General features: G+C 40.9%; 58 protein-coding genes, 1 tRNA gene and 1 rRNA gene. 59 read left to right on the top strand and 1 reads right to left on the bottom strand.

Annotation, left to right across the window (positions count from 1 at the left end):
- Positions 1-655: 655 nt before the first annotated feature.
- The 11 genes from I5J82_RS20035 to rsmI all read left to right on the top strand — a co-directional run bounded on the left by I5J82_RS20035 (position 656) and on the right by rsmI (position 8,349).
- The gene (locus I5J82_RS20035) at positions 656-850 is read left to right on the top strand and encodes a sigma factor G inhibitor Gin (RefSeq protein ID WP_066390463.1); all 195 of its coding nucleotides are present in this window, start codon (positions 656-658) and stop codon (positions 848-850) included.
- 121 nt (positions 851-971) lie between these two features.
- Positions 972-2,396, top strand: a complete 1,425-nt coding sequence (locus I5J82_RS20030; RefSeq protein WP_198769462.1) for an aminotransferase class I/II-fold pyridoxal phosphate-dependent enzyme — start codon at positions 972-974, stop codon at positions 2,394-2,396.
- Positions 2,397-2,408: 12 nt separating this feature from the next.
- Complete coding sequence (gene tmk, locus I5J82_RS20025; protein WP_198769461.1) at positions 2,409-3,053, top strand: dTMP kinase; 645 nt, start codon at positions 2,409-2,411, stop codon at positions 3,051-3,053.
- A gap of 15 nt (positions 3,054-3,068) precedes the next feature.
- Complete coding sequence (locus tag I5J82_RS20020; protein WP_066390471.1) at positions 3,069-3,398, top strand: cyclic-di-AMP receptor; 330 nt, start codon at positions 3,069-3,071, stop codon at positions 3,396-3,398.
- Positions 3,399-3,416: 18 nt separating this feature from the next.
- Complete coding sequence (locus tag I5J82_RS20015) at positions 3,417-3,857, top strand: YaaR family protein (protein ID WP_144704784.1); 441 nt, start codon at positions 3,417-3,419, stop codon at positions 3,855-3,857.
- A gap of 14 nt (positions 3,858-3,871) precedes the next feature.
- Positions 3,872-4,861: a DNA polymerase III subunit delta' gene (gene holB / locus I5J82_RS20010; protein WP_198769460.1), complete on the top strand. Its 990-nt coding sequence runs from the start codon at positions 3,872-3,874 to the stop codon at positions 4,859-4,861.
- A 4-nt stretch (positions 4,862-4,865) separates the two neighbouring features.
- A complete protein-coding gene (locus I5J82_RS20005; RefSeq protein ID WP_197134515.1) occupies positions 4,866-5,699 on the top strand; it encodes a PSP1 domain-containing protein in 834 nt (277 codons plus the stop codon).
- A 14-nt stretch (positions 5,700-5,713) separates the two neighbouring features.
- Positions 5,714-6,067 (top strand): DNA replication initiation control protein YabA, encoded by a 354-nt coding sequence (yabA, locus tag I5J82_RS20000; protein WP_144704788.1) that lies wholly within the window; start codon positions 5,714-5,716, stop codon positions 6,065-6,067.
- A gap of 396 nt (positions 6,068-6,463) precedes the next feature.
- Entirely contained in the window at positions 6,464-7,213 is a 750-nt protein-coding gene (locus tag I5J82_RS19995) for a tRNA1(Val) (adenine(37)-N6)-methyltransferase (protein WP_198769459.1), read from the top strand.
- Complete coding sequence (locus tag I5J82_RS19990; RefSeq protein WP_198769466.1) at positions 7,203-7,493, top strand: GIY-YIG nuclease family protein; 291 nt, start codon at positions 7,203-7,205, stop codon at positions 7,491-7,493. The genes I5J82_RS19995 and I5J82_RS19990 overlap by 11 nt, the downstream gene beginning before the upstream one ends.
- Positions 7,465-8,349, top strand: a complete 885-nt coding sequence (rsmI, locus tag I5J82_RS19985; protein ID WP_198769458.1) for a 16S rRNA (cytidine(1402)-2'-O)-methyltransferase — start codon at positions 7,465-7,467, stop codon at positions 8,347-8,349. The genes I5J82_RS19990 and rsmI overlap by 29 nt, the downstream gene beginning before the upstream one ends.
- Before the next feature lie 332 nt (positions 8,350-8,681).
- Here the strand turns inward: rsmI and abrB are convergent, their stop codons facing one another.
- Complete coding sequence (gene abrB / locus I5J82_RS19980) at positions 8,682-8,966, bottom strand: transition state genes transcriptional regulator AbrB (RefSeq protein WP_066238107.1); 285 nt, start codon at positions 8,964-8,966, stop codon at positions 8,682-8,684.
- A 711-nt stretch (positions 8,967-9,677) separates the two neighbouring features.
- Here abrB and metG point away from each other — a divergent pair.
- The 48 genes from metG to I5J82_RS19740 all read left to right on the top strand — a co-directional run.
- A complete protein-coding gene (gene metG, locus I5J82_RS19975) occupies positions 9,678-11,639 on the top strand; it encodes a methionine--tRNA ligase (protein WP_198769457.1) in 1,962 nt (653 codons plus the stop codon).
- 184 nt (positions 11,640-11,823) lie between these two features.
- Complete coding sequence (locus I5J82_RS19970) at positions 11,824-12,591, top strand: TatD family hydrolase (RefSeq protein WP_198769456.1); 768 nt, start codon at positions 11,824-11,826, stop codon at positions 12,589-12,591.
- Between the two features lie 215 nt (positions 12,592-12,806).
- A complete protein-coding gene (locus tag I5J82_RS20575) occupies positions 12,807-14,024 on the top strand; it encodes a resuscitation-promoting factor (RefSeq protein ID WP_198769455.1) in 1,218 nt (405 codons plus the stop codon).
- Between the two features lie 190 nt (positions 14,025-14,214).
- The gene (rnmV, locus tag I5J82_RS19960; protein ID WP_198769454.1) at positions 14,215-14,778 is read left to right on the top strand and encodes a ribonuclease M5; all 564 of its coding nucleotides are present in this window, start codon (positions 14,215-14,217) and stop codon (positions 14,776-14,778) included.
- Between the two features lie 6 nt (positions 14,779-14,784).
- Positions 14,785-15,660: a 16S rRNA (adenine(1518)-N(6)/adenine(1519)-N(6))-dimethyltransferase RsmA gene (gene rsmA / locus I5J82_RS19955; RefSeq protein ID WP_198769453.1), complete on the top strand. Its 876-nt coding sequence runs from the start codon at positions 14,785-14,787 to the stop codon at positions 15,658-15,660.
- An 87-nt stretch (positions 15,661-15,747) separates the two neighbouring features.
- The gene (gene yabG / locus I5J82_RS19950) at positions 15,748-16,614 is read left to right on the top strand and encodes a sporulation peptidase YabG (RefSeq protein WP_066390493.1); all 867 of its coding nucleotides are present in this window, start codon (positions 15,748-15,750) and stop codon (positions 16,612-16,614) included.
- A gap of 330 nt (positions 16,615-16,944) precedes the next feature.
- The gene (veg, locus tag I5J82_RS19945; RefSeq protein ID WP_066238125.1) at positions 16,945-17,205 is read left to right on the top strand and encodes a biofilm formation stimulator Veg; all 261 of its coding nucleotides are present in this window, start codon (positions 16,945-16,947) and stop codon (positions 17,203-17,205) included.
- 132 nt (positions 17,206-17,337) lie between these two features.
- Positions 17,338-17,520: a small, acid-soluble spore protein, alpha/beta type gene (locus I5J82_RS19940; RefSeq protein ID WP_198769452.1), complete on the top strand. Its 183-nt coding sequence runs from the start codon at positions 17,338-17,340 to the stop codon at positions 17,518-17,520.
- Positions 17,521-17,663: 143 nt separating this feature from the next.
- The gene (gene ispE, locus I5J82_RS19935; protein WP_198769451.1) at positions 17,664-18,527 is read left to right on the top strand and encodes a 4-(cytidine 5'-diphospho)-2-C-methyl-D-erythritol kinase; all 864 of its coding nucleotides are present in this window, start codon (positions 17,664-17,666) and stop codon (positions 18,525-18,527) included.
- 60 nt (positions 18,528-18,587) lie between these two features.
- Positions 18,588-19,418 carry a pur operon repressor gene (gene purR / locus I5J82_RS19930; protein ID WP_066390500.1) on the top strand — a complete coding sequence of 277 codons (831 nt, stop codon included), beginning with the start codon at positions 18,588-18,590 and terminating at the stop codon, positions 19,416-19,418.
- A complete protein-coding gene (locus tag I5J82_RS19925; RefSeq protein WP_198769450.1) occupies positions 19,418-19,792 on the top strand; it encodes a RidA family protein in 375 nt (124 codons plus the stop codon). The genes purR and I5J82_RS19925 overlap by 1 nt, the downstream gene beginning before the upstream one ends.
- A 535-nt stretch (positions 19,793-20,327) precedes the next feature.
- Positions 20,328-20,618, top strand: a complete 291-nt coding sequence (spoVG, locus tag I5J82_RS19920) for a septation regulator SpoVG (RefSeq protein WP_066238133.1) — start codon at positions 20,328-20,330, stop codon at positions 20,616-20,618.
- A 248-nt stretch (positions 20,619-20,866) separates the two neighbouring features.
- Complete coding sequence (gene glmU / locus I5J82_RS19915; protein ID WP_198769449.1) at positions 20,867-22,252, top strand: bifunctional UDP-N-acetylglucosamine diphosphorylase/glucosamine-1-phosphate N-acetyltransferase GlmU; 1,386 nt, start codon at positions 20,867-20,869, stop codon at positions 22,250-22,252.
- Positions 22,253-22,282: 30 nt separating this feature from the next.
- A complete protein-coding gene (locus tag I5J82_RS19910) occupies positions 22,283-23,233 on the top strand; it encodes a ribose-phosphate diphosphokinase (protein WP_066390512.1) in 951 nt (316 codons plus the stop codon).
- 287 nt (positions 23,234-23,520) lie between these two features.
- Positions 23,521-24,174, top strand: coding sequence for a 50S ribosomal protein L25/general stress protein Ctc (locus tag I5J82_RS19905; protein ID WP_144704816.1), 654 nt, complete (start codon positions 23,521-23,523; stop codon positions 24,172-24,174).
- Positions 24,175-24,283: 109 nt separating this feature from the next.
- Entirely contained in the window at positions 24,284-24,844 is a 561-nt protein-coding gene (gene pth, locus I5J82_RS19900; RefSeq protein ID WP_198769448.1) for an aminoacyl-tRNA hydrolase, read from the top strand.
- A 64-nt stretch (positions 24,845-24,908) separates the two neighbouring features.
- Entirely contained in the window at positions 24,909-25,139 is a 231-nt protein-coding gene (fin, locus tag I5J82_RS19895) for an anti-sigma-F factor Fin (protein ID WP_066390519.1), read from the top strand.
- Positions 25,140-25,468: 329 nt separating this feature from the next.
- A complete protein-coding gene (gene mfd, locus I5J82_RS19890) occupies positions 25,469-29,008 on the top strand; it encodes a transcription-repair coupling factor (RefSeq protein ID WP_198769447.1) in 3,540 nt (1,179 codons plus the stop codon).
- Between the two features lie 141 nt (positions 29,009-29,149).
- Positions 29,150-29,686, top strand: coding sequence for a stage V sporulation protein T (gene spoVT / locus I5J82_RS19885; RefSeq protein ID WP_137792166.1), 537 nt, complete (start codon positions 29,150-29,152; stop codon positions 29,684-29,686).
- A 215-nt stretch (positions 29,687-29,901) separates the two neighbouring features.
- On the top strand, positions 29,902-31,488 hold the full coding sequence (locus tag I5J82_RS19880; RefSeq protein WP_198769446.1) for a putative polysaccharide biosynthesis protein: 1,587 nt from the start codon (positions 29,902-29,904) through the stop codon (positions 31,486-31,488).
- Positions 31,488-32,930, top strand: a complete 1,443-nt coding sequence (gene yabN / locus I5J82_RS19875; protein ID WP_198769445.1) for a bifunctional methyltransferase/pyrophosphohydrolase YabN — start codon at positions 31,488-31,490, stop codon at positions 32,928-32,930. Before I5J82_RS19880 ends, yabN begins: the two co-directional genes overlap by 1 nt.
- 127 nt (positions 32,931-33,057) lie before the next feature.
- Positions 33,058-33,330, top strand: coding sequence for an HU family DNA-binding protein (locus I5J82_RS19870; protein WP_066238167.1), 273 nt, complete (start codon positions 33,058-33,060; stop codon positions 33,328-33,330).
- A gap of 2 nt (positions 33,331-33,332) precedes the next feature.
- A complete protein-coding gene (locus I5J82_RS19865; protein WP_066390530.1) occupies positions 33,333-33,599 on the top strand; it encodes an RNA-binding S4 domain-containing protein in 267 nt (88 codons plus the stop codon).
- 470 nt (positions 33,600-34,069) lie between these two features.
- Positions 34,070-34,378 (top strand): sporulation protein YabP, encoded by a 309-nt coding sequence (gene yabP, locus I5J82_RS19860; protein WP_066390532.1) that lies wholly within the window; start codon positions 34,070-34,072, stop codon positions 34,376-34,378.
- Positions 34,375-34,974 (top strand): spore cortex biosynthesis protein YabQ, encoded by a 600-nt coding sequence (gene yabQ / locus I5J82_RS19855; RefSeq protein WP_198769444.1) that lies wholly within the window; start codon positions 34,375-34,377, stop codon positions 34,972-34,974. Before yabP ends, yabQ begins: the two co-directional genes overlap by 4 nt.
- A gap of 19 nt (positions 34,975-34,993) precedes the next feature.
- On the top strand, positions 34,994-35,353 hold the full coding sequence (locus tag I5J82_RS19850) for an FtsB family cell division protein (protein WP_198769443.1): 360 nt from the start codon (positions 34,994-34,996) through the stop codon (positions 35,351-35,353).
- 91 nt (positions 35,354-35,444) lie between these two features.
- Positions 35,445-35,888, top strand: a complete 444-nt coding sequence (locus I5J82_RS19845) for a S1 domain-containing RNA-binding protein (RefSeq protein ID WP_066390538.1) — start codon at positions 35,445-35,447, stop codon at positions 35,886-35,888.
- Between the two features lie 417 nt (positions 35,889-36,305).
- Positions 36,306-36,382 (top strand) — tRNA-Met (locus I5J82_RS19840).
- A gap of 322 nt (positions 36,383-36,704) precedes the next feature.
- Positions 36,705-39,200 carry a stage II sporulation protein E gene (gene spoIIE, locus I5J82_RS19835; RefSeq protein WP_198769442.1) on the top strand — a complete coding sequence of 832 codons (2,496 nt, stop codon included), beginning with the start codon at positions 36,705-36,707 and terminating at the stop codon, positions 39,198-39,200.
- A gap of 257 nt (positions 39,201-39,457) precedes the next feature.
- Positions 39,458-40,210, top strand: a complete 753-nt coding sequence (locus I5J82_RS19830) for a vWA domain-containing protein (protein ID WP_198769441.1) — start codon at positions 39,458-39,460, stop codon at positions 40,208-40,210.
- Positions 40,173-41,144, top strand: coding sequence for a serine/threonine protein kinase (locus I5J82_RS19825; RefSeq protein ID WP_198769440.1), 972 nt, complete (start codon positions 40,173-40,175; stop codon positions 41,142-41,144). Before I5J82_RS19830 ends, I5J82_RS19825 begins: the two co-directional genes overlap by 38 nt.
- A 226-nt stretch (positions 41,145-41,370) precedes the next feature.
- On the top strand, positions 41,371-42,873 hold the full coding sequence (gene tilS / locus I5J82_RS19820) for a tRNA lysidine(34) synthetase TilS (protein WP_233096706.1): 1,503 nt from the start codon (positions 41,371-41,373) through the stop codon (positions 42,871-42,873).
- A 21-nt stretch (positions 42,874-42,894) separates the two neighbouring features.
- On the top strand, positions 42,895-43,440 hold the full coding sequence (hpt, locus tag I5J82_RS19815; protein WP_066390553.1) for a hypoxanthine phosphoribosyltransferase: 546 nt from the start codon (positions 42,895-42,897) through the stop codon (positions 43,438-43,440).
- A gap of 42 nt (positions 43,441-43,482) precedes the next feature.
- Positions 43,483-45,387: an ATP-dependent zinc metalloprotease FtsH gene (ftsH, locus tag I5J82_RS19810; RefSeq protein ID WP_198769439.1), complete on the top strand. Its 1,905-nt coding sequence runs from the start codon at positions 43,483-43,485 to the stop codon at positions 45,385-45,387.
- Between the two features lie 580 nt (positions 45,388-45,967).
- A complete protein-coding gene (locus tag I5J82_RS19805; RefSeq protein WP_198769438.1) occupies positions 45,968-46,738 on the top strand; it encodes a type III pantothenate kinase in 771 nt (256 codons plus the stop codon).
- 13 nt (positions 46,739-46,751) lie between these two features.
- Positions 46,752-47,636: an Hsp33 family molecular chaperone HslO gene (hslO, locus tag I5J82_RS19800; protein WP_198769437.1), complete on the top strand. Its 885-nt coding sequence runs from the start codon at positions 46,752-46,754 to the stop codon at positions 47,634-47,636.
- A gap of 157 nt (positions 47,637-47,793) precedes the next feature.
- A complete protein-coding gene (gene cysK, locus I5J82_RS19795) occupies positions 47,794-48,720 on the top strand; it encodes a cysteine synthase A (protein WP_198769436.1) in 927 nt (308 codons plus the stop codon).
- A 411-nt stretch (positions 48,721-49,131) separates the two neighbouring features.
- Positions 49,132-50,556 (top strand): anthranilate synthase component I family protein, encoded by a 1,425-nt coding sequence (locus I5J82_RS19790; protein WP_198769464.1) that lies wholly within the window; start codon positions 49,132-49,134, stop codon positions 50,554-50,556.
- Positions 50,557-50,584: 28 nt separating this feature from the next.
- Positions 50,585-51,181 carry an aminodeoxychorismate/anthranilate synthase component II gene (gene pabA, locus I5J82_RS19785; RefSeq protein ID WP_198769435.1) on the top strand — a complete coding sequence of 199 codons (597 nt, stop codon included), beginning with the start codon at positions 50,585-50,587 and terminating at the stop codon, positions 51,179-51,181.
- Positions 51,166-52,014 carry an aminodeoxychorismate lyase gene (pabC, locus tag I5J82_RS19780; RefSeq protein WP_198769434.1) on the top strand — a complete coding sequence of 283 codons (849 nt, stop codon included), beginning with the start codon at positions 51,166-51,168 and terminating at the stop codon, positions 52,012-52,014. Before pabA ends, pabC begins: the two co-directional genes overlap by 16 nt.
- Before the next feature lie 34 nt (positions 52,015-52,048).
- Positions 52,049-52,894, top strand: a complete 846-nt coding sequence (gene folP / locus I5J82_RS19775; protein WP_354019478.1) for a dihydropteroate synthase — start codon at positions 52,049-52,051, stop codon at positions 52,892-52,894.
- Positions 52,887-53,249 carry a dihydroneopterin aldolase gene (gene folB / locus I5J82_RS19770; protein WP_198769432.1) on the top strand — a complete coding sequence of 121 codons (363 nt, stop codon included), beginning with the start codon at positions 52,887-52,889 and terminating at the stop codon, positions 53,247-53,249. Before folP ends, folB begins: the two co-directional genes overlap by 8 nt.
- Complete coding sequence (folK, locus tag I5J82_RS19765; RefSeq protein WP_198769431.1) at positions 53,250-53,783, top strand: 2-amino-4-hydroxy-6-hydroxymethyldihydropteridine diphosphokinase; 534 nt, start codon at positions 53,250-53,252, stop codon at positions 53,781-53,783.
- Positions 53,735-53,932, top strand: a complete 198-nt coding sequence (locus I5J82_RS19760) for a helix-turn-helix domain-containing protein (protein ID WP_153236672.1) — start codon at positions 53,735-53,737, stop codon at positions 53,930-53,932. The genes folK and I5J82_RS19760 overlap by 49 nt, the downstream gene beginning before the upstream one ends.
- Positions 53,933-54,027: 95 nt before the next feature.
- Positions 54,028-54,966, top strand: a complete 939-nt coding sequence (gene dusB / locus I5J82_RS19755) for a tRNA dihydrouridine synthase DusB (protein ID WP_198769463.1) — start codon at positions 54,028-54,030, stop codon at positions 54,964-54,966.
- A gap of 108 nt (positions 54,967-55,074) precedes the next feature.
- Positions 55,075-55,488: a GreA/GreB family elongation factor gene (locus I5J82_RS19750; RefSeq protein ID WP_198769430.1), complete on the top strand. Its 414-nt coding sequence runs from the start codon at positions 55,075-55,077 to the stop codon at positions 55,486-55,488.
- 17 nt (positions 55,489-55,505) lie between these two features.
- The gene (lysS, locus tag I5J82_RS19745; RefSeq protein ID WP_198769429.1) at positions 55,506-56,999 is read left to right on the top strand and encodes a lysine--tRNA ligase; all 1,494 of its coding nucleotides are present in this window, start codon (positions 55,506-55,508) and stop codon (positions 56,997-56,999) included.
- A 471-nt stretch (positions 57,000-57,470) separates the two neighbouring features.
- Positions 57,471-57,671 (top strand): 16S ribosomal RNA (locus I5J82_RS19740); the annotation flags it as partial.

The raw sequence follows: 57,671 nt of genomic DNA, 5'->3' as shown, positions 1-57,671 counted from the left end.
GGGGTGTGAAAGGTGGAGGGTATAGAGCTTGGATCGGGCAGAAATCGGTTGTCGAGATTTAGCGAACGGCCTTTATTTTTGATTTTAGACTTAATTGAGGTTCGTTCCGACTTAATTCACTCCCATTTCGACTTAATTTTATTCATCTAGACTTAATTAGCAAAAGAAGATACCCCGCCTCGTATACATCAAGGACCAACATGAACTCCCACAACACACAAAACCCTCTCAACCCCCACAAAACCCCCAAAAAAGGAAGAATATGACATGCAGTCATCTTCAATCATCCAATCTTCTTCAGCTAAACCTTCAAAATCCCTTTCTAATGTACTCAAACAGTACTCAACCATTCAATTATCCAAGTAAAACACAACATCATGCCATCCCCGATCCAGCGCAAAAACATATCTACATCCTCAAAACTTTAAAAATAGCAAATAATTTGCCTTTCCAGCACATCATTTGGTTTTAAACCGCATCACAGCGGGGATTAAGGACCATGAAGACGCAAACTTGGTTTATTTTCATGAATTGAATAAAGACAGACACAACAAAGCCTAGATTCTCATACATTTTATAGAGTATCCAAAATAATCTGAATTAACGTATATGAATAAATTAATCTGGCAACAATGGCAATTATGGAGGTGGAAGAATGAAAGCGACACGACAGTACGGGGAAATTTGTATGGTATGTGAAGAGAAGAAAGATCGAGGGTTACACATTCTTCATCAGTTTATTTGCCAAGAATGTGAGCATAAGATTCTAACCGCGAAAACCAATGACGAATATTATAAACATTATCTATCCCAACTAAGAAAATTAAAGTTAGTAAACGCGTCTTCATAAGAAAACAGGCTATCAAACAGCCTGTTTTTTTGTTGCTGTAAATTCGTAGGGTGAGAATCTGTGATAGAATAAAGAGAGTAATCAAAGCAAAAAATGTTTAAAAAACAAAGGGATTTTTGTGATGAAACATGCACCGCTTTATGAAGCGTTAATCAATCATAGTCGTACAAATAAATGGTCATTTCATGTGCCGGGACATAAGAACGGATTAATTTTTGAAGAGAAGGCAAGAGCCCATTTTCAATCTGTTTTACCATTAGATGTTACAGAGCTTTCAGGACTTGATGACCTGCACCACCCTGAAGGCGTAATTTTAGAAGCGCAACAGCTTTTAGCGTCCTATTATAAAGTGAAACAAAGCTTTTTTTTAGTGAATGGAAGCACTTGTGGCAATCATGCCATGATCCTTTCTTCATTTATTGATGATGATATCGTGCTGGTACAACGCAACTGTCATAAATCTGTGTTGAATGGATTGGAGTTAGCAGGTGTTACACCGGTATTTCTTCATACGGAAATGGATGAAGAGGGCGGGTATCCATTAGGCGTGCATCTTGAAACGGTCAAACAAGCGGTTGAAGAGTATCCCAACGTGAAAGGCATCATCCTCACTAATCCAACTTATTATGGAATGCAGCAAGACATTCAAGAAATTGCTGATTTTATACATAGCGTGGGTGGAGTTGTCTTAGTCGATGAAGCTCATGGAGCACATTTCGGATTAAAGGATATGCCGATCAGCTCGATACATAAAGGGGCAGATATCGTTGTGCAATCCGCGCATAAGACTCTACCGGCTCTAACAATGGGCGCTTATTTACATGTAAATAGCGAACGAGTGGATATTCACCGATTAAAGCATGCGCTCCAGGTCGTACAGTCTAGTTCTCCATCTTATCTGATCTTGGCTTCACTCGATCTTAGCCGTCTATTCCTTGAAAACCTAAATGACGATGTGATCAAACGTATCTTGTCTCAATCTGAAGAACTAAGGAAGTATATTGATTCACTTCCTTATTTAAAGGTAATGAAGGCTCCAATTCGTTATCAGCTTGATCCATTAAAGATTACCGTTCAGTCAGATAGGGAAATATCAGGGTATGAGCTTCAGGAATTATTCGAGAAAGAAGGATTGTTTACAGAGTTAGCAGATGACCGAAATGTCTTGTTTGTATTGCCGCTAGGTCCGCTGAACGATATGAAGGACTTACAAAAGGTACTTGAACAGATATCAGCTCAGCTCGCTCGTTATGATACGAGGCAACGAACGAATCAATCTCTAAAAGGTCTGTCTCCAGTAAGCAGATTATCACTTTCGTACAGAGAGATGAAAAGTTTGCAAGTAAAGCCTCAGTCGATAATGGATTCAGAAGGTAAGATAGCCGCAGAAGCAGTTATTCCTTATCCTCCAGGAATTCCGCTCATTGCAAAAGGAGAACAAATTACTTCGAAACATATAGATGAGTATTCTACTTTAAAAAAGAAGGGTGCTCGGTTCCAAGGAATTACCGAGGACCATGTGATATATGTTTTTGATCATACGTAAGGAGCAGTAATAGTGAAAGGTTTATTTATAACTTTAGAAGGGCCGGACGGGTCAGGAAAAACAACACAAATCGCGAAGGTTGCTGAATATTTACGGAAACATCAGGTGGACTTTATTCAAACACGTGAACCAGGTGGTACAAATATCAGCGATAAGATACGGGCACTTGTGTTAGATCCTGAGCACCAAGAAATGCATGATCTTACAGAGGTTCTGCTTTATGCGGCTTCGCGTGCACAGCATGTACATGAAAAAATCCTTCCTGCATTAGAGGAAGGAAAGGTCGTACTCTGTGATCGATTTGTTGACGCGTCGCTCGCTTACCAAGGATTTGGACTTGGTGTAGGTGAAGAACGAGTGCTACAGGTAAACAATATCGCAACGAGTGGACTTGTACCTGACCGCAGTTATTTTGTAGATGTATCTCCGCAAGTTGGTAAAGAACGAATGAAAGCTCGATATGGAACTGAGAACTTAGACCGAATCGAACAAAAAGATCTCTCCTATCATGAACGAGTGAGAGAAGGATTTGCACAAATCTTTTCACGACAAACTGAGCGAATCGTTCGTATTAACGGTGAACAGAGCCCTGATGCTGTGTTTGGAGAGATCGTAAAGGATTTAGATCAACTTATATCGAATCATAAGGAAAAGTAGAGAGGGGCATTTGCCATGAAAATGATTATAGCCGTTGTTCAAGATAAAGACAGCAACCGACTGCAAGATGCGCTTGTTGATAAAAACTACCGTGCTACAAAACTCGCAACAACAGGAGGATTTTTGAAAGCAGGGAACACAACGTTTATGATTGGTGTGGAAGATGCTCAAATCGATGATGTGATGGAGATTATCCGGGAAAATTGCAAGAGCCGTAATCAGATGGTGGCACCTGTTTCACCGATGGGCGGCAATGCAGATGCGTATGTGCCATACCCGGTCGAAGTTGAAGTAGGCGGGGCGACGGTATTTGTTCTGCCTGTTGAAAGCTTTCAGCAATTTTAAATATATTGAGGGGTTATTATGAAAATTGGCCAAGATATAAGACCCATTCTAGATACGAAGCAGAACGATGGAAAGATCGGGAAAAAGCCGTCTCTTTCTTTTGGTGAAGCTGTATCCAAACAAAGTGAGAAGTTGCATTCCGAACAGTTAACAAGACTGTTAGGTGATATAGAAAATCAAGGCAAGAGACTGCTTCAATCACAAACGGTACGAGATCTGCAATTGTATAAAAACTTGGTTCAACGCTTTGTAAAAGAAGCCGTTGATTTCGGTATGCAGCTTAAGCAGAATAAAAGCTGGAACGAACAAGGCAGATCGCGCACCCTTAAACTTGTAAAAGAAGTAGATGAACATTTGATTCAGCTAACAGAAGCTGTTCTTAGCCAAGAGAAAGATTCGATCACTCTGCTTGATAGAATCGGAGAAATTAAAGGCTTGTTAGTTAATTTATATACGTAGTAGGTGAGTTAGATATGGTGAGCTGGGAAGAGTGCAGCAAAACACAGCCTCGTGTTGTGAAATTATTAAAAAACAGTATACGAAAACAGCGCCTTGCTCATGCATATATTTTTGAAGGGGCTCATGGAACAGGAAAGATGGCGACTGCAACGGTTCTTGCTAAAACGTTTCTTTGCAGAAATAGTGAGGATGGAAACCCTTGTGAAAGCTGTCCGAACTGCAAGAGGATTACATCTGGCAACCATCCTGATGTGCATATCATCGCACCTGATGGCCAAAACATTAAGATCGACCAGATAAGAGGACTTCAAAAAGAGTTTGCCTATAGTGGGATGGAGTCTTCGAAAAAGGTGTACATTATTGAGCATGCTGATAAGATGACCGTTCAGGCCGCGAACAGCCTGTTAAAGTTTTTAGAGGAGCCGGGAAGCGATACGATTGCCCTTCTTTTAACAGAACAGGTTCATCGTTTGCTCGATACGATTCGTTCAAGAGCACAGACATTAACCTTTTCACCCCTTCCCCCACAAGGGATTTTAGAAAAATTACTAAAAGAAGATATACCAAAGCCGGTAGCTATGTTAGCGTCCTCTTTGACTTCGGATTATGCGGAAGCACTCGAAATTTGTAGGGAAGAGTGGTTTGCACAAGCAAGAGCCAAAGTGATACAATTAACGGAGGACTTGAGGCTCCGGCCAGATTACTGTCTTGTTGTACTGCAAGATCAGTATTTAAGTTTTTTCAAAGAAAAAGATCAGTTACGTTTAGCTTTAAATCTACTTTTGATCTGGTATCGAGATCTTTTATCTATACATTTATCAAACTCGGAAAACGTTGTGTTTTTCGATCAGCTTCAAGCATTAGAGCAGCAGGCTCTTCACACTTCGCAAAAAAAGACGGGTGAAGCCCTGCAAGCGATACTGACTGCTCAAGCTAGACTCAGGAGCAACGTCAGCCCCTTGATGGTGATGGAGCAGTTGGTTTTACGATTACGGGAGGGATAAAACCTTGTATGAGGTAGTGGGAATCCGCTTTAAAAAAGCGGGTAAAGTATATTATTTCGACCCCGGCGACCTTGAAGTGAAAAAAGACGCGTTTGTCATTGTGGAAACAGCGCGTGGAATAGAATATGGCAAGGTAGTTATCGATAAGAAACTAGTCGGGGAGAATGATGTTGTTCTTCCTTTAAAAAAGGTCGTTCGGCTCGCGACACAGAAAGACATTTTGTCTGTAGAAGAAAATAAAGCAGCCGCTAAGGAAGCGTTTCAAAGTTGTGAGGAAAAAATCATCGAGCATAAGCTAGATATGAAGCTTGTCGATGTTGAATATACGTTCGATCGTAACAAGATCATCTTTTATTTCACAGCAGACGGAAGAATTGATTTCCGGGAGTTGGTCAAAGACCTGGCTTCTATCTTCCGTACTAGAATCGAACTCAGGCAGATCGGTGTTAGGGATGAAGCGAAGATGCTCGGCGGAATCGGTCCGTGTGGGCGAATGCTTTGCTGTTCAACATTCCTTGGAGATTTTGAGCCAGTCTCCATCAAGATGGCAAAAGATCAGAACCTTTCTTTAAATCCTGCTAAAATTTCAGGGCTTTGCGGCCGTTTGATGTGTTGTTTGAAGTATGAGAACGACTATTATGAAGAAGCTAAAGAAGAAATGCCTGATGTTGGTGAAGAGATTATGACCCCTCATGGTGTTGGTCGCGTTGTCGGCTTGAACTTGCTAGAGAAGGTCATTCAAGTGAACATTCCAGCCATGGAAAGAACGACAGAGTTCACTTTGGACGAGCTTGCTGCTGGTAAGAGAGAGGAATTATTCAGTCAGGCCACAGAGTAAAAGAGGTGGAATTCGTGGAAAAGAAAACAATATTTTCCCGCGTAGTACAGATGGAAGAGCAAATCACGGTGCTGTCAAAGCAACTGGAAGATTTCAAGACTCATTTGGCTGCACTAATTGAAGAAAACCACCATCTCGTGATGGAAAATGAAAATCTGCGAAACAAGCTGAATGCCGATCAAAAACGGAGTTCTGTTAAAAAGTCTGTAGCCTCTAAAGCCAAGAAAGAACCTACTGATATAGGTGAAGGTTATGATAACCTGGCGCGGCTCTACCAAGAAGGGTTCCACATTTGCAACCTTCATTATGGCAGTGTACGTTCAGAGGGAGATTGTTTGTTTTGTCTTTCATTTTTAAATAAGAAATAAACGCCTTTCCAAATGGGAAGGCTTCTTTTTATATGGCAGTGTTTGTGGCAATTAAGGTTGATTGCGAGGTAAGCGTTGAGCTAGGGTAAGTGAGAGGTAGTAGCTGACGGAATTTGTCGACGATTGTAGACTCGTGGATAAACAGCGAAAACTTTTGGATTGAGAGCCAACTCTCGTGGATAAACGGTCGAAATTTTTGGATTAGGTATGAAAACTTCTGGATTGGACGAACTGAATGCTCCCTAAGTATATAAACATGATCAGTTTTGGGACCCGAAACTGTACCTATATCCTTGAAGATAACATTCCAGGAGTAATCATTCTTTTTTTACGCACTAAAATCAAGAATCATTAAAAAGATTAACCTATTATATAGAAGAAAGAGAGGGAAGTGCTGTGAGTGATCTAATGCAAGATGAACGAATTGATTTTTTAGTACATGAAGATTTAAAAATCATACAAAGCCCCTCTGTTTTTTCTTTTTCACTTGATGCCGTTTTATTAAGTCGTTTTGCTTGGGTTCCGATTCAAAAGGGTAAGATTATTGATCTTTGCAGCGGTAACGGTGCAGTTGCTCTTTTGTTAAGCAAGCGGTCTAAAGCAAAAATTACGGGTGTGGAGATTCAGGAAAGATTGCACAGTATGGCGACGAGGAGTGTAGCGTTAAATCATTTAGAAGAACAGATCCAGATGGACTTAGCTGATATTAAAGACGCTCCAGCTACATATGGCTATGGTGCCTTCGATGCCCTCACTTGTAATCCTCCATATTTCCCATCTGTACATGAAGAAGATTTTAACCAGAACGAGCACCTTGCTATCGCGCGTCACGAGATTCACTGTTCACTAGAAGATGTGATTCGAGTGAGCAGTCAGCTCGTAAAACAAGGTGGCAAAGTTGCAATGGTTCATCGGCCGAACAGGCTTATGGAGATTTTAGCTTATATGAGAGAGTATAAACTTGAACCGAAAAAACTGCAGCTGATCTATCCGAAAGTTGGAAGTGAAGCGAACATGCTTTTAATAGAAGGAATGAAGAATGGCAAACCAGATCTTCATATTCTCCCTCCTATTACGGTGTATGGGGAAGACGGGCAATACACGGAACAGTTAAAGAGGATGTTCTATGGCGAAGATGGAGAATAATACGCATTTTCTATATATTCTCGAATGTAAGGACGGAAGTTATTATACGGGGTATACGAATGATTTAGAAAAACGCCTTAAAAAGCACGAAGAAGGAAAAGGCGCGAAGTATACGAGAGGTAGAGGTCCATTAAAGCTTGTCTTTCAAGCGACTTTTCCTACCAAACAAGAAGCGATGCGTATGGAGTTTGCAGTGAAAAAGCTTAACCGGGCTCAAAAAGAAAGAATGATAAAAGAGGGAAGTGTTTCGTATGTGGCAGCAAAAGAGTTACAGCAGTGATATAGAAAGCGGCATGCTGTACTTAGTTCCAACACCGATCGGCAATTTGGAAGACATGACATATCGCGCGATTCGTATACTAAAAGAATCCGATGTGATCGCAGCAGAAGATACAAGACAAACAAAAAAACTATGCAACCACTTTGAAATCAGCACACCCTTAACAAGCTATCATGACCATAATAAACAGCAGAGCGGTAAAAAGCTGTTAGAAGAATTAAAAGAAGGAAAGCAGATTGCGCTTGTTACAGATGCAGGGATGCCTGGTGTTTCAGACCCGGGTTATGAATTAGTCGTTCAATGCGTAGACGAGCGCATACCCGTTATCCCGCTGCCAGGAGCAAACGCGGCACTGCCTGCACTTGTTGCATCAGGACTCAATACCGAATTGTTTACGTTCTACGGTTTTCTACCACGTGGAAAAAAAGAAAAAAAGCTAGAACTGGAAAATCTAAAACGATTTCCATCTACCCTTCTTTTCTATGAAGCGCCACACCGTCTAAAAGAAACACTTCAAGCCATGAGCGGCGTTCTAGAAAATCGAAACATCGCTGTCGTTCGAGAACTCACAAAAAAATACGAAGAAATCACTCGCGGAACCTTACAAGAAGTATCAGAGTTCTTCAGTCAAGGAGACACAGAAATCCGAGGAGAATTCTGTTTAGTAGTAGAAGGCAGTGGAAATAAAGAATTCGAGGCAGAAGAGCAAGAACAATGGTGGGAACCTTTATCAGTAAAAGATCACGTAGAACATTACGTAGAAAAAGGCGAAAAACCAAAAGAAGCCATAAAATTAGCAGCAGTAGACCGAAACGTACCAAAGCGGGAAGTCTACCAAGAGTATCACGGGCTGTAGGCTATAAGTTGTAGGCTATAAGGAAGAGGTTCGAAAAAGCTGAGTTTACAATCATCAATAACAGCCTAAGAATGCTTTATCTTTTTTAAGGTTGTTGTTTTATATCTTTTATTTCTTCATTGAATAGTTGATTGGAGTGTAAGGTGCGAGACTCCTGCGGGACAGGTGGGCAGGTGAGACACTTAAAAGTGAAACGTTAAGAATGTGGCTCACCGCCTGCCCCGCGGAAAGCGAGCACCTGAAACGGAAATCAATCACTTTCAAGAGAAACGAAGATTAAACTTAAACAAAGGAAAAGAGCCTTCTAAAGCGAAGGCTCTTGTTTTTTAGGCTTATTTTGATGTTTGAAGTTGCTTTTGAAGCTCTTCCATTACTTCTTTAGCACCTTCACGGCTAAGGATGATCTTTCCGCCTGCAACTGTGTAGTTATCATCAGAAACTTCACCAGTTACTGCACAAGTCATGTTTGGCTTGTATTTCTTAAGGATGATACGGTCATCATCAACATAAATTTCTAAAGCATCTTTCTCTGCAATTCCTAAAGTACGGCGTAATTCGATTGGAATAACGACACGTCCTAGTTCGTCCACCTTACGTACAATTCCTGTAGATTTCATAATAAAATCTCTCCTCTCAAATATATAAAAGATTTCCCTATCTATTTAAATCGTCAGAATTCGACAAAATCCTACGAGAACATCTTACCAAGATTTCCAATTGTCGTCAATAGTTTTGACTTAAACATTTTATTGTCTTTTACCATTGATTTTACTAGACTATACCCATATTATAATACTTCCAAAACCCTGAATTGGAAGATATATTCATATATTGTCATAAAAAATTCAAGAATGTGTAAAAGATGAAAATATTTAACTGGAAATATTGCTAAAATAATACGTCAAATTTCGACAAAACTAACAACGAAAAAATACTATCCAATTTTCCTTTCCGTCCATCAGCTAGTATGCCTTGACACGCTTTCCATGCATTAGGTATATTTTGAAGGAAGAAAAGAGAATAATGAAAGTATTTACATAGAAATCTTTCGCTTACTTTTTTACTTTTATGTCCTAATGCAAACAGTTTCTTATAATATTGTAAAAAGATACATTTCCCGTAACAGTTATATTTTTCCTAAATGTAAAGAACCAATAGTCCCTAAATGGAGGGGCTTTTTTTCCACTATCAGAAATAGCACGATGTATTTCGATGTGACACAAGTTCAGGAAGACAGTATAAGCGCAACTAAGGCTGACGCGAAAGATGTGGCGTCAGCCAAGTTTTCTTTACTATAAAAAGGTTACTATTTTGAGGAGGCGACTAGGATGGCGAAACCAACATTCTATATTACAACACCTATTTATTACCCAAGTGGCAAACTTCATATCGGTCATGCATACACAACAACAGCTGGAGATGCGATGGCTCGATACAAGCGTCTTAGAGGCTTTGACGTTATGTATCTAACAGGAACGGATGAACACGGAGAGAAGATTCAAAAGAAAGCAAACGAACAAGGCCTTCATCCTCTAAAATACGTAGACGGCATTGTTGACGATATTAAGGCCCTGTGGAAAAAGATGGACATTTCATATGATGATTACATCCGTACAACAGAGGACAGACATAAGAAATCTGTCGAAAAGATTTTTCAGCAGCTTTTAGATCAAGATGATATCTATCTAAGTGAATATGAAGGTTGGTATTGTACGGATTGTGAATCTTTCTTTACTGAGCGTCAGCTTGAAGATGGGAAATGTCCGGATTGCGGCCGTGAAGTGAAGAAAGTTAAAGAAGAAAGCTACTTCTTCCGCATGAGTAAATATGCAGATCGCTTATTAGCTTATTATGAAGAAAATCCATCATTTATTTTCCCAGAGTCACGTAAGCGGGAGATGATCAACAACTTTATCAAGCCTGGGTTAGAAGATCTCGCTGTTTCGCGTACTTCTTTTGATTGGGGAGTAAAAGTGCCAGGAAATCCGAAGCATGTCATCTATGTGTGGATTGACGCTTTGTCTAATTATATTACGGCACTAGGATATGGCAGTGAGAACGAAGAGAAGTTCAAACAGTATTGGCCGGCTGATGTTCACTTGATGAGTAAAGAGATCGTTCGCTTCCACACGATCTATTGGCCGATCATGTTGATGGCGTTAGATCTACCTCTACCGAAACAAGTTATTGCACACGGATGGCTCTTGATGAAAGATGGCAAGATGTCTAAGTCCAAAGGAAATGTAGTGGATCCTAATGTTCTGATCGATCGCTACGGATTAGATCCGCTTCGATACTACTTGCTTCGTGAAGTTCCATTTGGTTCAGATGGTGTGTTCACGCCAGAGAGCTTTGTTGATCGAGTAAACGCTGATCTTGCAAACGATTTGGGTAACTTGCTCAACCGTACGATTGCTATGATCGGTAAGTACTTCGATGGAGAAATCCCTTCATATGAAGGAAAAGTGACTGAGTTTGACGGAACACTTCAAGAATTTGCGCTAGAAACGGTTAGAAAAACTGAAGAAGCCATGGAAAAACTAGAGTTCTCCATTGCGCTTTCAACAATCTGGCAGTTAGTCAGCCGTACGAACAAATATATTGATGAGACGCAGCCATGGGTATTAGCGAAAGATGAAGCAAAAAGTGCTGAGCTCGGAAGTGTTATGTATCATCTAGCAGAGTCGATCCGCATTGTTTCTGTGTTGATCCAGCCATTCATGACAGAAACACCAGCGAAAATCTGGAGTCAGTTAGGTTTTACTGACAAGAGTCTTACTGAGTGGGATTCTTTAAAAGAGTTCGGTGCTATCCCTGCAAAGACAAAGGTTGAAAAGGGTGACCCGATCTTCCCTCGTTTAGAGACAGAAGTAGAAGTAGAATACATTAAGAATTCAATGGGTGGCTCTTCGGCTCCTGTAGCAGAAGAACCAAAGAAAGAAGAAGTACCAGCTGTAGACGAGAAACCAGAAATCTCAATTGATGACTTCATGAAAGTGGATCTTCGTGTAGCAACTGTAATAGAAGCAGAACCTGTAAAGAAAGCAGATAAGTTATTAAAGCTTCAATTAGATCTAGGCTATGAAAAGCGTCAAGTAGTGTCTGGCATTGCACAGTACTACAAGCCAGAAGACCTTGTGGGACAAAAAGTGATCTGCGTAACAAACCTGAAACCAGTTAAATTACGTGGCGAACTTTCTCAAGGAATGATCCTGGCTGGATCTTCTGATGGTCAGTTAACACTAGCTACCGTTGACCCGTCACTTCCAAACGGTTCAAAAGTAAAATAAACACAAAAAGCGGGGAGCAATTCCCCGCTTTTTTGTCATTTTTAGTTCATTTGGCAGTCATTTCCTGTAATTTTACTGTCAAAGATAGGACTTTTAACCTACGTTGTAACTAACTTGTAATGCTACTGTTACCCGAATGAATGGAAAATGTGATAAGATTTGTAAAGTTGAAAGGATGTACACTATGTTTGACACACATGCACATTTAAATGCTACACAGTTTGAAGAAGACCGCGAGGCAGTGATTCAGAGAGCGTTAGATGAAGGTGTAACCCATATAGTTGTTGTCGGTTTTGATCGTGAAACCATTAAAGGTGCGATGCAACTGGCAGAACAGTATGACTTTATCTATGCTTGTGTAGGTTGGCATCCAGTAGATGCAATCGACATGACTGATGAAGATCTGGATTGGATTGAAGAACTAGCAGCACACCCAAAAGTTGTCGCCCTTGGCGAGATGGGATTGGATTACCATTGGGACAAGTCGCCTGCTGATGTTCAAAAAGAAGTTTTCCGACGCCAGATTCGACTTGCTAAAAAAGTGAAGCTTCCGATTGTTATTCATAACCGTGAAGCAACGCAAGATGTTGTAGACATATTGAAAGAGGAAGAAGCCCATGAAGTTGGCGGAATTATGCACTGCTATAGCGGTAGCATAGAAGTTGCACGTCAATGCATGGATATGAATTTTTACATAAGCTTTGGTGGACCAGTAACGTTCAAGAATGCTAAGAAGGTTAAGGAAGTCGCTACTGAAATTCCGATGGACCGGCTCTTGATTGAAACAGATTGTCCGTATTTAAGCCCTCATCCGTTAAGAGGAAAAAGAAATGAACCATCTTATGTAAAGTATGTTGCAGAAACACTTTCTGAATTAAAAGATCTTCCACTTGAAGACATCATAGAGAAAACATCCGACAACGCGTTCCGAATTTTTAACATGAACCGATAGGGGATGTTGTCGGAAACTATCAAAGCATGAGAAATATCGCGTTAATCTTTCAAGAATTGACAAAAGAGAAAGGAAATTTGTCAAACGGTTTTCCTTTCTTTTTTTCTTCTTTTCCGCTCATAATGGCCTTGGGTCAATTCATGGCGAAAAGGAGGGTGATTTGACAGAGAGAAAAAAGATATTTATAATGCAGTCCTTGTAGGGGAGGAAATTGAATGAATAGGAAAATTACAGCTTTGTTCTCGCGTTTCACGAACAAGAAAGTTTATCTTTCCATCGTTGCTCTTTTCGTTTTAGCCGTAACTTGTGGGTTCGTAGGTTATGAAACTACGAAAGCTAATGTGACGCTAATTCAAGACGGAAAGAAAACAGAAGTGAACACGCATGCTAACACAGTTAGAGAACTATTAAGCGAACAAAACATAAACATAACTCAGCATGATTCAGTTAAACCAGGTCTTGACGCCAAGGTGACTGACAACATGAAGATTGATTATTTACAAGCAAAAGAGATCAACCTTACCGTGAACGGCAAGGAAAAGACGATATGGACGACAGCGAAGACTGTTGAACAATTCGTTAAAGAACAGCAGCTAACGTTAAAAGAGCATGATTCTATTAAGCCAAATCTGACTGCTGATATTAAGGATCAAGGAAAGATCCAAATTGAATCAGCATTCCCGGTTAAGCTTGTTGTAGGCGGAAAAGCTCAACAAGTTTGGACCACTTCGACTACCGTCGCTGACCTTTTGAAGCAACAAAAGGTATCTTTAGGTGAAATTGATCGAGTTACACCTGCTAAGTCAGATAAAATTACTGGCAAAACGCAGGTTGAAGTCATCCGAGTAGAAAAGGTCACCGATGTAGTGGAAGAAGAAACACCGTTTGCTGTTGTTAACCGTAAAGATAGCGCGTTAACGAAAGGTAAAGAGCGTGTCGTGCAAGATGGGAAAAAAGGTAAACGTGAAAAGCGCTTTGAAGTTGTTATGGAAAACGGCAAAGAGATTTCCAGAAAACTGATCAGTGAAAAAACGTTATCAGATAGCTCAGATAAAATTGTTGCTGTTGGGACGAAGGCACAGCCAAAACCACAGCCAGTTGTATCTCGTAGCCAATCCGCATCCGCATCAAGCAGTTCTGGCGGACGAGAAATAACGGTAACAAGTACAGCTTATACAGCTAATTGTGCTGGTTGCTCAGGAATTACGGCTACTGGGTTTAATTTAAAATCAAATCCAAATGCGAAAGTTATCGCAGTCGATCCTAGTGTGATTCCGCTTGGCTCAAAAGTGTATGTTGAAGGATATGGTTATGCTATTGCTTCAGATACTGGAGGAGCGATTAAGGGTAACAAGATTGACGTATTCTTTGCTTCTCAATCACAAGCAGAGTCTTGGGGAAGAAAATCAGTTAAAATTCGTATCATTAATTAACTTTGAAAGCATGGGGAAAAAATCCCTGTGCTTTTTTGTGCGCAGGGACAAAGAGATAACAAAACGATCCTCAATACTGTGTAGACCTAGACTTTCTTGACGCCTGGGGTATACTAGTAAAAGATGTTTTGTCGTTCAATACATTAGACGTTGCAATACCTAAAAAGGTTTCACCGTTTTGGAGGAAATCATGAAAAAAATTAAAGAAATTATTGTCGTTGAAGGAAAAAGCGATACCCTTGCTATAAAACGATCTGTATTGGCAGATACAATAGAAACAAATGGTTCAGAAATTAGCATCGATACGTTAAATCGCATCAAAAGAGCACATGAGACTCGAGGGATCATTGTTTTTACGGACCCTGATTTTCCAGGCAAGCGAATACGTGAAATCATTTCGGAGCATGTGCCAGGCTGTAAACACGCTTACTTAGAAAAAGCTGATGCCATCGCAAAGGGAGATAAGGGTGTCGGAGTAGAACATGCGTCACGAGAAGCCATAGTCGATGCGCTTGAACACGTTAGAGAAGAACTATTAGAAGTAGAAGATGAGTTGATCTCATGGGAAGATCTGATGGCCGCAGGATTAACGGGCGGATCAGATTCAAAACATAGACGTGAAGTGATCGGAAGAGAGCTGCGTTTAGGTTATATGAATGCGAAACAGTTACATAAACGTCTAAATATGTTCAGAGTCACTCCAGAGGAATTTGAGCAGGCTTTAAAGGCGCTTTATAAGAATGAGGAGGAATAAAGGCATATGAGAAAAGATATATCGACTCCGCAATCGACGAAAGCCATACTCGAGAAGCACGGCTTTACGTTTAAAAAGAGTCTGGGTCAAAATTTCTTGATCGATCGCAATATCTTAAACAATATCGTAAATGCTGCAGACTTAACAGAGAACTCAGGAGTCATTGAAATTGGTCCTGGAATCGGAGCATTAACGGAGTTTATCGCAAGATCATCAAAAAAAGCAGTGGCGTTTGAGATTGACCAACGCCTTCTACCTATATTAGAAGAAACGTTAGCTCCTTATCCACATGTAGATGTCATCCATAGTGATGTACTAAAAGCGGATATTCATGCTGTTATTAAAGAACACTTTGAAGAAGGCCAAGATTTAATGGTTGTCGCGAACTTGCCTTATTACGTTACTACACCAATTATTATGAAACTTCTCCAAGACAAGCTTCCGATTCGAGGCATCGTATGTATGATTCAAAAAGAGGTTGCTGACCGTCTTGCAGCTTCACCTGGTACGAAGGATTATAACTCGTTGTCTATCGCCATCCAATATTACGCAACAGCTGAAACGATGATCAAGGTACCGAAGACCGTATTTGTGCCAGCTCCTAATGTGGATTCATCTGTCATTAAGCTGACACTACGAAAAGAACCGGCAGTTTCCGTAAAGGACGAAGATTTCTTCTTTCATGTCGTGAGATCATCTTTTGCACAAAGAAGAAAGACACTATGGAACAACCTGACAAGCCAGCTCGTTCCAAAAGATAAGAAAGAAGAGCTCCAAGCGATCTTAGAATCGATCGATATCGATCCGAAGCGTAGAGGAGAGACCCTCTCTATTGAGGAATTTGGTAAATTAGCAGACGCTCTTTTACCTCTCGTAAAATAAACCTCATTTTTCCCCCATCTCACACATAACCTTATAAAAGGAACAGTGGGAGCTATGGAGCTTGTTACTCCGAATAGGGGGAGTAAAATGAAACTAGAGATTGGATCAATTGTAAGCCGAAACTCTTACAAACGAGATTTACTATTTCGGGTTGTAGGATTCAGCGAGGATCGGACGATTGCTGAACTTGCTGGAGAAGAGCTCAGACTATGGGCAGATGCTCCTGTCGATGACTTATTTGTCGTTGATGACAAGCATATGTCTGAACATAGGCAAGTGGAAAAAGAAAAAGAAGAGTCTTCATTAAAATTATTCAGGCAGGACTATTATTTATTAAGGCAGAAGAGAGAGTATTTATCGACGAACGGATATCAATATGACCAATCCTACTTTGAGCTTCCTGGTAGAGTACTTCATATTGACGGAGACCCTTTATACTTAAATAAATGTTTGGAGCTTTATAAGAAGCTGGGAGTGCCTGTGTATGGCATTCATATGAAGGAATCAGAAATGCCTGAGAAAGTTCCTGCGCTCGTGGATGAGGTAAGACCTGATATTCTTGTTATCACGGGTCACGATGCGTATATGAAGTCAAAAGGCGATGTGTCAGATGTGAATGCGTATCGTCATACCAAATATTTCGTTAGAACCGTTCGTGAAGTGAGAAGAAAATATACGCACCTTGATCACTTAATGATTTTTGCGGGTGCCTGTCAGTCCCATTTTGAATCGTTAATAAAAGTAGGCTCAAATTTTGCTAGCTCTCCTGCTCGTATAAATATCCATGCGCTCGATCCGGTCTATATTGTCTCAAAGATTAGCTTGACGTCTTTTATGGACCGTGTAAACGTCATGGACGTCCTCCGAAACACCTTAACAGGTAAAGAAGGATTAGGCGGTGTTGAGACAAAGGGATTTCTAAGAACGGGTATGCCGATCAAATCAAAGCCATAAACCATCAAACTCCGAAAAACTTCGGAGTTTTTTTGCGTTGAGATATGATATACAGCTAACGTGTAAGACCCCTGTGTTGTACGCGTTTTTTGTCGTTCCCAAAAAAGATAAACAAAAGAAATTTATATCAAAAGTGCCCGAATTAAACAAATATTTGTAAGAAATATTCATTTTATACATAATGTACAGGAAATTTGGCATACTAAAAAAAGCAAAAAAAGGATATTTGGTCATTGACATGAAAATGCTTTGCTTGCTATAATGAAAATTTTAATTTGACAAAAAAACACGATTTGTGTTATAATTTGTCTAAGTGAGGTGGAGCCTAAAATGGGTAAAACAATAGTGGACATTAGACGCTCTTTAGAGTCCAACGTGGGTAGAAGACTTTCTTTACGTGCGAACGGCGGTCGACGTAAAACGATCGAACGACTTGGAACACTGGAAGAAACATACCCGGCAGTTTTTATTATCAAATTAGATCAGGACACCAACGCTTTTGAACGTGTTTCTTATAGTTACGCGGATGTACTCACAGAAACAGTAGAACTTACATTCTTAGAAGATACACAAGCAGCAATCGGGCAGTAAGAGTCTTTACTGCTATTTTTTTTACTTGCTGGTTGTGGTCGGCATAAAAAATACATATAATCAGCACCATCACGTAAGATAAAACCCCTTTTGGAGATACTATGATGTATCGCATATGAAAGGGGTTTTCTTATGGGACGAAGAAAAAATGGAATGATGTCTGAGGGGTTAAAAACAGAGATCGCAAAAGAACTTGGTTTTTACGATACTGTTCAACGTGAAGGCTGGGGCGGAATTCGCTCAAAGGACGCAGGGAACATGGTTAAACGCGCTTTAGAGATCGCTGAACAACGCTTAAACAACGAAAACAGATAAATATGCGGTAGTTCTAGCCGGAGGCCAATCGTGTCTCCGGTTTTTCTCTACAGAGTGTGTTTGATTTTATCTATATTTCACGCCACATACTGTGTTACTATTAAAAATATCAAAATTGTGCAAGATGGTAGGCAGGGATAATGATGACAATTAATAAAGTATCCATTAAAGCTCCAGCAAAAATTAATCTGTCTCTCGACGCTTTGCGTAAGAGAGAAGACGGATTTCATGAAGTGGCTATGGTAATGACCACGGTAGATCTAGCTGACCGGATCGAACTAACTTTATTAGAGGCAGACGAAATTAAAATCGAAAGTTCAGGTGGCTTTGTTCCGCTCGATGAACGAAATCTTGCCTTTCAGGCAGCATTGCTTTTAAAGAAAACATTTAACATAACAAAAGGTGTTTATATACATATATCAAAGCATATACCTGTTGCAGCCGGATTAGCTGGGGGAAGCAGTGATGCGGCAGCTACACTAAAAGGACTCAATGAACTCTGGGGACTAGGGTTATCATTGGATGAATTGGCTGAGCTTGGTGCGAAGATCGGTTCTGACGTTTCTTTTTGCGTGTATGGAGGTACAGCATTAGCGACGGGTAGAGGTGAAAAAATCCATCATATCTCATCGCCACCTCCTTGTTGGGTGCTCTTAGCTAAGCCGCCGATCGGAGTTTCTACAGGTGAAGTGTATCGTAACTTAAAGCTTCAAGGCATAAAGCATCCTGATGTGGAAGGGATGGTCAAAGCCATTGAGGAAAAAGATTATGATAAGATCTGCAGCCTTCTAGGAAATGTTTTAGAAACAGTTACGCTCAAGATGTATCCGGAAGTTAAACACATCAAAGAGCAGATGATGCGCCTTGGAGCAGACGCTGTGCTTATGAGTGGAAGCGGACCAACTGTTTTCGGTCTGTTTCAGCACGAATCCCGACTTCAAAGAGTGTATAACGGTTTAAGAGGCTTTTGTCATGAAGTTTATGCTGTTCGTTTATTAGGGGAATGATTGATAAAATCCGTATAAAAATGGTATATTATCTTCAAACATTCGGTTTTGGAGGATAATATGAAATTAAAAAGAAGCGGAAGAATGGTAGATTTAACAGGTTACCTTCTTCACCATCCCCACCAACTCATCCCTTTATCTTATTTTGTAGAACGGTACGAATCGGCTAAATCTTCTATAAGTGAAGATCTTGCTATTATTAAAGAACACTTTGAGCAGCACGGTTTAGGGCATGTTCAAACGGTTCCAGGTGCAGCCGGCGGCGTTAAATATATCCCAGGCATCGATCAAGCAGAAGCGGAAGAAACGGTGAAAGAACTCGTTGAACTGCTCGAAGATCCGAGCCGTATCTTACCTGGAGGATATTTGTACGTAACAGATATCATCGGAAACCCCAGATTAGTGAATCAGATCGGAAGGCTGTTCGCATCTGTTTTCTCATCAAGAAAAATCGATGTTGTCATGACGATCGCAACGAAGGGTATCCCGCTTGCATATGCAGTGGCGACACATTTAAACGTTCCTGTCGTCGTGGTACGAAGCAACAGCAGAGTAACAGAAGGATCTACCGTGAGTATCAACTATGTTTCGGGTTCAACAAAACGCATCCAGACCATGGCTCTTGCGAGAAGAAGCATCAAACAGGGCTCACGTGTACTCATCATCGACGATTTTATGAAAGCGGGCGGAACGATCAAGGGCATGATCAGCTTGATCGAAGAGTTTCAGGCGCACATTGAAGGAATTGGTGTTCTCGTTGAGGCTCAAGAAGTTTCAGAAAGACTTGTAGATGATTATGTTTCCATTGCACGACTTGCACAAGTGAACGAAAAAGAAAATCGCATCGAAGTGGAAAAAGGTAATTACTTTCTAAACGGAGGTCAAGCGTGATGAAAAAAATTCATACAGAAGAAGCACCTGCAGCAATCGGTCCTTATTCTCAAGGGATTGTAATCGACAAATTATTCTTCAGTTCAGGTCAGATTCCTCTAACGAAAGAAGGAGTTATGATCGATGGAGATGTAAAAGAACAAACACATCAAGTGTTTCAAAATCTACAAGCGGTCTTGAAAGAAGCAGGCTCTTCACTTGATCAAGTCGTGAAAGCAACGGTTTTTATTAAAGACATGAACGAGTTTGCAGATATTAATGAAGTGTATGGTCAATATTTCAACGACCATAAGCCAGCAAGATCTTGTGTAGAAGTTGCAAGGCTCCCGAAAGATGCAAAAGTAGAAATAGAAGTCATCGCACTTACAAAATAAGTCCCTGTGGGGCTTATTTTTTTACCTTTTTTAAAAGTTCCTTTATATAGCAGCTGTGAGACCGCGGGTCTTTATTGGGGCTTGAGGGTATAGGGATGGTTTTTTGTTGTCGGAATTTGTAAACTCGCAGGAATATCTTCAAAATTTCTAGAAATAAGTTTTATATTTCTTGAAATACCTTGTTAGATACCCTATTAGGTATAAGTAGTGCCGATTTTGAACAATCAAAAATAACTGAAACTCACCTGTTTTTTCTCTTAAAACTTTTCACTACCCACTTCACTCTTAGAATAGGTTCTTTTCCTTCAAAAAATAATCATTAACCTTCTAATTTATTTCTACGATCAAATTTCGTCGTAACCTATAGAACCGATCTCTAAAAGAATAAAAAAAACTCTATTTGAACTTCAAAACACTAGACTAGATGGGGCGCCACAAATATTTTAAAAATTTTTATTATTCAAAGAAGGATTTTGTAAAAAGCTGCAGAATTGTAGTATTACGTTCTTATTTTGGAAAAAGGTGGTGTTTGTGAATGGAAGTGACTGACGTAAGATTACGCCGTGTAAATACAGAAGGCCGTATGAAAGCGATTGCCTCCATTACAATCGATCATGAATTTGTCATTCATGATATTAGGGTAATCGATGGCAATAATGGAATGTTCGTAGCTATGCCAAGCAAACGAACACCAGATGGAGAGTTCCGTGACATCGCGCATCCGATCACGTCTAGTACACGTGAGAAGATCCAAAACGCGGTGTTAACAGAATATCACCGTATGGGAGAGATGGAGTCTGCTTTAGAAGAAGCAGGGGCTTCATAATATCTCAATAAGAATTTAGAGCCTAGTCTGAATGATTGGGTTCTTTTTATTTGCTCTTTTTTCCTCATAAGAAAGAACCTTCCTATATATACCCCTTCTTTATAAAAAAATCACCTCATTTTTCAATAAAATTTATCAAACCATTGACAATCCCGCGTCACTTCTTGAAATGACTACGGGTTTAAGATATATTCGTAATGGTATGTTAAGAAATATTTAAGATTTAGGAAAATGGATGGAGGTTCACAATGACAAATCGCTATGCGGTCATTCTTGCTGCGGGTCAAGGAACAAGGATGAAATCCAAATTATATAAAGTGTTGCATCCTGTTTGTGGGAAACCAATGGTTCAACATGTTGTTGATCAAATCAACTCTCTTCAAATGAAACAGTTGGTGGCAGTAGTCGGCCATGGTGCTGAAAAAGTTCAAGACCAACTAGGATCTGACGTTCAGTATGTCCTTCAAGAAGAGCAGCTTGGTACAGCACATGCTGTTATGCAAGCTGAAAGCGCCCTAGCAAATAAAGAAGGAATCACACTTGTTGTTTGTGGTGATACACCTCTTATTACATCGGAAACAATGCAAAAGCTGATCGCTGAACATGAATCTCTTGGTGCAAAAGCTACGATTCTAACAGCTAAGGCTGAAGACCCTTCTGGATACGGACGCATTATCCGTAACAGTGAAGGAACGGTTGAGCGTAATGTAGAACACAAGGACGCATCTGAAGAAGAGCGTAAAGTGACTGAGATCAATACAGGAACTTACTGCTTTGACAATAAGGCGTTGTTTGATGCGCTTAAACAAGTAAATAACGAAAACGTACAAGGCGAATATTATTTGCCAGATGTTATAGAGATCTTAAAGAATGCAGGCGAAGTAGTAGCTGCTTATCAAACACCAGATTTTAATGAAACATTAGGTGTAAATGATCGAGTAGCATTATCACAAGCTGAACGATATATGAAGAAACGAATTAACGAACGCCATATGAGAAATGGTGTTACATTGATCGATCCTGATCAAACCTATATTTCAGATGACGCGGTAATCGGAAGTGATACGGTCATCTATCCTGGGACTGTAATCTTAGGACAAACGAAAATAGGAGAAGAAAACATAATCGGTCCTCAATCTGAGATTAAAGATAGTGTTATTGGAAATGGAAACACGATTCGTCAATCTGTTATTCATGATAGTGAAGTTGGAGATCTGACAGCAATCGGTCCATTTGCTCACATCCGTCCGAAGTCCGTTCTTGAGAACAAAGTAAAGATCGGAAACTTTGTAGAAATAAAAAAATCTGTGATGAGTACAGGAAGTAAAGCGTCTCATCTTAGCTATATCGGCGATGCTGAGATCGGCAAAGATGTAAATCTTGGCTGCGGATCTATCACAGTGAATTACGATGGTAAGAACAAGTTCTTAACAAAGGTAGAAGATGGGGCGTTTATTGGTTGTAACTCTAACCTAGTTGCTCCAGTCACCGTAGGCAAAAATGCTTATGTTGCAGCTGGCTCAACAATAACAAATGATGTTCCTGCTGAATCATTATCCATCGCAAGATCGCGTCAAACTGTTAAAGAAAACTACGTTCAAAAGTTAAACGAAAAACAAAACCAAAACCAATAATTTTAAGAGTGGGGAAGGATGGAGCCATCAATGAGTACGTATGTAGATCCTACATTGAAAGTTTTCACGTTAAATTCTAACAAGGAATTATCAAAGGAGATTGCTCAGCACATTGGAATTGAGCTCGGGGAAAGTTCAGTAACAAAGTTTAGTGACGGGGAAATTCAGATTAACATTGAAGAAAGTATTCGTGGCTGTGAAGTTTACGTTATTCAATCTACAAGTGATCCAGTTAACCAACACTTAATGGAACTTTTAATCATGATTGATGCTTTAAAGCGTGCTTCTGCAAAAACGATTAACGTAGTAATGCCTTACTATGGCTATGCACGTCAAGACCGTAAAGCACGCGCACGTGAGCCGATTACAGCTAAACTTGTAGCTAACCTGCTTGAAACTGCTGGTGCAACTCGTGTTATTGCAATCGATCTTCATGCTACTCAAATTCAAGGCTTCTTCGACATCCCAGTTGATCAATTACTTGGTGTGCCGATCTTAGCAAATTATTTTGCAAACAAAGAATTAGATGATATTGTAATCGTATCGCCAGATCATGGCGGAGTTACTAGAGCAAGAAAGATGGCTGATCGCTTAAAAGCACCAATCGCTATCATTGATAAGCGACGTCCTCGCCCGAACGTATCTGAAGTTATGAACATCGTTGGTAACATTGAAGGAAAAACAGCGATCTTAATCGATGATATTATTGATACGGCTGGAACGATCACACTAGCAGCTAACGCACTTGTTGAAAACGGCGCGAAAGAAGTTTATGCATGCTGTACGCACCCTGTTCTTTCAGGACCTGCGATGGATCGTATCCAGAACTCTTCTATTAAAGAGCTAGTTGTTACAAACACGATCGTTCTTCCTGAAGAGAAGAAGATTGATAAAGTAACACAGCTTTCTGTAGCTCCTTTATTAGGAGAAGCAATCATTCGCGTTCATGAGCAACTTTCTGTATCTAAATTGTTTGATTAAGCTTATAAAGCTCTTCTATAGAGATTATTGCATTTGAGATTTTTTACTCTCATCTTTGAAAAGTTGATTGAAGTGGAAGGTGCGAGACTCCTGGGGGCTCACCGCACGCCCCCCGGAAAGCGAGCACCTGAAACGGAAATCAACTACTTTCAAGAGCAACATGGAAAACACTAATCAACTTTCGCTTAAGAAGTGCTTGCTAAATCGATTTCTAACTTCACGTTTTAAAATCTTTCAGTTCGGGTAATGCTTTAAAGAGACTCGAAATAGGAAAGGTGGATCTCATTATGGCAACGAATCTAACAGTCGAAAAAAGAAATACAGACAAACGTTCGATTTTAACGGAATTAAGAAGTAAAGGACATTTCCCGGCAAACCTTTATGGTTATGGGACTAAAGCTGTAGCTTTATCCGTTGATGAGCCTGAATTTATTAAAGCTTACAGAGAAGTAGGCAAGAATGGCGTACTCAAATTAAAAGTAGATGGAAAAGATTATTCTGTCATGGTACAGGATATGCAAGTACATCCTTTGAAAAATTCTGTTACGCACGTAGATTTTCTAGCAATTGACTTAAATAAAGAAACAGAAGCAGAGGTGCCAGTTGTTTTAACAGGTGAATCTGTTGGTGTTAAAGAAGGCGGAGTATTGCAACGTGTACTTGCAACAGTAAATGTTAAAGCATTACCTGCTGACTTCCCAGAACAATTAGAAGCTTCTGTTGAAGAATTAAATATAGGTGATTCCTTATCCGTTAAGGACTTACCAACAGGCAAAAAATACGAAATTCTTCACGAGGAAGACGAAGTGATTGCGAGTGTAACACCTCCAAAACTTCAAGATGAAGAAACGGACGAAGAAACAGAAGAAGCGGATGCTGAAGGAGATGCTCCAGAATCCTCTGAATCTGTTGCTGATGACAGTCAAGAAGAAGAAAAGTAAGACGAATAGAATGAATGAATATAAAAACGCAGCGACCGCTGCGTTTTTATTCTGTTATGCCAATTGTGTATAATGTTCATAAGACAATTGAAGGTAAGGTGAACATAAAGTGAAATTGTTTATTGGGCTCGGGAATCCAGGATCTCGATTTGATGGCACCCGGCATAATATAGGTTTTGAAGTAATAGATACATTATCAGACTCCTTAAATATCCCCATGCAACAAACCAAGTTCAAAGGAATTTACGGAACAGGTGTGGTTGGAGGAGAAAAAGTATTCTTATTAAAACCGCTAACGTATATGAATTTATCTGGAGAATGTATAGGTCCTTTCATGGATTATTTTCAGATTCCATTAGAAGATATGATTGTCGTGTACGATGATCTCGACACGGTTCCAGGAAAACTAAGACTTCGTACAAAGGGAAGCGCAGGCGGGCATAACGGTATTAAATCTATGATCGCTCACCTTGGAACGCAAGAATTTAAAAGAATTCGATTTGGTATCGGACGCCCGACGAACCAGCAACCAGTTCCTGATTTCGTTTTAAACCGTTTTTCTAAAGAGGAACTTCCAGATATCGAACATGGTATCGACCGATCTGTAAAAGCTTGTGAAGCTTTTCTAGAAACATCTTTTGATAAAGTTATGAATAAGTTTAACGGCTAAAGAATAGATTACACATGTTCCGCTCATAATGGTTAGTATAATGCTAACCGAAAGGGGACTGTGCATGGCTATTCATTACCGGTGCAGGCATTGTAAAACACATGTTGGTACGATTGATCACCATACTGTGAATGCAGCACAACTCGGATTTGAAACATTAAGTAACGAAGAACGGCAGGAATTACTCTCCTATAAAGAGAATGGAGATATAGAAGTTACAACGACATGTGAGGATTGTCAGGATACGTTAGAACGTAATCCGGAGTATCATACACTGAAATCCTTTATTCAATAAGGTAATGCTTTGGCCACAGCCTATCTAAGCGGGCCAAAGCCTTTTTCTGTTTAAAATAGCTGCTTTCGTATTCCTTTGATGTCTTAGAAAGTAGTTGATTTTCGTTCCAGATGCTCGCTTTCCGCGGGGCAGGCGGTGAGCCCCTTGCCGCTTTGCGCCTTTAAGGGTCTCACCTGACCGCTTGTCCCGCAGGAGTCTCGCATCTTACACTACAATCAACTTATCAATGAAGGGATCCTAAAGTCAACAAGCCATAATCTTTTTGAAAACAGACATGAAATTATTATCATAGAATCAATGACTAGCTCTTGTGAGAGGGGGAATAAGAAATGCTTGGATTGAAGAAATATTTTAGTCAGGGAGAAGACTTTAAATCCATAATGGATGGCATCAATGGAGGATTGAAAGAACAACTCGTCGCTGGTCTTTCAGGCTCTGCTCGAACGATGCTTATCAGCAGTCTTCATGAGAATACAGGTAAACCTCAACTCGTTGTAACCCATAATCTATTTCAAGCACAAAAACTATACGAAGATCTAACTTCTCTCTTATCTGAAGATGAAGTTTATTTATATCCTGTAAATGATCTGATCTCATCTGAGATGGCCATATCGAGTCCTGAATTAAAAAGCCAAAGAATCGAGGCTTTAAATCAGCTGAGTCAATCTTTTAAAGGTGTCATTATCACACCTGTTGCAGGTTTAAGACGATACTTGCCACCGGTTGAGGTTTGGAAAAAAGCTGGTCTTTCTTTTCAGTTAGGAGAAGATATCGATTCAGATGAAATCTTAAAAAAATTAGTCGCAATGGGTTATGAACGTTCATCAATGGTTCAAACACCTGGAGAATTTAGTGTTCGTGGTGGGATTATTGATATTTACCCGCTAACTGAAAAGAATCCTGTTCGAATCGAACTCTTCGATACAGAGATCGACTCTATCCGATATTTTGAAGCAGAAACACAGCGTTCGCAGGATAAAGTTAAAACGATTTCTATTGCTCCAGCCGAAGAACTGATTCTTTTCGATGAACATTATAACAACGCAGCAGATCGTATAGATGCGAAGCTGGCATCTACTTTGAAAAATATTAAAGATGATGCATTAAAAGAGACACTAGTTGAAAATATCAGCTATGAAACAGGAAGATTGCGTGAGAAGCAACAGTTTCAAAGCATGTATAAATACGCATCTCTTTTTTACGATGAACCGGCAAGCCTTTTGCAATACATATCACCTAACAGTTTAGTGGTTATGGATGAGATCGGCAGAATTCAAGAAACGAGTCAGCAGCTGGATAAAGAAGAGGCAGAATGGCAGACGGCACTTCTTGAGCATGGAGAGCTTGTACAAGACCTTACGATTTCGCCAGATACGAATCAATTGCTTGGTGATAAGAAGGCATTTCCAATTATATATTTATCTCTGTTTTTAAGGCATGTCCCACACACGCAACCTCAAAATATTTTAAACGTAGAATGTAAGAGCATGCAGAATTTTCACGGTCAGATGAATGTCCTAAAAGGTGAGATGGACCGGTGGAAGAAACTCGGATTTGCGATCGTTTTTATAGCGATGAACAAAGAGCGGGCGAATCGGCTTGAACGAGTACTTGCAGATTATGAGATGGATGCAGGTATCATTGGGGCAGATCAGAACATTCAACCGAAGACGAGTCAGATCCTACTTGGAGATCTTGGTAGCGGATTTGAATCTGTGAAGCAGAAGCTTGTTGTTATCACAGAGGAAGAAGTATTTACAAAAAAGGCAAAACGTCCTGCAAGAAAACAGAAGATGACGAACGCCGAGCGGATCAAGAGCTATTCTGAACTAAAAGTAGGCGATTATGTCGTTCACGTGAATCACGGGATTGGAAAGTACTTAGGGATTGAAACGCTTGAGATCAAAGGGGTCCACAAAGACTATCTGCATATTAAATATTCCGGCAATGACAAATTGTATGTTCCGGTTGAGCAGATCGACCAAGTTCAAAAATATGTAGGATCTGAAGGCAAAGAACCTAAGATCTATTCGCTAGGCGGTAGTGATTGGAAGAAAGTTAAGAGCAGAGTTAAGTCTTCGGTTCAAGATATTGCGGATGATCTCATCAAGCTTTATGCAGAGCGTGAAGCGAGCAGAGGATACGCTTTCGCTGAAGATGGTGCAGAACAGAGTGAGTTTGAGGGAAGTTTCCCTTACCAAGAAACGGACGATCAGCTTCGAGCAATCGAAGAGATTAAAAAAGACATGGAGAGCGTTCGTCCGATGGATCGACTACTTTGTGGAGATGTAGGTTACGGAAAAACGGAAGTGGCGATCCGTGCCGCGTTTAAGGCGATCATGGACGGTAAGCAAGTAGCGTTCCTTGTTCCTACTACAATCTTAGCTCAGCAGCATTTTGAAACGTTTCGTGAGCGGTTCTCTGAGTTTCCGATCACAATTGGCAGTTTAAGTCGTTTTCGGTCTAAAAAAGAGCAAAACGAAGTGCTTAAAGGTCTAAAAGCAGGGACAGTCGATATCGCGATCGGGACACACCGACTGCTTTCTAAAGATGTTCAATACAAAGATCTAGGCTTGCTCATCATTGATGAAGAGCAGCGTTTCGGGGTTACGCATAAAGAGAAGATCAAAACGCTAAAATCAAACGTGGATGTGCTTACGTTAACGGCAACGCCTATTCCGCGTACACTTCATATGTCGATGCTAGGTGTTCGTGATTTATCTGTTATTGAAACACCACCTGAGAATCGTTTCCCGGTGCAGACGTATGTGATGGACTATAATGGTTCTCTTGTTCGAGAAGCGATCGAGAGAGAGATGGGACGCGGTGGGCAAGTGTATTTCTTATACAACCGTGTAGATTCAATTGAACGAATGGCAGAGCAAATTTCTATGCTTGTCCCGGATTGCCGTGTTGCCTATGCTCACGGGCAGATGTCTGAGAATGAACTTGAAAGTGTTATGCTGGAATTCTTAGATGGAAATTATGATGTATTGGTATCTACAACGATTATTGAGACCGGTGTGGACATTCCTAACGTAAATACATTAATCGTGTACGATGCGGATAAGATGGGGCTCTCGCAGCTTTATCAGTTAAGAGGCCGGGTCGGGCGTTCTAACCGTGTCGCTTACGCGTATTTTACGTATCAACGGGATAAAGTTTTGACAGAAGTTGCGGAAAAACGGCTACAGGCGATCAAAGAATTTACCGAATTAGGATCTGGCTTTAAGATCGCGATGCGAGATCTTTCCATTCGTGGTGCGGGTAATCTCCTAGGTGCTCAACAGCATGGATTTATCGACTCTGTTGGTTTTGATCTGTACTCGCAGATGCTTGAAGAGGCGATACAAGAAAGAAAAGGTAACAAACCGAAAGAAGTGGAAGAAGACGTTGACCTCAATATTGAGGTGGATGCTTATATTCCGACGAATTATATCGGTGACGAAAAACAAAAGATTGAGATGTACAAACACGTACGAGCTGCAAAAGCTTTAAAAGATATTTCTGATTTGCAAGAGGAGTTTATCGATCGTTTCGGTGACTATCCAGTCGAAGTTGAGTGTTTACTTTTAGTAGCAGGCATTAAACTACGCGCTAAACGAGAAGGCGTGAAGACGATCGAACAGAAGCAGGATACGGTGAACATGATTCTTAATGAAAAGACGACTTCATTGGTTGATGGCGGGAAGATGTTCGAGATCGCCAATAAGATCGGCCGACACGTAAACCTCGGCATGCAGGGTAATCTGATGAAAGTAATTATTAACCGTAAACGAGTAAAAGACTTGGATCTGTTGAAGCAGATTGATCTTTTCCTAAAAGAAATGAAGCATGCTAGGAAAGAAAAGACAACAAATACACCATAAATTTTAATAACCCTTTCTTTCGTGAATAGAACAGGAGATGTAACAAATAATAAACCTAGGAAATGGAACATTCTTTCAGTGAAGGAACCATTTTGTTACATCAATGATTCATCAACATCCGAAAGAGAGGGCATTATCTATATGAAAGCAACTGGTATCGTTCGACGTATTGATGACCTCGGGCGCGTTGTCATTCCAAAAGAAATCCGCAGAACACTTCGGATTCGTGAGGGAGACCCGCTTGAGATCTTTGTAGACAGAGATGGAGAGGTCATTTTAAAGAAATATTCTCCAATTAATGAGCTAGGTGACTTCGCAAAAGAATATGCGGAAAGCCTTGCAGACAGTACAGGTCATGTTGTGTTAATTGCTGACCGTGATACATATATTGCGGTAGCTGGCGGATCCAAGAAAGATTATCACAATAAAAGCATCGGTAAAGTGGTAGAAGCCTCTATGAGTGACAGAAAGACGTTAGTGGAACCGAACGGAACGGAAGCTGAGCTGATCGATGGGATCAAAGAAAACACTTCTCACGTGATCGCGCCGATCATCGCAGGTGGAGATCCGATCGGAGCAGTCGTTATGATTGGTAAAGAAGGTAAGAAGCTTACAGAACTAGAGCAAAAACTTGCTGAAACTGCAGCTGGATTTTTAGCTAGACAGATGGAGCAATAAGAAAGGGCGATTCTGCTCTTTCTTTTTTTTCGTTATTAGAGACTTGATCTCCGTTTCAGGTGCTCGTTTACGCGGGCGTGCTCGGTGGATCGTGTATCGCAGGGCGATATGAACGGACTATGGTATAATACCTTGAATTATGTTCATTCAAAACAGATTGTGTCGACTATTGTCGTCCCGGGAAATATAAATGTTATAAATATTGAGGTTAGTTCATGAAAACAAAGAAATATTCCGTATGGGAAGGGGCTTTGCTGCTTACTTCAGCTGCCATTATCGTTAAATTACTCAGCGTCGTTTATCGGATTCCTTATCAAAACATGACGGGTGATTTTGGCTTTTATGTGTTTCAGCAAGCTTATCCTTTTTATGCAATAGCTGTTGCTATTGCGTTTACGGGCTTTCCGATGGCCCTATCAAAAATGATCGTGTCAGAGAAGAACAATGATGATCATTTAATTAAGACCGCAGCATGGACATCTGTCATGTTGGGTTTAGTATCGTTTTTATTCTTGTTTTTAGCGGCACCATTCATGGCAGAATGGATGGGAGACCGGCATTTGGAACTGCCGATTAAAGTAATCTCCGTTCTGTTTCTTTTTATTCCGCTTTCCGCTTTTTTTAGGGGAGCCTATCAAGGGTTTGGCGATATGCAATTGACTGCTGTTTCACAGTTGATCGAACAAACCATAAGAGTTTCAGGCATCTTACTTTTATCTTATTATTTCGTTTTAAAAGGGTATTCCAGTTATGAAACAGGAGCAGTAGCGCTTTCAGGATCCGTTATTGGTGCACTTGCGTCAGGATTGTTTCTTTTGTATTTTTGGAAAAAAGGTGTGACAAATACTTTTAGCTCTGAATCAAGATTTAGATTTCTATATGCCGCAGAGCTGTTAAAAACGAGTATCTATTTGTCATTAAGCGCACTGATCTTAGCGTTGATGCAGCTTGTTGATGCCTTCCTTTTCGTGAATGTTTGGATAGGAAGCGGCATGGAAGCTTATGACGCGAAACTACTGAAAGGCGTCTTTGACCGCGGTCAACCACTTCTTCAGTTAGGAACAGTGCTAGCCGCATCAGTAGCACTTGCTGTAGTACCAGAGATGGCATCGCTTGTAGCAGAAAAGAAACAAAAAGAGATTCGAACACTTGCAAAACTCTCTGTGAAAATTTCTGTAGTCTTTGGCGGAGCAGCAGCAGTTGGGCTGATCTGTATTATGAAACACCTCAATGTTATGCTGTTTAAAAATGATAATGGATCGCTTGCTCTTGCTATTCTTTGTATATCAATTATTTTCGTATCAATTATCTATACGACAACAGGACTTCTACAAGGACTCGGTCAAGGGCGGTTTGCGGCATACACCGTTCTTATAGCGGTATTGATAAAAATTGCGGGAAACTTGGTGCTCATTCCTTCTTTCGGCATGGAAGGAGCAGCTGCATCCACAGTATTGGCTACAATGGCAGCGGCGATTGCACAACTAATTAAACTTCAGTTCGTTACAAAGTTTCTAAACGGAAGCAGAAAAACAACACTGCTTGCACTATTCATCTCTTTAATTTTGATGAGTGCAGGTGTTTGGACGTGGATCCAAATGACGGAGAACTATTTATTCATGGCTGATACTCGGTTTCAAGCGATGCTGATGAGTATGAGTGCTTCATTTATTGGTGCAGTGATCTATATTCTCTGTATCTTTATGTTTAAAATATTTTCTCAAAGTGAATGGAACTCCGTCTTTCATTCAATAGGTTTTATTCAAAAGGTGTTTAAACGTCTTAAAAAAAGGAGACCATGATGACGAAGAAGATTACGATTATCGGGTTAGGTGCAGGAGATTTAGATCAGATGACACTTGGCATCTATCGCATGTTAGAATCAGCTGAAAAAGTTTACGTGCGTACGATTCATCACCCTGCGATCGAAGAATTAATGAAACAAGGAAAGGACTTTGTCGCGTTTGATGAAATCTATGAAAAGCATGATCAGTTTGAACCAGTATATGAAGAGATTGCTGAGACCTTATTTAAACAGGCAGAAGTAGAAGGCCATGTGCTTTATGCTGTACCAGGTCATCCATTAGTGGCGGAGCAAGCGGTACAGATTCTTCTTCATAAAAGTGAGAATAAAGGAATCGAAGTTTCAGTAGCAGGCGGAAAGAGTTTTCTTGATGAAATGTATACGGCACTAAAGATTGATCCGATTGAAGGTTGCCAGATACTTGATGGAACTTCTTTGAAAAAAGATGAGGTTCAGATCAGACATCATCTTGTTATCGTGCAGGTGTACGACAACTTTATCGCTTCAGAAGTAAAGCTGACATTGATGGATAAGTATCCTGATGATTATGAAGTAACGATCGTTACAGCAGCAGGAAGTGCTGAGGAATCTATTAAAGTAGTACCACTATACGAGCTAGATCAGTCTGTAACATTGAATAACTTAACCGCTGTGTATGTTCCTCCCGTAAAAGAAGAGGAGATGCTATACAGAGACTTTGCTTTCTTAAAAAACGTTATTGCTCGATTGCGCGGTCCTGGAGGCTGTCCTTGGGATCAGAAGCAAACGCATGTGACGTTAAAGAAGTATTTGATCGAGGAAGCTTATGAAGTGTTAGACGCCATTGATGAAGAAGACGATGATGCCCTAGCGGAAGAATTAGGCGATGTAATGCTTCAAGTTCTTCTTCACGCACAAATTGGGGAAGATGAAGGCTTCTTTGTTTTAGAAGACGTAATTGAAACGTTAACTGAAAAGATGATTCGTCGTCATCCTCATGTTTTTAGTGATGTTTCTCTAGATGACGCAGATGAAGTTGTGGCTAATTGGGATGCAATAAAATCACAAGAAACAGGGAAACAACATCGTGATTCATTATTAGACGGTGTACCAAAGGGAATTCCGGCTATTCAAAAAGCGTTTCTTTATCAAAAAAAGGCAGCGAAAGTTGGCTTTGATTGGAAAGAAGTTGAACCGGTAGTCGATAAGATCTTAGAAGAATTAAAAGAGTTTCAAGAAGCTGATGGCGATGAACAGCAAAAAGAATTAGGTGATCTGTTGTTCTCTGTCGTGAATCTAGCCCGTTTTTACAAGATTGATCCTGAAGAAGCTCTAAATGAAACAAACCGTAAATTTAAGAAGCGTTTTAACTACATCGAGCAGCAACTGAAGAAGCAAAGTCTTTCGTTTGACGACGTCACTTTAGAAGAAATGGACCGTCTTTGGAACGAGGCAAAATAATTTTTTTTTCAACAAAGAAGGATTATAGTGAAAAATAGAGAATATTTTCTCGAGAAATAACATGAAACCCTTAATTATAGGGGGTTTCTAGCGAAATCTTTGATAGAAACTTTAGGAGGTAATTAAAATGAACAAAAATGAATTGGTAACAAATATCTCAGAAAAGTCAGGACTTACTAAGAAAGACGTAGAAACAGTCGTTAATGGCGTAATCGATGAAATCACTTCTGCTCTAAAAGACGGAGACAAAGTACAATTTGTTGGATTCGGAACTTTCGAAACTCGTGAGCGTTCTAGCCGTACTGGCCGCAACCCTCAAACAGGTAAAGAAATTCAAATTCCAGCAGCAACTGTTCCGGCATTTAAAGCAGGAAACAAGCTGAAAGAAGCTGTTAAGTAAGCATGCGCCTAGATAAGTTTCTGAAAGTCTCACGCCTGATCAAACGGAGAACCGTGGCGAAAGAGATTTCAGATCAAGGGCGTATCTCCATCAATGGATTGCAGGCGAAGGCTTCCTCTGATGTAAAAGTAGGGGACGAGCTTGCGATACGTTTTGGCCAAAAGCTTGTTAAGGTTAAAATCAACGAGCTTAAAGATACAACAAAAAAAGAGGACGCGGATAACATGTATACCGTCCTCGAAGAAAACCGCATCGAAACGACTGAGTGAAGAACCTGATTTTTTTCAGGTTCTTTTCTTTTGCTGTTTTCGCAATCTTTGTTGCTCTTGGAAGTGGTTGATTTCCGTTCCAGGTGCTCGCTTTCCGCGGGGCAGGCGGTGAGCCACATTCGTACGTTTCACTCTTAAGTGTCTCACCTGTCTAGTTGCAGTGGCTAGCCCCTCGAGGTCAAAAGTTGAACAGTCAAGAAGGCAAAGAGCGCCTTCCTAGCCCGTCCTACTTTTGCTTGTCGGGGCTTAACAAGCCACTTTCACTTTTCGGACTGCCCGCCTGTCCCGCAGGAGTCTCACACCTTACTCTCCAATCAACTTGCAATGAAGTGAATGAAACAAGACCCAAAGGTAACAACCTTTTAGAAAAACACATCAATGGTTGCTCCAAAACATTCAGCAATCCATACAGCTTGTTCTATTCTCTATTCTTGTTTCATACATTTGTATGGAATAGAGGAGGGGAATGTATGGACCAACGATATGATCTGAATGGATATAATCAAAAAGTGAGCACACCAAACCACGATGTAAGAATGATAGGAAGAAAGAATTTAGAGATCACGGGTGTTAAGCAAGTAGAAAGTTTTGATAATGAAGAGTTCCTGCTTGAGACAACGATGGGCTTTTTAGCGATTCGCGGGACAAACTTGAAGATGAAGAATCTTGATGTGGAATCAGGTGTTGTGAATATTGAAGGAAAAGTATTCGATCTCGTTTACCTCGACCAGCAGACCGGTGAAAAGACTAAAGGCTTCTTCGGCAAACTGTTCAAATGACCTTAACCGTACAGTTTGAAACTATGCTTTCTATGGTTTTCATGGGAATTTGGATCGGGATGGCTGTCGATACGTACAGCCGATTCATCCATGAGAAGCGAAAGTGGCATTGGCTTCATTTTTTAAACGACCTGATGTTTTGGCTGGTACAGGCTTTGCTGGTCTTTTATGTCCTTCTGCACGTGAACCACGCGGAGATTCGATTTTATATTTTTATTGCTCTCATTTGCGGATATGCGGCGTACCGAGCACTCTTCGAACGAATCTATAAAAAGATACTTGAGTGGATGGTATCAGCGGTCGCCTCACTTTTTCGTTTTTTATACCGTTTACTTAACTCTTTAATCGTTATGCCGATAAAATGGTTAATTATGCTCATATCCGCTATTCTTTTATATGTACTTAACATCTTGCGGAAAATTATTATGGTACTATTCATGATTCTTTTTTCTCCTTTTAAGTGGGTTGGAAGACTCATATGGCGTTTCATACCAAAGCAAAAATGGTATAATTTAAAAGAGAAATATTCAAAATTAGCAGGGTTTTTCATTTCGGCGAAGAATAAAGTCAGCAATTGGAAGGGAAAAAAGAAGTAAAGGAGGGAACAGCGAACAAATGCGCCAGAAAAAAATAACAGAGATTCACTCACAATACATCCAGAATATAGAGCGTCATGAGCAAGTGATCGCTAAACGTAAGCGCGGTTTATACAGGCGCTTAACGGGGGCTTTTATCGTATTTTCCTTTTTTGCTTTTTTAATTATTACGGGTATTGCAGAACAGCTCTCCCTTTTAAACGAAAAACAGATGGAACAAAAAGAGTTAAGTGACGAATACAAAGCTCTTTTGGAAGAAAAGGCACAACTTAAAGATGAAGTGAATAAACTAAAAGACGAAGAATACATTGGAGAAATCGCCAGACGCGACTTTTTTATGTCAAAACCTGGTGAAACAATCTTTAAACTTCCAGAATAAAGCATTAAGCGTAGATTGACACGCAGATTTTTTCGATTGTATAATAAGTAATGATATCTTAGGAGATTTTTTAAGGAGGAGCATTTTTTGCATGTCAATTGAAGTAGGCAGCAAGTTGCAAGGTAAAGTTACTGGGATTACTCATTTTGGAGCGTTTGTAGAGCTGCCAGGGGGTACAACAGGACTCGTGCATATTAGCGAAGTTGCGGATAATTACGTAAAGGACATCAACGAATTTCTTAAAGTTGGTGATCAAGTCGAAGTTAAGGTTATGAGCGTCGAAAAGGACGGGAAGATCGGTTTATCTATCAAGAAAGCAAAAGAGAATGTTGCATCTGCTAGTAGACCAGCTCCTGCAAGAGGCGGATTTAACAAATCGCGCAAAGGTCCTAACCGAGGCGGTAACAACCATTCAACGGCATTATCTTTTGAGGATAAGATGAACAAATTCCTTAAAGATAGTGAAGATCGACTCACTACTTTAAAGCGTAGTACTGAATCAAAAAGAGGTGGCCGCGGCGGCCGAAGAGGATAATTGTTGCATTTTTAATGCTCATTCATCTATATATGGCTAGCACTCTATTCTTTATGAATAGGGTGCTTTTTTGTTTTCGAGTACGTTACTTCAAGAAGGTGAAAGTGGTTGATTTCCGTTCCAGGTTTCTTCGCTTTCCGCGGGGCGACCGGTGAGCCCCTTGCCGCTTTGCGCCATTAAGGGTCTCACCTGACCGCTCGTCCCGCAGGAGTCTCGAACCTTGCACTCCAACCAACCTTCAGAGAAGAAAGAGAATTGATAGAAAACAACCATTACATGGATGATTATCCTGATCAACAAATCTCCACTCATAATGTATTAAAAGAGGATAACAAAAATCTTTTTCGACAAATTTTCAAAGAACCGTTGACAGAGTACCCGAATAGATGTAATATACTACTTGTGTCTTTTACAAATGGCGGTGTAGCTCAGCTGGCTAGAGCGTACGGTTCATACCCGTGAGGTCGTGGGTTCGACTCCCTCCGCCGCTACCATTTTTAATTTTGACATCTACATATAAACGTACAAGAGCATCCGCTAGCGGGTGCTCTTTTTTATTTTGTTATGTGCATCTCTTTAAAAAATTTTTAAACATCTATCATTTTATATTTTTCTTCATAATTCTCCTTAATAACTTCAAAAATGAAACTTCCTTTTCTCTTTTTGTAAAAATGTTGTCCGCTTTTGCTCTTCTTTCGTGAAATAGTGGAGAAGTCCGTCGATAAGTTTTTAAAACCCTCACTGCTCTTTTGACAAAATCTTTGTTCTAAACCTGTTTATAATGATTACACAAATTGGAAACGGGTGGTGTATGGGATGTGGCAAAAGGTAGAACAAGAAGTACTCGAACCGATTAGAGGAATGGTATGGGTAGAAAAGAGCCAGCAGGCGGTAACGAAGACGAGTAAGAGATGGCTTCAGATTTTGAACCAGAGCATTTTTAACTGGAGAATGCTGTTGTTTGGAATTGGTTTTTTGTTAGGACGAGCTATGATTCTAGCTGAGATGTCTCCATTTGCTTTACCTTTTGTAGCCAGTGTGTTTGTTTTGAGAAAAGAGCGGACAGGAATTGCTGTCTTTGCAATTTTGGCGGGGGCGATGTCACATCAACCGATGAACGCTTTGTTTTTTATAAGTGCTTTACTCGTATATGCTAGCCTTCAAAAGGGAGCAGATCTATTCATAAAGAACCGAATGCAAAGCCTTCCTCTATTGGTCTTCGCTTCTTCCTTAATCACGCGAACCGTGTTTTCTATGTTTGGTGAAGGTGGATTGGAGCGGGTAGATACGATGCTTGCGTTAGTAGAAGGAGGATTGAGCTTAGTCCTCACCTTAATCTTTCTTCAAAGCATACCGCTATTAACGAATAAAAAGATTCCACAATCGTTAAAAAACGAAGAGATTGTCTGTTTGATGATTCTTCTCGCATCTGTCATGACCGGTACGATCGGCTGGCAGATCAATGATGTTGCCGTAGAACATGTTGTTTCCCGATACTTAGTGTTGCTGTTTGCTTTTGTGGGAGGAGCAGCGATCGGTTCTACTGTTGGTGTCGTTACCGGTCTTATCCTAAGCCTTGCTCAAGTGGCAAGCTTGTCTCAAATGAGTCTTTTAGCATTTTCAGGCCTACTCGGTGGTCTTTTAAAAGAGGGAAAACGGTTTGGGGTAAGTCTCGGGCTTATCATCGGAACCGTAATGATCGGTTTATATGGTGAGGGAAGATCTGAAATCACATCCACACTGATGGAATCAGGATTTGCTGTTCTGCTCTTCTTATTAACACCGAAGACTGCGATCAGCAACATTTCAAAATATGTACCAGGAACAAGAGAGCATTCCATGCATCAACAACAATATTTAAAGAAGATCCGCGACGTGACCGCGAGTCGCGTTGAACGGTTCTCTAGCCTCTTTCAAGCGCTCTCACATTCGTTTCAATCGGTAGGTTCATCTCTAAATGAGGAAGAGAGTACACGTGAGGTGGATCTTTTCTTAAGTAACATTACAGAAAAAACGTGCCAGACTTGTTTTAAGAAGGAACAGTGCTGGGCGCAAAATTTTACCACGACTTATGACCTTATGACGAGGCTGATGGTTGAACAAGAAGATTATAGTGATGTTAAGGATCGAAAATTAAAGCGTGAATGGGAAAAGCATTGTATCAAGCCTGAAAAGATAACCGATTTAATGAAAAAAGAACTGACCCAATACAGAGCTTCTCAAAAATTGAAGATACAAGTACAAGAAAGCCGCCGTTTAGTGGCGGATCAGCTGATGGGTGTTTCACAAGTGATGGGCGATTTCGCAAAAGAGATCCAACGTGAACAAGAAAACCATCAAATTCAAGAAGAGCAGATCAAAGACTCTCTTGCGCAAGCGGGAATTGACGTAGGTCACGTCGATATATACAGTCTAGAAACGTCCAATGTCGATATTGAGATGACGATTCCTTCTTGCAACGGTTCTGGAATCGCTGAGAAGCTGATCGCACCGATCTTATCCGACATATTGGAAGAGACGATTCTCGTTACGCATGAAGATTGTGCGAACTATCCAACAGGCTTCTGTCATCTATCTTTTCATTCCGCGCGAGAATATGTGGTTGAAACAGGAATTGCTTCAGCAGCTAAAGGGGGAGCATGGCTGTCAGGGGATAGCCATTCGACGATTGAGATTGGCGCCGGCAAGTTTGCTGTTGCGATAGCTGATGGAATGGGTAATGGAGAACGAGCGTTCATCGAAAGCAATGAAACGCTTCAGCTTCTGCAAAAAATCCTTCAATCCGGAATTGAAGAAGAAGTGGCTATTAAATCAGTCAACTCTGTACTCTCCTTACGTACGACAGATGAGATTTTTTCTACACTAGACCTTGCGATGATCGATCTGCAAGATGCATCTGCTAAATTCTTAAAGATTGGTTCAACGCCGAGTTTTATCAAACGAGGGGATCAGATTAAAACGGTGGAAGCAAGCAATCTGCCGATGGGCATCATTCGAGACTTTGATGTGGACGTTGTCGATGAACAGCTGAAAGCGGGAGATATCCTTATTATGATGAGTGACGGAATCTATGAGGCTCCACGTCATATCGAAAATATCGATGCGTGGCTAAAGCGTAAGATCAGAGAGATCGATACCGAAGATCCGCAAGAGATAGCGGATCTGATCATGGAAGAAGTGATCCGCTCAGGGAATAACGGGATCGAGGATGATATGACGGTCGCTGTAACGAAGATCGAAAAGAACATTCCAAAGTGGGCAACTGTCCCTCAATATCCGAAAGTGGCGATCAACCGTAAGAAAGCTCAATAGTTTATGAGAATAAGAGTCCGTTCTTTTATGTGAAAAAGAGCGGTCTTTTTTGTTTGTAGTCTTTTTGTGTTGCGGGCTCGCTTTTGTAAGTGGACAGTAAATAGTGAAAACTGGACAGTATTTATGTAAAAGTGGACAGTATTCCCGATCCGACCATATTTAGCGATTATGTTTCGCGGGCATTTCTGCGTATAAACCACCGCTTTCTTGACGAAGATGGTAATAGTTAAAATTCGTACTTGAGAGGGGTTAGCGTTATGCGAAACAAAGGAACGCTGCGTCAAATTCTGCTGATTACAGATGGGTGCTCGAACCAAGGTGAAGATCCGATCGCAATGGCGGCACTTGCTAATGAACAAGGAATAGCTGTAAATGTCATTGGCGTACTGAATGAGAATGCACCTGAGTATCATAGACAAGGTCTAAAAGAAGTGGAAGAGATCGCAATGGCGGGTGGCGGCATAAGCCAGGTTGTTTATACGAAGCAACTCGCACAAACGGTGAAGATGGTCACTCAAAAAGCAATGGCTCAAACGATAAAAGGTGTTGTAAATGCTGAGCTGCAACAGATACTCGGAAGTCAGTCTACCATGGAGGATCTTCCGCCCGACAAACGAGGAGAAGTCATTGAAGTTGTCGATGAGATGGGTGAGACTATGAATCTTGAGATTCTAGTCTTGATTGATGCTTCAGGATCAATGGAAGACAAGATGTTAACGGTACAAGAGTCTCTGCTTGATTTATCCATTTCATTGAACTCGAGAATTGGGGACAATGAATTTGCACTCTATGTTTTTCCGGGCAAAAGAACTGAGGCAGAAGAACTTTTAACCTGGTCATCCAAACTAGAATCGATCGGCAAAACATTTTCAAAGATTTCACTTGGCGGGATCACACCGACAGGTCCTGCGATAAAAGAGGCTATAGCGGCTTTTGGTCGTAAACGATCGTCAAAAAGGAGATTCTTGTCCGATGATGCCCCAGGATATTCGAACGAGTCCGGTATGTAACTTAGTAGTTGGTAATGAAATACGCGGTAAGTGGAATCATTCCAGATATCGGATTCGGCGCCGTTTAGGTTATGGAGCAACAGGTGCCGTCTATCTAGCTGATTCGGATCGAGGAGTGGTCGCACTTAAGATCGGACATGATCAGATGTCGATCACATCTGAAGTCAATGTGCTGAAGCGTTTTTCTAAGGTCCAGGGGAAAGTCCTTGGACCTTCTTTAATCGATGTAGATGACTGGGTGACACAAAGTGCCACATATCCTTTTTATGCGATGGAATATTTAAAAGGAGAGACGCTCTTTGACTTTATGAAGACAAAATCTCCAGAATGGGCTGGAATCCTGCTTGTACAGCTGCTTACGGACCTGCATACGCTTCATCAAGCGGGATGGGCGTTCGGTGATTTAAAGCCAGATAATCTACTTGTGACTGGACCTCCTTATCGAATTCGCTGGATCGATGTCGGAGGAACGACAGTGATGGACAGATCGATCAAAGAATACACCGAATTCTATGATCGAGGATATTGGGGAAAGGGAACGAGAAAAGCCGAGCCTTCGTATGATCTTTTCTCGGCAGGTATGGTGATGGTGAATTTAGCTTATCCTTCCCGATTCACGAAAAATGGAGATGCTGATAAACAGTTCCAAGCCAAAATAGCAGGCAGCCCGATGCTTAAGCCTTATGCTCCTATCTTACAAAAAGCATGGAACGGAAAATACCGGTATGCAGAAGAGATGAGAAATGAGCTTGTTCTTTTGTTGAACGCAAATGATAAAGCAAGATCTCCTCAAACGCAGAGAAATTCGAAGCAAAAACCTGCATCGAGACAAGCGCAAAAGAAAAAGAAAAGCAGCTTTATCGTAGAAACATTTTTAGTATTCACCTTTGTTTTCGTTGTGTACTTTTTTTACATGCTCGGTCAAACGATGTAAATAGTGTTCGTTCCTGCAATTCTTTGTTATGATTTTAAAAGGCATTTTCGTAGAACTTCGTTGCTCTTGGAAGTGGTTGCTTTCCGTTACAGGTTGCTCGCTTTCCGGGGGGGGGCGTGCGTTGAGCCTCTTAGCGCTATGCGCTGTTAAGAGTCTCACCTGTCCCGCTGATCCCCCAGGAGTCTCGCACCTTGCACTTCAATCAACTTGTCATTGAAGAAATCAAATGAACAATCTAACAGAGAAGAACTTATTTCATTCAGGCTATTCTTTTGGGTTAACAAGTCCAACGAAAACAAGCCTTATTAAAAAACGGAAAATGAAGGAGCGGTTCACGTTGCAGGAAGTGGAGAATTTTATCAAAAGACACCAGCTTCTTTCAGCCGCCCAATCTGTAGTGATCGGTGTTTCCGGAGGACCAGATTCTTTGGCATTGCTGCATTTTTTATGGAGAAGGTCTTCCTATTACAAAATGAAGGTCGTTGCGGCCTCGTTCGACCATCGCTTAAGGGGCGACGAGTCGGCGTCAGAACTTGCGTTTGTTAAACGTTTTTGTGACGAACGCGGTATTATTTTTGAAGGTGATAGTGCCGATGTTGCAAGCTTTCAAGAAGAACATAGCCTGTCACTACAAACCGCTGCTAGAATCTGCAGGTACAATTTTTTTGAAAAAGTGATGAAAAAACACCATGCAGAGGCGCTCGCATTGGCGCATCATGGCGATGACCAAGTGGAAACGATGCTCATGAGAATGACGAGGGGCAGCGAAGGATTCAGTTCAGCAGGCATTCCGGTGAAACGGCCGTTTGCTACCGGTAAAATAATTCGTCCTTTTTTAGGAATAACAAAAGACCAAATCGAGCATTATTGTAAAGTAGAAAACTTGGTTCCTGTTTATGATTCAAGCAATGAAAGTGATAAATATGTTCGAAATCGCTTCAGAAAAAAAATTCTACCTTTTTTAAAACAAGAAAACCCTAACGTGCATGAAAGATTTCAGTATTTAAGTGAAACTATTTCCGAAGATGAAGCGTATATATTGAAACTGGCCGAAATAGAGTTAGAAAAGGTTTTAATCAGGCAAACAGAGGGGAAAATAGAGTTATCTGTATCCGCTTTTAACAAGATGCCTATTCCTTTACAAAAAAGAGGGATTACACTAATATTGAACTATCTGTATAAAATTAATCCTTCATCTCTTTCCTCTGTACATAAGGAAAACTTTCTTAGTTTGCTCGGAAGTGAGCATCCATCCGGAATGTTGCATTTTCCGTCAGGTTTAGTAGTTAGCCGAACTTATGACAGATGTTTGTTAAGTTTTGAGCATATCGTCAAAAATGAGGAAGGGTCTTATGACTTTTCACTAGAGCTGCCCGGTTATGTTGAACTGCCGAATGGACGTATAACTGCTGAAATAACAGATTGTGAACCCGCTTTACAAAGAGGAAAAGATGTTTTTGTGTTCTCAATGAAAGAGGTTGATCTCCCGTTACGAGTTCGCACCCGAAAACCAGGTGACCGGATGGCGATTGCCGGCGTCGGTTCTCGGAAATTAAAAGATATATTTATTGATGCTAAAGTGCCGCAGGAAGAAAGAAACGTTTGGCCGGTTGTTGTTGATGCAAACGGTAAGATTATTTGGCTTCCAGGGCTAAAACACATTAGACGTCATCAAATAAATCCATCAGAACTTTGGGTTATCCTACGCTTTCATAAAAAATCGCCATGACGTCTAGGAGGCTTGTTGAACATGCATGATGAAATTTTAGAAACACTTATTTCCGAAGAAGCTATTCAAAACAAGATCAAAGAACTTGGAAAAGAGCTTTCTGTGGAATATAAGGAACGCTTTCCATTGGTGGTCGGGGTTTTAAAAGGTGCTCTACCTTTTATGGCAGACTTGATCAAACGTATGGATATCCATCTTGAGATCGATTTAATGGCAGTGTCCAGCTATGGTGCATCTACCGTTTCTTCTGGTCAAGTTAAAATTGTTAAAGATTTAGATACTTCCTTAGAAGGTCGAGACGTTATCATTGTAGAAGATATTATTGACAGTGGTTTAACGCTCAGCTATCTTGTTCAACTGTTTAAGGCACGTAAAGCAAAATCGGTTAAGATCGTAACTTTACTGGATAAGCCTACAGGACGTAAGGTTGATATCGCTCCAGATCTTGCTGGCTTCATCGTTCCTGATGCTTTTGTTGTTGGTTATGGATTGGATTACATCGAGAGATACCGTAACTTGCCTTACATTGGCGTTTTAAAGCCAGAGATCTACGAAAAGAAAGAATAGAAAACCGCATAAGATTTGATTGTTCGCCTAAGGAGGTAAGGAATGAATCGCATCTTCCGTAATACTATATTTTATTTATTAATCTTTTTAGTTGTGGTTGGAGTTGTCAGCTTTTTTAACGGCAACAACAACGAAGTCAAAGAAATTCGTTATGACCAGCTGACTAAGTACATCGAATCAGGCAAAGTGGAAAGCATCGTTTACCAGCCTGAGGGTGGCGTATACGTTGTCCGCGGCCAGCTTGAAGGTGCTAAAGAAGGAGAAGTATTCCAAACGAATGCTCCTCTAACTGGTAACACACTAGCTGAGATTGAAAAGCTTGCTGATTCATCAAATGTTGAATTTAAACAGCAAGAACAAACGAGTGGCTGGGTGACGTTCTTCACCTCAATAATTCCGTTTGTCATTATCTTTATCTTATTCTTCTTCTTACTTAACCAAGCGCAAGGCGGCGGAAGCCGAGTAATGAACTTTGGTAAGAGTAAAGCTAAACTTTACAACGAAGAAAAGAAAAAGGTTACGTTTAAAGACGTAGCTGGTGCAGATGAAGAGAAACAAGAGCTAGTTGAAGTTGTTGAATTCTTAAAAGATCCACGTAAGTTCTCTGCTCTAGGTGCGCGTATTCCAAAAGGTGTTCTTTTAGTAGGACCTCCGGGTACTGGTAAAACACTTCTTGCACGTGCAGTAGCAGGAGAAGCTGGCGTTCCATTCTTCTCAATCTCAGGTTCTGATTTCGTTGAGATGTTCGTCGGTGTCGGTGCATCACGTGTTCGTGACTTGTTTGAAAACGCTAAGAAAAACGCACCATGTATCATCTTTATCGATGAGATTGATGCGGTAGGTCGTCAGCGTGGAGCTGGTCTTGGCGGAGGTCATGACGAGCGTGAGCAAACACTTAACCAATTGCTAGTTGAGATGGATGGTTTCGGTGCTAATGAAGGAATTATCATTATCGCAGCTACCAACCGTGCTGATATTCTAGATCCAGCCCTTCTTCGTCCGGGACGTTTTGACCGTCAAATTCCGGTTAACCGCCCAGATGTAAAAGGACGTGAAGAAGTACTTCAAGTGCATGCGCGCAACAAGCCGCTTGCAGAAGACGTTAACTTGAAAACGATCGCGATGCGTACTCCAGGTTTCTCTGGTGCGGATCTTGAAAACTTATTGAATGAAGCGGCACTAGTGGCTGCTCGCTCTGATAAGAAAAAGATCGATATGGATGATGTTGATGAAGCGATCGACCGTGTTATTGCGGGACCTGCGAAAAAGAGCCGTGTGATTTCTGAAAAAGAAAAGAACATTGTTGCTTACCATGAAGCGGGTCACACTGTTATCGGTTTAGTTCTTGAAGGAGCTGACACTGTTCATAAAGTTACCGTTGTCCCTCGTGGTCAAGCAGGTGGTTACACAGTAATGCTTCCGAAAGAAGATCGTTACTTTATGACAAAACCTGAATTAGAAGATAAGATCGTTGGACTACTTGGAGGCCGTGTGGCTGAAGAGATCACGTTCAAGGAAGTAAGTACGGGAGCTCATAACGACTTCCAACGTGCGACTGGAATTGCTCGCCGCATGGTAACAGAGTTTGGTATGAGTGAACGCTTAGGACCGATGCAATTCGGTTCAACTCAAGGCGGTCAAGTCTTCTTAGGAAGAGACTTCAATAACGAGCAAAACTATAGTGATGCAATTGCGCATGAAATTGATTTAGAAGTTCAGCGTATCATTAAAGAATCTTACGAGCGTTGCCGTCAGATCCTTACTGAGCATAATTCTAAACTTGAAATCATTGCTCAGACATTGTTAACTGTAGAAACGCTTGATGAAGAACAAATCAAAGAACTCGTTAAAACAGGTAAATTACCTGACAGAAAAACGATTTCCAACCCATCTGATGATGTTAAAGTAACACTTAACAAAAAGGATGAAGAACCAAAACAAGATTAATTTTTAAAAGGATGCCTCAGAGATGAGGTGTCCTTTTTTGATGTGCTTTGCTATTTTTTTGGGAGAGAGGCTAATTTCCGCTGCAGGACTCGCTTTCCGCAGGGTGTGCGGTGAGCCCATTCGCCGCTTTGCGTCATTGAATGGTCTCACCTGTCCCACTCATCCTGCAGGAGTCTCGCCCTTCCGCTCCAATTAGCTATTCGATGAAGGTTTTGTAGGTATCCTCTGTGTAACACTTCTTTTTGAATGAAAGTTGTGAAACTCTCCTGAAAGAGCAATAGAATTTACCCTTATCTTTTAGTATTCTTTTTGTTCATTTTTCTTCACCGACAAGTTGATTGGAGTGAAAGGTAGGAGACTCCTGCGGGACAGGCGGGCGGGTGAGACACTTATACGTGAAACGTACGAATGTGGCTCACCGCCTGCCCCGCGGAAAGCGAGTACCTGTAACGGAAATCAACCACATCCAAGAGCACCATAGGGTTACTAAAATATCTGAATAAGCCGCCATGCTTTACTCCTATACGTTTTATGTTATAACTATTATAGAAACTTAAGATAAGAAGCGGGGACAAATTCCATGATTTTTGTGTTTGATGTCGGAAATACGAATATTGTTTTAGGACTCTACGAGAATGATGAACTGAAGCATCATTGGAGAATTCATACATCACGTGAAAAAACAGAAGATGAGTATGGCATGCTGATACTTGATCTGTTCCGTCACGTTAATATTCATAAAGAGCAGATTGAAGGAATCATCATATCTTCAGTTGTGCCACCAATCATGTTCGCCTTAGAGCGCATGTGTGTGAAATATTTTAACCAACGCCCATTAGTAGTGGGACCTGGTATTAAAACAGGGTTGAATATAAAATATGAAAACCCGAGAGAAGTTGGAGCAGACCGAATTGTTAACGCAGTCGCTGCTATTCACGAATATGATGCACCACTGATCATCGTTGATTTTGGAACAGCTACTACGTATTGTTACATCAATGAAAACAAACAGTATATGGGTGGAGCGATCGCGCCTGGTATCAATATCTCTACAGAAGCTCTATACACAAAAGCCGCAAAGTTACCGCGGATTGAGATCGCTAAGCCTGAGGGTGTGATCGGTAAGAATACGGTTAACGCCATGCAAGCGGGTATTCTCTATGGATATGTAGGACAAGTAGAGGGTATTGTAAAAAGAATGAAAGAACAGTCTGAGGTTGAACCAAAAGTAATTGCGACCGGTGGACTTGCGAATTTAATTGCAGCGGAAAGCAACGTGATTGATCACGTTGATCCATTTTTAACATTAAAAGGTCTATTGCTGATATACGATAAAAATAAGAATGGTTAAAGGGTGAGTTTCAATGAATGATTATTTAATAAAGGCTCTTGCTTATGATGGGCAGATCCGCGCTTATGCGATCTCTTCTACGGAGATGGTAAGTGAAGGACAAAGAAGACACGATACATGGCCGACAGCTTCGGCTGCTTTAGGAAGAGCGATGACGGCATCAACCATGATGGGTATGATGCTAAAAGGTGAAAACAACAGCATAACGGTGAAGATTGAAGGCGGCGGCCCAATCGGAGTAATCATCGTAGACAGCAATACAAAAGGTGAGACACGTGGTTATGTAACAAATCCGCATACTCACTTTGAGTTAAACAGTAAAGGCAAGTTAGACGTAGCGAGAGCGGTAGGAAAAGATGGATTCCTGTCTGTCTTAAAAGATATCGGAATGCGCGAAAAGTTCACAGGACAAGTGCCGATGGTATCAGGTGAACTAGGAGAGGACTTCACGTATTACTTTGCTTCTTCTGAACAAGTACCTTCTGCAGTAGGTGTTGGAGTTCTCGTAAATCCGGATAATTCGATCAAAGCATCAGGCGGATTTATCGTACAAGTAATGCCAAATGCTTCGGATGCAATCGTTGATTTGCTAGAAGAAAGAATCAACGCGATTCCTCCGATTTCTCGATTGATCGAAAAAGGGATGACACCAGAGGAAATCTTATTTGAGCTTTTAGGGGAAGACCAAGTCCAAATCCTTGAGAAATCTCCCGTACGTTTTCAGTGTACGTGTTCACATGAGCGTTTTGGACAGGCGATCGTAAGCCTTGGTGAACAAGAAATTTCAGATATTATAGAAGAAGACGGTCAAGCAGAAACGAACTGTCAATTTTGTAACGCCACTTATATCTTTACAAAAGAAGAACTTCAAACCTTGCTGGATCAAGCAAAAGCGTAAACCCGGACTTTTCTCCGGGTTTTGTTTTATACATGAATTAGAAATAACTGCGTACCATTGTAATAGATGATTTTCGTATGCAATAAAATTGACAGAGTATTTCCAGGGTTGCTACAATTAATCCAATAAAAATACTCGGTTTTAGGAGTGATGGCAAATGGCAAGAGTGGCACAATCGATAACAGATCTGATTGGTCAAACGCCTGTAGTGAAATTGAATCGTATAACAACAGAGGATATGGCAGATGTTTACCTGAAGTTAGAGTTTATGAACCCGGGAAGCAGTGTAAAAGATCGCATCGCATTAGCGATGATTGAAGATGCAGAGAAAAGCGGAAAATTAAAAGCAGAAGATACGATCGTTGAACCAACTAGTGGGAACACGGGTATTGGTTTGGCTATGGTTGCTGCTGCAAAAGGATACAAAACGGTTCTTGTCATGCCTGAAACGATGAGTTTAGAAAGAAGAAATCTGCTGAGAGCTTATGGTGCAGACCTTGTACTAACACCTGGACCTGAAGGAATGGGTGGAGCGATCAGAAAAGCTGAAGAACTAGCAAAAGAAAAAGGCTACTTCATGCCACAGCAGTTTAAGAACGAAGCGAACCCCGCCATCCATCGAAACACAACAGGTCAGGAGATCGTCGCACAATTCCCAGACGGTCTAGATGCATTCGTATCTGGAATCGGCACAGGCGGAACAATTACAGGTGCAGGTCAGGTTTTAAAAGAGAAATACCCTGATATTAAGATCTATGCGGTTGAACCGACTGATTCTCCTGTATTATCTGGCGGTAAGCCAGGACCGCACAAGATACAAGGAATCGGGGCAGGTTTTGTTCCCGATATCTTAAAAACAGACATCTACGAAGAAGTGTTGACCATCTCAAACGATGAAGCCTTCGAATGGGCAAGAAAAGCCGCACGTGAGGAAGGGCTTTTAGGCGGTATTTCTTCTGGTGCAGCCATATCAGCAGCATTAAAAGTTGCTAAGAAGCTTGGCAAAGGTAAAAAAGTTTTAGCCATCATTCCAAGTAACGGGGAACGTTACTTAAGTACTCCACTGTACCAATTTGAAGATTAATTCTTTAGCGAGCTCCCTTTCGGGGGGCTTTTTTTGTTATATGACGGGTTGGGATCGTCGAACATTGTCAACTCGCCGATATATGTTCAAATCTCGCCAGATTATTGCCGAAACTCGCCGGAAAAACTCTGAAATTTCCTGAATTATAGCTGAGATTTCTTGAATTATCGTCGTGTATACTCCACTTCGTATTAGCTAAAATCAGTTAAGTTCTTAAAATCAATCCTTTAGTTAGTCTTGCTCTCTTAAATGTCGCTTTTTTCGTACTACACAAGGTCATCATCCCTCAAGACTTTCGAAGATGGAGATAAAACCCATGTAAATGCAGGAAATTGGGAGAAAGGTGTGCCAAAGTGAAACACCTCATGTACAATGTAAGCAGAAGATTTTTGGGAGAGTGACCGTATGGGGATGAACAAAAAATGGCATGTCATGCATTCATGTATACCTCTATCTAAAGAAGAGTGGTTTTACAAATATAAATCATTAGCGGCAACTGAAGCTCACCACGTTTTGCTGGAGAGTGGAAGAACAGGAAAGTATAGCATCATCGGACTTTCTCCGTTTGCCGAAGTCACTGGAAAACAAGATGTTTTAACAATAAAAACAGATGAAGGCTCGACTGTTTTAAAAGGACCTGTATATGAGCAGTTTCAGAACTGGTTCAAAGATTTTGAAGTGGAGCGGGTAGAAGGATTGCCAGACTTTACGGGTGGAGCGATCGGGTACTTAAGCTATGATCTGACGCGAGAGTTTGAAAAGCTGCCCGTTACTTCAGAAGATGACCTAGGTCTTCCGGACTTATACTTCTTGCTGTTTAAAGATGTCTTTGTTTATGAACATGAAACAAGTATGTTATGGATTATGACTTTGACTGAAAACAAGGATGACTCTTATAGCATAGACAAGCTTCGCGCGTATAGAGAAATGTGGGAAACGCCGCTATCTGCTGATACAGAAACGAATCAAGAGATTCAGAGCTATCCCATTGAAGATTTTAAACACGTTTCAATGACTGAGGATGTTTTTGTAGAGGCGGTTAAAAAAATTCAAGAATATATTTCTGATGGTGATGTGTTCCAAGTAAATCTTTCAGTTCGTCAGTCAAAGGCTCTACGAACAACTCCTTTAAACATTTATGAAGAATTAAGAAGAATCAACCCATCTCCATATATGAGCTACTTAGAAACACCAGACTTTCAGCTTGTTAGTGCGTCACCTGAACTTTTAGTAAAGAAAAAAGGTGACCTGATCAGCACGCGTCCGATCGCGGGAACACGACCACGAGGCAGAACAGAAGAAGAAGATATCGAGCTTGCAAACACGCTGATCCAAAATAAAAAAGAACGAGCGGAACATGTGATGCTCGTCGATCTTGAACGAAACGATCTTGGTAAAGTTTCTGTATATGGCAGCGTGAATGTGGATGAGTTCATGGTGATCGAAAGGTATTCACACGTGATGCATATTGTCTCAAATGTGGTAGGGACATTAAGGCCAGAATATGATGCGTTCGATTGCATCAAAGCGACATTCCCAGGCGGTACGATCACGGGTGCTCCAAAAGTAAGAACGATGGAGATCATAGAAGAGTTAGAGCCTGTCCGAAGAGGTGTATACACAGGAAGTATCGGATGGATTGGTTTTAACGGCGACACGGAAATGAATATCGCAATTCGGACGATGGTATGTCAAAATGAAATTGCACACGTTCAAGCGGGTGCGGGTATCGTTATTGACTCCATACCTGAAAGTGAGTACAAGGAAAGTCTAAAAAAAGCAGAGGCGCTGTGGCGTGCCAAAGAGCAGAGTGAGCTCGGGTCAATTTTGGTATAAGACAGCACATGAGAGGAGATGAGACGAGATGATTTTAATGATTGATAACTACGATTCTTTTACGTACAACCTCGTTCAGTATTTAGGTGAGATGGGTGAGGAATTAGTCGTAAAACGTAACGATGAGATAACGATTGAACAGATTGAGCAATTGAATCCAGATTTCTTAATGATTTCTCCAGGACCATGTTCTCCGAATGAAGCGGGTATCTCGCTAGAAGCGATCTCGTATTTTGCAGGAAAGATACCAATTTTCGGAGTTTGCTTAGGTCATCAGTCGATCGCGCAAGTATTCGGCGGAGATGTGGTGCGTGCAGAACGATTGATGCATGGCAAAGTGTCACCTGTTCATCATGACGGGAAGACGGTTTATAAGGGACTTCCGCAAGAATTTCCGGCAACACGCTATCATTCATTGATTGTAAAAAGAGAAACCCTGCCTGATTGCTTTGAGATTTCTTCTTGGACAAGTGAAGGAGAAATCATGGGAATTCGTCATAAAGAGCTTCCAATTGAAGGCGTTCAATATCATCCGGAGTCCATACTAACGGAAGACGGAAAGAAATTGCTTAGAAATTTTATTGATTTTTATAAAGGCAAGGAAGTTCCATGTACATCTATTTAAACGGAAAAGTGCTTTCCAAAGATGATGCTATGATCTCACCGTATGATCATGGCTTCATGTATGGTTTAGGGGCGTTTGAAACATTCAGAACCTATGATGGTTTTCCTTTTTTAATTGATGAGCACTTGACCCGGCTACATGAAGCGTTAGACGAATTGAATATCAATCTTAAAATGGATTCAGACACCGTTATGGAGATGGTGAGAACGCTTCTGGCTAAAAATAAGTTGAGTAACGCTTATTTTAGATTGAACGTATCAGCTGGTGTGGGTGACATCGGATTGCAGACGGAGCCATATATAGAACCAGTCGTCATCCTATATACAAAACCTCTCGTGGAAACAAGCTCTATTCCAGAAAAAGAATTAGTACTTTTAAAAACGAGACGCAATACGCCAGAAGGTGAGAAGAGGCTGAAATCTCACCACTATTTAAACAGCATCTTGGGAAAAAAAGAGCTTTCTAACATGAATCAAGAAGGCATTTTCCTGACCCAAGAAGGCTATATCAGTGAGGGAACCGTATCCAACCTCTTTTGGTACAAAGATAAAAAGCTCTATACCCCTCACAGTTCCACAGGGATTTTAGAGGGTATCACGCGAAAATGGGTCATGCATGCAGCAAAAGAGTTGAACATTCCTCTTGAAACGGGGAATTATAATATAGAGACTTTAAAAGAAGCGGCTGAAGTTTTCCTTACGAACTCGATACAAGAGCTCGTTCCGGTCAGTCATTTTCAAGGCACAATGTTCTCTGGAGCTGAAGGTGAAGTGTATCAGAAGTTTAGGGAGCTCTACATGAGACATACGAAGGAACAATATAGAAGTATTTGATGTTTTTTGAAAGGATAGATTCTCCATGCACGAAATGATGCTAAGGCAGCAAAAACTGAACTGCGGTGAGTACGTACTTGATTTTTCAAAAAAAACATATGTGATGGGTATTCTTAATGTGACTCCGGATTCGTTTTCAGATGGCGGGCATTACAACCGAATCGAACAGGCGATCCTTCACGCGAAGCAGATGGTGGAAGATGGCGCTGATATGATTGATATCGGCGGTGAATCGACTAGGCCAGGTGCAGAGAAAGTGCCGCTCGAACAAGAGCTGGAACGTGTAATTCCTGTTATAGAAGCATTAAGAAAAGAAGTAAACGTTCCCTTATCGATTGATACGTATAAAGCAGAGACTGCCTATCAAGCAATAAAAGCTGGTGCTCATATCATCAACGACGTATGGGGAGCCAAATTTGATCCGGATATGCCAAGGGTGATGGCCGAGACGAATGTGCCAGTCATCCTCATGCATAACCGATTTGATACGAACTACCAAGAATTCATGCCAGATGTAATCGCAGATCTAGAGCATAGTATCGCGATAACTGTGAAGGCAGGCGTTAATCCTGACAACATCATCCTAGATCCGGGTGTTGGTTTTGTTAAAACGTTCGAACAAAATCTTGAAACGATCAGAAGACTGAATGAAATTGTTAAGATGGGCTATCCTGTCTTATTAGGAACTTCACGTAAATCGATGATTGGAAAAGCACTCGATCTGCCAGTTGATGAGCGCATGGAAGGTACAGGTGCGACAGTTTGCCTCGGTATTGAACGCGGTTGCTCAATCGTTCGTGTTCATGATGTAAAAGAAATGAGCAGAATGACGAAGATGATGGACATCATGCTCAAAAAAGGAGCGGTGTCTCATGGATAAGATGTATGTGAACGGTATGAAGTTTTATGGCTATCACGGTGTGTTTAAAGAAGAGCAAAAGCTTGGACAACGTTTTAACGTGGACTTAGTATTATCAATGGACCTTTCCAAAGCGGGACTTTCTGATGAACTAGACCATACAGTCAACTATGGTGAGGTATACGGGGCAGTTAAAGAAATCGTAGAAGGTGAGCCCGTTAAGCTTTTGGAAACATTGGCTGAAGCGATCTCTGCCTCCATACTAGGCAGATTTACGTTGGTTGATGAAGTGATGGTAAAAGTGATCAAACCAGATCCTCCGATCCCTGGGCATTATGAATCGGTAGCAGTTGAGATCACAAGGGGACGTGTATAGATGGTGAGTAACCATATTGCTTATCTATCTGTTGGTTCGAATATGGGAGATCGAGAAGGATTGCTTAAACAAGCCATTTCTTTATTAGAACAGTTTGATGACATCCGTATCGAATCCGTCTCTTCGATCTATGAGACAGATCCTGTAGGTGTCACTGATCAGCCATTGTTCTTAAATTTAGCATTAAAACTCAAAACCTCTCTTTCTCCACAGGCACTTTTGAGTAAACTGCAAGAAGTAGAGACGAAACTAGACCGGAAAAGGGTTCAAAAATGGGGACCGCGAACAATAGACCTTGACATTTTATTGTATAATAGTGTAAGTATACAGACGGAAGAGTTAACCATTCCGCATCCACGTATGCTTGAAAGGGCGTTTGTTCTCATACCTCTATGTGAAATTGCTCCAGATGATTGTTACCCGGAGAAATCAATTTCGTTACATCAAGTCCTTTGCGAACAAAGAGATAAAGAAGGTGTACGCATATGGAAGAAGACCGACTGGGAAGACGCATCCGTGCGTTCAGAAAGTTAAAAGGTTATACCCAAGAACAGCTTGCTAAAGATATCGGAATCTCAGTTTCGGTTCTTGGTGAGGTGGAAAGGGGCAGCCGAAAGCCCAAAGGAGATCTGCTACACAAAATTGCAGATCAATTCAGCATTAACGTAGAAGAACTACAATAAGTAAATCAATATATAAAGACAGTAAGAGGAACGAGGTGATATTTAACTTGAAAATAGGTGATATTACTTTGAAGAATCCGGTAGTTCTAGCACCAATGGCTGGTGTGTGCAACCCTGCTTTCCGATTGATCGCAAAAGAGTTCGGAGCCGGGCTCGTCTGTGCAGAAATGGTGAGTGACAAAGGGATTCTGCATGAGAACGAAAGATCTTTAAAGATGCTTTATGTAGATGAACGCGAAAAACCACTTAGCCTGCAGATCTTTGGAGGAGAACGTGAATCTCTAGTGGCTGCTGCTAAATACGTAGATAAAAATACGAACGCAGACATTATTGATATCAACATGGGTTGCCCGGTTCCTAAAATCACAAAATGTGATGCAGGAGCAAAGTGGCTGCTCGATCCTGACAAGATTTATGAGATGGTAGCGGCTACGGTCGATGCAGTTCAGAAACCCGTAACTGTAAAAATGCGTATCGGTTGGGATGAAGATCATATCTATGCTGTTAAGAATGCTCAGGCGGTTGAACGTGCAGGAGGAGCTGCTGTTGCTGTACACGGCCGTACGCGTGTTCAAATGTATGAAGGAGTAGCAGATTGGGACATCATCGGTGAAGTGAAGAAGAACGTATCTATTCCGGTAATCGGTAACGGTGATATCTCTTCTCCTCAAGAAGCGAAAGACCGTATGGATCAATATGGGGTAGACGGGGTTATGATCGGAAGAGCTGCACTCGGTAACCCATGGATGCTTTATCGAACCGTTCAATATCTACAGAACGGAATAATCGCGCCTGAACCTACTGCGCGTGAAAAGATGAACATCTGCATGCTTCATATGGATCGTTTGATCGACCTTAAAGGTGAAGATGTTGCTGCAAGAGAGATGAGAAAGCATACAGCATGGTATCTTAAAGGCTTGCCTCAAACGGGTTCTGTTCGAAACGCGATCAACCAGATGACTACTCGTGAAGAGATGAGTAAACTATTGTTTGATTATGTAGATCAATTAGAAGAAGTACAAAAAATCAGCTAACACTAGCAACATACAGCCAGATCATCAGATGACTGGCTGTTGTTTGCTTAAAGACAGCAGATTCAGCATCCGGTGTTTTTCTTTATTATAATGGAGGAGGAATAGCTTATGGCTATGCTCAAACTCACCCAAGAAGGCACCAGGAACTTAGAAAAAGAACTACAATACCTATTAAAACGTAAAAAGGAATGCCGAAACACGTTAGAAAAAGAATTCATTCATACGCGGGTGTCTGAGATAAAAGATATTTTAGCTCAATCCATTACATGGCCAATGGTTAGGGAAGCGGGTTACCATGTAGAACCCGGCTCCACCATTACTATAGAAGATACAGTTTACAAAGAACGGTACACGTATACGATCGTACATCCTTTTGAAGCTGATCCTCGCGAAAATATGATCTCTGTACAGTCACTCATTGCAAAAGCTGCGATTGGAAAAACTGTTCACTCGACATTTACTGTTCGTGTTCCTTTCGGCGAAGATTTATCTTATACCATACTTGATATTCAAAACTGCTAAAAGCTAGGAGTGTTCCCATGAGCCAAGAAGTAGAATTAAATGACTTGCTTCGTGTTAGAAGAGAAAAGTTAGCTGCATTAACTGAAAAAGGAGTAGATCCTTTCGGTACAAAGTTCGACCGTACACATACTGCAGCTGATCTCGTTTCTGAATACGGAGAAAAAGAAAAAGAAGAACTTGATAATGAAGAGATCTCAGTAACTCTTGCGGGTCGTATCATGACAAAACGCGGAAAAGGGAAAGCGGGATTTGCTCACATTCAAGACTTGTCTGGAAAGATCCAGATCTATGTAAGATTAGATGCTGTTGGTGATGAGCAATACGAACTATTCAATACGATTGATATCGGTGACTGGGTAGGGGTAACAGGACTTGTCTTTAAAACAAAAGTAGGAGAGCTTTCTATTAAAGCGAAGGATTTTCAGTTATTAACAAAATCCCTGCGTCCACTTCCTGATAAGTTTCATGGGCTTAAAGACGTTGAACAGCGCTACCGTCAACGTTATGTTGATCTAATCATGAACCCTGAAGTAAAAGATACCTTCATTTCTCGTTCTAAGATCATCCGTTCTATGCGCCGTTACTTAGATGACAATGGTTATTTAGAAGTAGAAACGCCAACCATGCATTCAATTCCTGGTGGAGCTTCTGCTCGTCCGTTCATCACGCATCATAATGCACTTGATATGGAGCTTTACATGCGAATCGCGATCGAACTTCACCTTAAGCGCCTTATCGTAGGTGGACTTGAAAAAGTGTATGAGATCGGCCGCGTATTCCGTAATGAAGGAGTATCAACTCGTCATAATCCGGAATTTACGATGATCGAGCTGTATGAAGCATACGCAGATTACCTTGATATCATGGAATTGACGGAGAATTTGGTAGCTCATATCGCACAAGATGTATTAGGCACAACAACTGTAACTTACGGAGACTATGAAGTAGATCTTAAGCCGCGTTGGAAAAGAGTACACATGGTCGATGCGATTAAAGAAGCAGCTGGCGTAGACTTCTGGCCTGAAATGACTGACGAAGAAGCTCGCACCCTAGCGAAAGAACATAATGTACCTGTAAAAGACAACATGTCTTATGGTCATGTTGTAAATGAATTCTTTGAGCACTTTGTAGAAGAAAAACTGATTCAGCCTACATTTGTGTATGGTCACCCAGTTGCAATCTCACCTTTAGCGAAGAAGAATCCTGAGGACCCTCGCTTTACTGATCGTTTTGAGCTATTTATTGTCGGGCGTGAGCATGCTAATGCATTCTCTGAGCTAAATGACCCAATCGATCAGCGTGAACGTTTTGAAGAGCAATTAAAAGAACGCGCTGAAGGGAATGACGAAGCGCATATGATGGATGAAGACTTTGTAGAGGCACTTGAATATGGTATGCCTCCTACAGGTGGACTAGGAATCGGAATCGATCGTCTAGTGATGCTGTTAACAAACTCACCATCAATTCGAGACGTTCTATTATTCCCACAAATGCGTCATTCTGAAAAATAATCAAGACAAAAAGCCAGCTTCTTGCTGGCTTTTTGATTTTATGAGGAAGTAAGTATAGGAATTTGTAAAACGAGTATCATAATTAAGGTGTTGTTCAAGATTATGATCTTACTATATCTTGTATAAAAAAGTGATTCGAGCGCTGTATTTTGTATGTGTTGCAAACCCTTGAAAAGAACTTAATAAAAGTTATCTTTTTTTCGTAAAAACTATTGTACAAGAGCGAAAATGATGGTATATTATTCTTCGTCGCAAGGAATACTGACATGTTGATGAGCATTACATAAACGATTAAAAGTTTTTGAAAAAAGCTGTTGACAACGAGGGTTGCGACATGGTAATCTAATAAAGTCGCCAAAACGAGCGACTAACAAAAACGAAACAAAAAGTTCTTTGAAAACTGAACAAAAGAAATAGGTAAGGAATTAAGAATTAATTCCGTCAGTAATAAAATCGAGCAAGACAAACACTTTTATGGAGAGTTTGATCCTGGCTCAGGATGAACGCTGGCGGCGTGCCTAATACATGCAAGTCGAGCGAATGAAGAGGAGCTTGCTCCTCTGATTTAGCGGCGGACGGGTGAGTAACACGTGGGTAATCTGCCTGTAAGACGGGGATAACTCCGGGAAACCGGGGCTAATACCGGATAATAAGAGAAGAAGCATTTCTTCT

The organism is Fictibacillus halophilus (assembly GCF_016401385.1).
GTDB classification, from domain to species: domain Bacteria; phylum Bacillota; class Bacilli; order Bacillales; family Fictibacillaceae; genus Fictibacillus; species Fictibacillus halophilus.
This window is presented reverse-complemented; position numbering and strand designations above follow the sequence as displayed.

Bases quoted from the DNA above. Each gene is read 5' to 3' on its own strand.
- I5J82_RS20035 (WP_066390463.1), top strand. From the start codon at position 656: ATGAAAGCGACACGACAGTACGGGGAAATTTGTATGGTATGTGAAGAG.
- I5J82_RS20030 (WP_198769462.1), top strand. From the start codon at position 972: ATGAAACATGCACCGCTTTATGAAGCGTTAATCAATCATAGTCGTACA.
- I5J82_RS20020 (WP_066390471.1), top strand. From the start codon at position 3,069: ATGAAAATGATTATAGCCGTTGTTCAAGATAAAGACAGCAACCGACTG.
- I5J82_RS20015 (WP_144704784.1), top strand. From the start codon at position 3,417: ATGAAAATTGGCCAAGATATAAGACCCATTCTAGATACGAAGCAGAAC.
- holB (WP_198769460.1), top strand. From the start codon at position 3,872: ATGGTGAGCTGGGAAGAGTGCAGCAAAACACAGCCTCGTGTTGTGAAA.
- I5J82_RS19990 (WP_198769466.1), top strand. From the start codon at position 7,203: ATGGAGAATAATACGCATTTTCTATATATTCTCGAATGTAAGGACGGA.
- rsmI (WP_198769458.1), top strand. From the start codon at position 7,465: ATGTGGCAGCAAAAGAGTTACAGCAGTGATATAGAAAGCGGCATGCTG.
- abrB (WP_066238107.1), bottom strand. From the start codon at position 8,966: ATGAAATCTACAGGAATTGTACGTAAGGTGGACGAACTAGGACGTGTC.
- metG (WP_198769457.1), top strand. From the start codon at position 9,678: ATGGCGAAACCAACATTCTATATTACAACACCTATTTATTACCCAAGT.
- I5J82_RS19970 (WP_198769456.1), top strand. From the start codon at position 11,824: ATGTTTGACACACATGCACATTTAAATGCTACACAGTTTGAAGAAGAC.
- I5J82_RS20575 (WP_198769455.1), top strand. From the start codon at position 12,807: ATGAATAGGAAAATTACAGCTTTGTTCTCGCGTTTCACGAACAAGAAA.
- rnmV (WP_198769454.1), top strand. From the start codon at position 14,215: ATGAAAAAAATTAAAGAAATTATTGTCGTTGAAGGAAAAAGCGATACC.
- rsmA (WP_198769453.1), top strand. From the start codon at position 14,785: ATGAGAAAAGATATATCGACTCCGCAATCGACGAAAGCCATACTCGAG.
- yabG (WP_066390493.1), top strand. From the start codon at position 15,748: ATGAAACTAGAGATTGGATCAATTGTAAGCCGAAACTCTTACAAACGA.
- veg (WP_066238125.1), top strand. From the start codon at position 16,945: ATGGGTAAAACAATAGTGGACATTAGACGCTCTTTAGAGTCCAACGTG.
- I5J82_RS19940 (WP_198769452.1), top strand. From the start codon at position 17,338: ATGGGACGAAGAAAAAATGGAATGATGTCTGAGGGGTTAAAAACAGAG.
- ispE (WP_198769451.1), top strand. From the start codon at position 17,664: ATGACAATTAATAAAGTATCCATTAAAGCTCCAGCAAAAATTAATCTG.
- purR (WP_066390500.1), top strand. From the start codon at position 18,588: ATGAAATTAAAAAGAAGCGGAAGAATGGTAGATTTAACAGGTTACCTT.
- I5J82_RS19925 (WP_198769450.1), top strand. From the start codon at position 19,418: ATGAAAAAAATTCATACAGAAGAAGCACCTGCAGCAATCGGTCCTTAT.
- spoVG (WP_066238133.1), top strand. From the start codon at position 20,328: ATGGAAGTGACTGACGTAAGATTACGCCGTGTAAATACAGAAGGCCGT.
- glmU (WP_198769449.1), top strand. From the start codon at position 20,867: ATGACAAATCGCTATGCGGTCATTCTTGCTGCGGGTCAAGGAACAAGG.
- I5J82_RS19910 (WP_066390512.1), top strand. From the start codon at position 22,283: ATGAGTACGTATGTAGATCCTACATTGAAAGTTTTCACGTTAAATTCT.
- I5J82_RS19905 (WP_144704816.1), top strand. From the start codon at position 23,521: ATGGCAACGAATCTAACAGTCGAAAAAAGAAATACAGACAAACGTTCG.
- fin (WP_066390519.1), top strand. From the start codon at position 24,909: ATGGCTATTCATTACCGGTGCAGGCATTGTAAAACACATGTTGGTACG.
- mfd (WP_198769447.1), top strand. From the start codon at position 25,469: ATGCTTGGATTGAAGAAATATTTTAGTCAGGGAGAAGACTTTAAATCC.
- spoVT (WP_137792166.1), top strand. From the start codon at position 29,150: ATGAAAGCAACTGGTATCGTTCGACGTATTGATGACCTCGGGCGCGTT.
- I5J82_RS19880 (WP_198769446.1), top strand. From the start codon at position 29,902: ATGAAAACAAAGAAATATTCCGTATGGGAAGGGGCTTTGCTGCTTACT.
- yabN (WP_198769445.1), top strand. From the start codon at position 31,488: ATGACGAAGAAGATTACGATTATCGGGTTAGGTGCAGGAGATTTAGAT.
- I5J82_RS19870 (WP_066238167.1), top strand. From the start codon at position 33,058: ATGAACAAAAATGAATTGGTAACAAATATCTCAGAAAAGTCAGGACTT.
- I5J82_RS19865 (WP_066390530.1), top strand. From the start codon at position 33,333: ATGCGCCTAGATAAGTTTCTGAAAGTCTCACGCCTGATCAAACGGAGA.
- yabP (WP_066390532.1), top strand. From the start codon at position 34,070: ATGGACCAACGATATGATCTGAATGGATATAATCAAAAAGTGAGCACA.
- yabQ (WP_198769444.1), top strand. From the start codon at position 34,375: ATGACCTTAACCGTACAGTTTGAAACTATGCTTTCTATGGTTTTCATG.
- I5J82_RS19850 (WP_198769443.1), top strand. From the start codon at position 34,994: ATGCGCCAGAAAAAAATAACAGAGATTCACTCACAATACATCCAGAAT.
- I5J82_RS19845 (WP_066390538.1), top strand. From the start codon at position 35,445: ATGTCAATTGAAGTAGGCAGCAAGTTGCAAGGTAAAGTTACTGGGATT.
- spoIIE (WP_198769442.1), top strand. From the start codon at position 36,705: ATGTGGCAAAAGGTAGAACAAGAAGTACTCGAACCGATTAGAGGAATG.
- I5J82_RS19830 (WP_198769441.1), top strand. From the start codon at position 39,458: ATGCGAAACAAAGGAACGCTGCGTCAAATTCTGCTGATTACAGATGGG.
- I5J82_RS19825 (WP_198769440.1), top strand. From the start codon at position 40,173: ATGATGCCCCAGGATATTCGAACGAGTCCGGTATGTAACTTAGTAGTT.
- tilS (WP_233096706.1), top strand. From the start codon at position 41,371: ATGAACAATCTAACAGAGAAGAACTTATTTCATTCAGGCTATTCTTTT.
- hpt (WP_066390553.1), top strand. From the start codon at position 42,895: ATGCATGATGAAATTTTAGAAACACTTATTTCCGAAGAAGCTATTCAA.
- ftsH (WP_198769439.1), top strand. From the start codon at position 43,483: ATGAATCGCATCTTCCGTAATACTATATTTTATTTATTAATCTTTTTA.
- I5J82_RS19805 (WP_198769438.1), top strand. From the start codon at position 45,968: ATGATTTTTGTGTTTGATGTCGGAAATACGAATATTGTTTTAGGACTC.
- hslO (WP_198769437.1), top strand. From the start codon at position 46,752: ATGAATGATTATTTAATAAAGGCTCTTGCTTATGATGGGCAGATCCGC.
- cysK (WP_198769436.1), top strand. From the start codon at position 47,794: ATGGCAAGAGTGGCACAATCGATAACAGATCTGATTGGTCAAACGCCT.
- I5J82_RS19790 (WP_198769464.1), top strand. From the start codon at position 49,132: ATGAACAAAAAATGGCATGTCATGCATTCATGTATACCTCTATCTAAA.
- pabA (WP_198769435.1), top strand. From the start codon at position 50,585: ATGATTTTAATGATTGATAACTACGATTCTTTTACGTACAACCTCGTT.
- pabC (WP_198769434.1), top strand. From the start codon at position 51,166: ATGTACATCTATTTAAACGGAAAAGTGCTTTCCAAAGATGATGCTATG.
- folP (WP_354019478.1), top strand. From the start codon at position 52,049: ATGATGCTAAGGCAGCAAAAACTGAACTGCGGTGAGTACGTACTTGAT.
- folB (WP_198769432.1), top strand. From the start codon at position 52,887: ATGGATAAGATGTATGTGAACGGTATGAAGTTTTATGGCTATCACGGT.
- folK (WP_198769431.1), top strand. From the start codon at position 53,250: ATGGTGAGTAACCATATTGCTTATCTATCTGTTGGTTCGAATATGGGA.
- I5J82_RS19760 (WP_153236672.1), top strand. From the start codon at position 53,735: ATGGAAGAAGACCGACTGGGAAGACGCATCCGTGCGTTCAGAAAGTTA.
- dusB (WP_198769463.1), top strand. From the start codon at position 54,028: ATGGCTGGTGTGTGCAACCCTGCTTTCCGATTGATCGCAAAAGAGTTC.
- I5J82_RS19750 (WP_198769430.1), top strand. From the start codon at position 55,075: ATGGCTATGCTCAAACTCACCCAAGAAGGCACCAGGAACTTAGAAAAA.
- lysS (WP_198769429.1), top strand. From the start codon at position 55,506: ATGAGCCAAGAAGTAGAATTAAATGACTTGCTTCGTGTTAGAAGAGAA.